Origin of the sequence: Aeromonas sp. 600527, from assembly GCF_049175415.1 — a bacterium.
Taxonomy (GTDB): Bacteria; Pseudomonadota; Gammaproteobacteria; order Enterobacterales; family Aeromonadaceae; genus Aeromonas; species Aeromonas veronii_A.
This window is the reverse complement of the sequence record NZ_JAAKVA010000004.1, coordinates 1-57,671: the sequence shown is the minus strand read 5'-3', so window position 1 is coordinate 57,671 and position 57,671 is coordinate 1. Positions and strand designations below refer to the sequence as shown.

Genomic DNA, 57,671 nt, shown 5'->3' with positions numbered 1-57,671 from the left:
AGCTTGTCCCCCGGCTGGATGTTGAATGCCTCGTAGAAGGCGGGAATGTTCGGCACTACGCCGTTGACCCGGTACTCGGGCGGCGAGTGGGGGTCGGAGCGCAGCAGCATCTGCATCAGCTCGGGGCGATACATCCCCTTCCACACCTGCGCCCAGCCGAGGAAGAAGCGTTGTTCGCCGGTAAAGCCATCCAGCACCGGCGCCTCCTTGCCATCAAGCGACAGCTCGTAGGCCTTGTGGGCTATGGTGAGGCCGCCCAGATCGCCGATGTTCTCCCCCAGGGTGAACTGGCCGTTGACGAACTGGCCGTTGATGGGCTCGAAGCGGTTGTACTGGGCCACCAGCCGGCTGGTGCGGAAGCGGAACTCCTTGAGATCTTGTGGCGTCCACCAGTCGCGCATCATGCCGTCACCGTCGGATTTGGCCCCCTGATCATCAAAACCGTGGCCCATCTCGTGACCAATGACCCCGCCGATGGCGCCGTAGTTGACCGCATCATCCGCCGTCATGTCGAAGAAGGGGGGCTGCAAAATAGCCGCCGGGAAGACGATCTCGTTGTTGCTCGGGTTGTAGTAGGCGTTCACCGTTTGCGGCGACATGTGCCACTCGTCCCTGTCGACCGGCTTGCCGAGGCGCGCCAGGCTGTCTGCATATTCAAAGGCTTGTGAGCGTTGCAGGTTGCCCACCAGATCATCCGGTTTGATAGTGATGGCGCTGTAATCCTTCCACTTGTCGGGGTAGCCGATCTTGGGGCGGAACTTGGCCAGCTTCTCGAGTGCCTGCGCCTTGGTCTCGGGCGACATCCAGTCGAGCTCCTTGATGCTCTGGCCGTAGGCGGTGCGCAGGTTCTCCACCAACTGCTCCATCCGCTCCTTGGCTGCTGGCGGGAAGTAGCGAGCCACATAGAGCTGGCCGACCGCTTCACCCAGATGATCGTTCAGGACCCCGAGCGCCCGCTCCCAGCTGGCGCGCTGCTTGGGCGTGCCGCTCAATGTGGTGCCGTAGAAGGCGAAGTTGGCGCGGTCGGTCTCGCTGTCGAGATAGGGGGCGTAGTCGGTCAGCAGTTGCCACTTGAGGTAGGCCTGCCAGTCGGCGATGGGGGTTTGGGCCATCACCTGATCCAACGCGCTCAGATAGGTCGGCTGACCGATAATGAGCTCCGGCTGGCCAGCAATGCCCGCGGCATTGAGATAAGCCTGCCAGTCGAGATGGGGGGCGAGCCGTGCCAGTTCGCTGGCGGGGCGCTTGTTGTAGTTCTTCTCCCGATCCCGCAGGGCGACGTTGTCCCACTGGATGGTGGCGAGCCGGGTTTCGAGGGCCAGAATCCGTTTGGCTTTGCCGCTCGGGTCAGACTCACCGAGGCGGCTCAGCATGGCGGCGATATGCTGTTGGTACTTCTGGCGCAGGGCCTGACTGTCGGGATCCTGCTTGAGGTAGTAGTCCCGATCCGGCAGCCCCAGTCCACCTTGATAGAGGTAGACCGCATAGCGGTCGGGGGACTTGGCATCGGCGTCGATCCAGATGCCGAACGGCGCGCCGCCGCCCATGCGGCCCGACTGGGCAAAGGCGCGGGCCAGCGCAGCCTGATCACCGATCCGGTCGATATCGGCCAGCGCCGGTGCCAGCGGGGTGAGCCCCTTGGCGTCACGGCCTGCCTGATCCAGATAGCTGGCGTAGAGATCGCGGATCTGCTGGGTTGGCGTGCCGGTGGCGGCCTCCTGCTTGGCCAGCCCCTCGACCAGCACCCGCACATCGGCGAGGGATTTGTCCCGCAGCATGTAGAAAGCGCCATCGGCGGGGCGATCGTCGGGGATCTTGGCGGTGGCGAGCCACTTGCCATTGACGTAGCGGAAGAAGTCATCGCCGGGTTTGACCAGGGTGTCCATATTGGCCAGCGCCAGCCCGGAGTGTTTGGGGGAGTCTTGCGGTGCCTGACTGCAGCCAGCCAGCAGTGCCAGTCCAATCAGGCCGGCCAGTAAGCTTTTCTTATTGTTCATCTTGTTTGATTCCAATTCCGATTGTTTGCTTCCCTGCCCATCTTCCTTGCTCCAACCGGTTGTGCGACCGCCTTGCGGCCAGCCTGGTGGAGAGGGCGGGCGAGCCTCACTCTAGCAGCAGGGTTGCAGCTTGATAAGCCCGACTCTGCTAAGATCGGCCGGTCCGTTTTGGGGAAGCCTATGATTTCTCATCTTTATTCTCGCTTTTGTCTGACTATGCCAGCGCCGGAAGGTTCCACCGGTCTGCTGGTGGCCTTCAGTGGCGGCCTCGACTCCACCCTGCTGCTGGTGCTGGCGGCGCAGTATGCCCGCGAGCATGGCCTGCCAGTTCGCGCCCTGCACGTGCACCACGGCCTCAGTCCCCATGCCGATGAGTGGGTCGCTCATTGTGAAGCCGTGTGTCAGCAATTGGCGGTGGAGCTGCTGGTCGAGCGGGTGACTCTGGCCCGTGGCAATGGCGAGAGTCTGGAGGCGCAGGCGCGCACAGCCCGTTACCAGCGGCTGACCGCCCGGATGCGGGAGGGGGAGTGGCTGCTCACCGCTCACCATCAGGACGATCAGCTGGAGACCCTGCTGCTGGCCCTCAAGCGCGGCGCCGGTCTGCGCGGTCTGGCGGGGATCTTGCCAAGCCAGCCCTTTGCCGGTGGCCTGTTGCTGCGCCCGCTGCTCGATATGAGTCGTGCCGAGCTGGCCGAGGCGGCGGCGAGCCTCCCCTTTGGCTGGGTGGAAGATGAGAGCAATCAGGACGTGAGCTATGACCGCAACTTTTTGCGCCAGACGCTTATCCCCCAGCTCAAAGCGCGCTGGCCCGCCATGGCCCAGACCGCGGCGCGCAGCATGGCCCTGTGCGCCGAGCAGGAGGCGCTGCTGGATGAGTTGGCCGAGAGTGACTGGCAGCTGGCGGGCGAGGGGGAGGCGCTCCATATCGGCCCGCTGCACGCCCTCTCTCCCACCCGGCGCAACAACCTGCTGCGCTACTGGATCCGCCGTCAGGGGGGCGAGATGCCATCCCGCGAGCAGCTTGCCCGGTTGTGGCAGGAGGTCGCGTTGGCGCGCGGCGATGCCAACCCCCAGCTCAACTGGGGGCGCCAGAGCTGCCGCCGTTTTCAGGAGCGGCTCTATCTGGTGAGCCCTGACTTGCAACCTTGTCATCAGGTGTTGCCGATGATTGTGGGCGAGCCGCTGACCCTGCCGGATGGTTTGGGCGAGCTGGTGGTGCGCATGGCGGAGCACGGCGAGGATCTGCTGCGTTCCCCCCGAGCGGACGAGCCGCTCTCGGTGCGTTTTCAGGTAGCGCCCGGGATCCCCCTCAAACCGGTGGGGCGAAGCGGTAGTCGGCGGATGAAGAAGCTGCTGCAAGAGTATGGTGTTCCCTCGTGGCAACGGGGACGCATTCCCATCCTCTACTATGGCGAGCAGGTGGCGGCGGTGGTGGGGCTCTTTGTCTGCGACGGTTTTATGGCACAGAGTGCCGGGCTGGTTTGCCACTGGCAGGGAAACGGTGCCGCCCCCATCCTGCCCGAGCAGGATCTTGCATGAGGTGATCTCGGTGTGAGGGAGGATTAGCCCCAAAAAAAGAAGCTCCGGTCACATGGCGCGCATGTGCCGGAGCAAAGAAGAGTTCGGGATTATTCGTTAGGGCTGGCCTTGCCGGCTTTTTTGCGGGCGTAGAGGTGACTGTCGGCCGCCTCGTAGAGGCTCGGCACATCGACCCCGGATTGCCAGCTGGCGGCGCCAAGGCTGCATCCGACCGAGAAGGTGCTGAGCTCCTTGTTGGTCATCAACATATGCTGCAGTCGCAGCCAGACCGGGCGCCACGCCTCGGGTTCGGCCGGTTGCAGCAGCAGGGCAAATTCATCTCCCCCGAGCCGGAAGGCTTGATCCGTACTGCGGATGCACCCCTTGAGCAGCTGGGCGAAGCGGCTCAGCACCAGATCCCCCACCGGATGGCCCCAGGTATCATTGATCTGCTTGAAGCGATCGAGATCCAGCAGCACCAGCACCAGACCGTGGGGCTCTCGGCTGTGCTGCTCGATGGCGCGACCGATGGCCTCGTCAAAGTAGGAGCGGTTGCCAAGGCCGGTCAGGTGATCGAGCCGGACCAGCTGATCCAGTTTTTCCAGCCGCAGATAGAGGGGGAGCAGCAAGCAGAGTAGCTGATGGTATTGCATCAGTACCCGTTGCTGGCTGCCGCTCAGCGGATGTTCCAGCTCGTAGTGGAGCTGGCCGAGCAGCTGGCCATGCTGACCGCGCAGCTCGAACGGATAGTTGTGCAGGTTGAGGGTGGCCAGCGGCGGGTGCTGGATCAGCACATGGGGCTGGCCACAATCGAGGTAGAGACCGTGGATCCTGACAATTCTTGCCGCACGATCGGCAAAAGTTGTCAGCAGACCGCCGAGATCGCTCTGCCCCAACAACTGCTCGAGCAACTGGTTGCGTTCAACGCTGGGCAACGGCGTGAGCCGCTCCATCTGGCGAACCCACTGCTCGATGCCATGGCTAAAGCCATTAAGTGACGACGTATTTTCCATGGTCTTCCACCTGTAACACCTGACTACTGTCTCCTCCCTGCAATTGGCATGCCCAATATATCTTTCCTGCCCGCCAGATCGGCTGACTAAGCTTAAGTCGATAAAAGGAGAGGGAAATTTGTACACCGACCTGTTGATCCTGTTGTTCGCCGCCGTGCTGCTGGTGGCAACTTTCCGGCGCCTCGGCTTGCCGGTGATCCTCGCCTACCTGATTGCCGGCGTGTTGCTCGGCCCCCACGGGTTGGCGGTGATCACCGGCCAGTCGATCATGCAGACCATTGCCGAGCTCGGGATCGTTTTTCTGATGTTCTCGCTGGGGCTGGAGTTCTCCCTGCCGAAATTGCTGGCGATGCGCCGATTGGTGCTGGGGGTGGGGGTGCTGCAGGTGCTGCTCACCTCGCTGCTCTTCTTCGTCATCGGCTGGTGGTGGGGGCTGGGTCTGGCCCAGTCACTGGTGGTGGCGGGGACGCTGGCGCTCTCCTCCACGGCTGTGGTGATCAAGCAGCTCGGCGAGCAGAAACAGCTCCATACCCGCCGAGCCCAGCTGGGGGTGAGCGTGCTGCTGTTTCAGGATCTGGCGGTGGTGCCCCTTCTGGTGATGATCCCGATCCTCGCCCAGCCGGAAGTGCAGGGGAGCGCCCTGGCCGCCGAGATCGCCTGGGCCACCCTCAAGGGGCTGTTTTCCCTCTTCACCCTGCTGGCGGTGGGCAAGTGGTTGCTGCCGCTGCTGTTTCACGAGGTGGCGCGGGCCCGCTCCGATGAATTGTTTGTGCTGAGTGCCCTGCTGGTGGCGCTGCTCGCCGCGTTCATGACCCATTCGCTGGGGCTGTCGATGGCGTTGGGGGCGTTTCTGGCGGGGATGATGCTGGGGGAGTCCCACTACCGTCATCAGCTGGAAGTGGACATCAAACCGTTTCGCGACGTGCTGATGGGGCTCTTTTTTATCACCATCGGCATGGCCATGGAGTGGGAGCTGGTGGCGCGGGCATGGTGGCAGGTACTGATCTGCGTGGTGCTGCTGGTGTTGTGCAAATCCCTGCTGGTGCTGCTGGCCGGGCGGCTGCTGGGGGAGCGCAAGCGCGACAGCATGGCCGCCGGTATCATGCTGAGTCAGGTGGGGGAGTTCGGCTTCGTGTTGCTGGCGCTGGCGCTCCACCACGGCTTGCTGGATCAGCAACTGGTCTCCCTGCTGATCGGTATCGGCATCATCTCCATCGCCATGACCCCCTGGCTGGTGACTCAGGCCCATTCGCTGGCCCGCAGTCTCACCGATCCGGCGCTGCTGACTCGCTCCGAGGTGGCACAGTCGGGCCTGAGCAAGAGCCAGCACGTCATCATCGCCGGGTTTGGCCGGGCCGGGCAGACCTGCGCCCGCTTCCTCAAGCTCGAGGAGATCCCCTTTTTGGCCCTCGATCTGGACCCCGAGCGGGTGAGCGAGGCCAAGCTGGCGGGGGAGCAGGTGGCCTTCGGCGACGCCAGCCGCCGCGATATTCTGCTGGCCGCCGGGCTGCTGCGAGCACGGCTGGTCATCATCACCTTCGATGATCGCAAGCGAGTGGAGGCGATGCTGGCACTGATCCGCGAACTGGCGGGGGATCTCAAGGTGCTGGTGCGTACCCGGGATGACAGTTTTCTGGAGCAGTACAAGCAGGCGGGGGCCTTCGAGGTGATCCCCGAATCCCAGGAGGGGGCCCTGATGCTGGTCTCCCATCTGCTGCTCAACTGCGATATCCCAATAGGCCGTGTGATCCGTCGGATGGAGCTGGAGCGCAGCAGCCAGTATCGCTTCCTGCACGGCTTCTACTGGGGGGATCAGAGTGCCAGCAATCTGGAGGCGGATCAGCTTCTCGAGCGTCTTCATCCGCTGTTGCTGCATGATCAGGCGTGGGCAGTAGGTCGTGAAGTGCGCGAGTTGCCGCTCGATGAGGTGCGGATCAAGGAGGTGCAGCGCGGGGAGCTGAGTCTCGAGCCCAGACCCGAGCTGGTGCTGGCGGCTGGCGATCGGCTGATCCTGTTTGGTACCATGGTGGCGATGGAGCAGGCGGAGCAGCGTTTGCTGGAGGGACGCTGAGTCCCCTTGCACTTAGCGGCCGTGAGCCCCTTTACTCCCGTTCTGTTGGCATCCTTCCGATATCGAGGAAGGCGGCAACCCGCTCCTGCTCCCTGAGTGTGTCCTGATAGCCCAGCTTGATCAGCTGTTGGCAATAACCCGGATAGAACATCAAAAAGCTGGCCAGACTGCTGGTCTCATCCCCCTTCACGCCCAATACCCGCAACAGGCGGCGCAACTGCAGCGGCAGCTTGCGCAGATAGGCCAGCGCCATGATGTCGAGATCCTGACTCGGTTTCAGCACGCAGGTCTCCACCCGTTTCAATTGCAGGCGGTTGCGCTCCCGTAGCGGGATAAGATCCAGTGTCTGGTTGATGCGCCACAGTCGCTCCAGGTCGGAGTTGAGGGTGTCGGTAAAGACGGTATCGAGCAGATGGCTGGCGATATTGGAGCTGGTGAGGTGGCCGTGGTGATGGGTCGGTGCTGAGTGCTCAGGCGGATCCAGAGTGATCAGCAGGATCCGCTCCGCCCCCAGATGGATGGCGGGGCTGAGTGGGCTTAGCTGGTGGATGGAGCCGTCGCCGTAGAACTTCTCGCCGATCCGGGTGGCCGGAAAAACGAAGGGCAGTGCCGAGGAGGCGAGCAGATGCTCCGATGTAAGCACGGTGCGCACCCCGCGCCGTCTCGCCCGCTCCCACGGATGGTGCTCGGCCCGCCCCTGAAAGAAGGTGGTGGAGAGACCGTCATCGTAATCCGACGCCGTGATGGCCAGCGCCTCCAGACTGCCGTAGAGGATGTTGTCATCGATGCGGTGATAGTCGATGAGCTGATCCAGCAGGCGGTGCAGCGGCGCGTTGTCAAACAGGTGAAAGGCGTGGTTGGTGTGGGGATTGATCAGCCCCGCCGACCCTTCGTACAACAACCGCCACAGCAGTCGCCCGGGGTGAAAATCGAAGATGTGGTGAGTCTCGAAACGGCGCCAGACCCACTCCAGCTTGCGAACCCCCAGATGGAAGCAGGAGGCGTAGCAGGCCAGTGCAGTGACATTGATGGCCCCCGCCGAGGTGCCGCACAGGATGGGAAAAGGGATGCCGAGATTGCGCGGGTAGAGCTCCGCAATCGCCTTGAGGGCACCGACCTGATAGGCGGCACGAGCACCGCCACCGGTGAGCAACAACGCTGTATTGGGTCTGGCCATATGCTGGCGCCTTATTGTTGGCCCGGGAGGGGCGTTCCCACTGACAAGTTAACTATAAGGCGCTGTATCAAATATAAAAACGGGCGCTTGCCCGTTTTTTTCATGGCCCCATGTCAAAGAGCCCGGTGAGGATTTTCCGGCCGAGCCAGCTGATCGAAGGCGGCGAATACCGGGGCGCTGGCGAGGATGCGACCATGGCCCAGTCCCCGGGTGCTCACCAGCCGGGTATGACCATCCTGACTGGCCCGCAAGGAATCGCCGTGTGGGGCAAATCTGTCCTCCTCGTCATGCACGATTATCGCCGCGCCGCTGCGACTGGCTAGGCGACCCAGCGGATCGACCGTGCTCAAGGGATGCTGGTACTCTTGCTCAATCTCCTTGACCACCGCATCGAACAGCCGGATGGAGTAGCCGGAGCGCGCCACCATGCCGTAGAGCTGGGGCACATAGTCGAGCACCGGCGAAATCAACAGCAGCGGCAGGGTATCGATACCCGGCTGACGGCTGGAGAGGGTAACGGCCCCCCCCATGCTGTGGGCGATGACCCCCTGCAACGGGCCTGCTTCGCTGGCCAGCCTGGTCGCCAGCTCGTCGAAGGCGCGCACGAAACGGGGCAGGTGGCCAGTGTTGCCCGCGCTCTGGCCGTGGGCCGGATGATCGTAGGCAATGGCGGTGAAACCCTGCGCGGCGATATGGCTCATCAGCGGATAGAACTGGCTGGCGCTGCCGGACCAGCCGTGCATCAGCAGCCACTGCGGCCCCTGACCGAGCCGATAGCTCATCAATACCCCTTCGCTGGTATGGACGGCCTGCTTCACCAGACCGGCAGGTTCGTGGCCACCGCGCTGGTTGCGCTGGGGGGTGAGCAGCAACTTGCTGGCGGTGCGCTTGGCATGGGTGGGGGCGAGTCTGTGGTGTAAGCGGGAGCCTATCCCCAGCAGCCATTTGCTCGGGCTGAAGCGGCGGGTGTTGAAGTAGATCTTGCTGCTCATGGTCATCCTGTGGTTTTTATGTGCGAACGGTCGTGCTTTTTTGTTGGTTTTTAAAAATTCGTGTTGAACGGATGCCAAAACATCAGCGCCAGCTGCTCAGCAGAGCGTCCACTTCGGGCCAGAAGTGGCGGGCCGGATCCTGACACAGTTCGAGATCGTTGAACACCTGATCCGCCAGATAGAGGCCATAGAGGCGATAAACGGCGCGCCAGGGATCCATCTCCTGTCGCCACTCGCCTGCGGCCTGCCCCTGCACCACCTGACGGGCCAGATAGTCGAGCCAGAAGCGCACCAGTTGCCGAGCGGCTTGTTGTACAGGGCTCTCTTGCTCATGGCCATCCTGCACCGAGGTCCAGGCGTCGAGGAACATGCAGCGTCCGGCTAAGCAGTGGTTCCAAGTCTGCCAGGCACGCAGCAGGGCGATCAGCTTGTCGTGCTGGCTCTGGTGCTCCTGCTGGCGTACCGGCTGGATCACCCGCAGCCGGAACACCTCGGCGGCGTACTCCAGCACGGCGATCTGCAGATTGTCGCGGGATTGAAAGTGGGCAAACAGGCCGCTTTTCGACATCTCGCAGGCGCTGGCCAGCGAGCCTATGGTCAGGCTCTCCAGCCCTTGCTGGCTCGCCTGCTCGAAGGCAGTCTGCAAAATGGTTTCCCGGGTCAGGCGCCCTTTGCTCATCACTCTCTCCTCGTTGGCGCTGGCAGCATAAAGTACGATCGTGCTAATTGTCGAGCAACAAATAGCCAGCATGGCTGGCTATGTCGTCTCCCGCGTGTCACTGCGCGCGGGGGTCAGTTCTCCTTGATATCGAGCTGTTGCAGGGCGATAACCGCCTGAGTGCGGTTCTTGACCCCCAGTTTTCTGAAGATGGCGGTGATATGGGCCTTGATGGTGGCTTCTGAGACGTTGAGCTCCCAGGCGATCTGTTTGTTGAGGCTGCCATCGCGCAGCATGATCAGCACCTTGTATTGCTGGGGGGTGAGGCTGGCCAGCTTGCTGGCGAAATCGGGGCCATCTTCCGATTCGGGATGGAGCGAGATGCCTTCCGGCACCCAGTTATCCCCCCCGATCACCGTATTGAGGGCGTTGACCAGCTCCTTCATCGGTACCGACTTGGGAATAAAGCCGAGCGCCCCAAGCCGCAACACCTGTTGGATGATGGCCGCATCTTCCGAGGCGGAGACCACCACGATGGGCAGGTCGGGATACTGGCCGCGCAGGTGGGCTAGCCCCTCGAAGCCATTGGCTCCGGGCATCTTGAGATCGAGCAGCAACAGGTCGACCTCGGGGTGCTCGCCGAGCAGGCTGGTCAGGCTGTCGATGGAGTCCGCTTCCAGCAATTGAGCGTCGTTGATGGCCATGTGCACCGCTTGGTAAAGGGCGCCCCGAAACAGGGGGTGGTCATCTGCGATGACGATGGTAAATTGGCTGTCCATATTTCGGTTAATGGCTCACATTGTTGCTAACTGATTGTTTTGAAAAATCAAACTAGCATCGCTCACCAAGAGGGTCAAACCCGCCGGTGCGCAAATGTGAAGCGACCATCGGATGTTTTGCTATCAAGGGCAGACAGGCCGGTCGCAGGCAACTCATGCAGGAGGCAACAGATGGGATCCTTGGTATTGGCGGTGGGCACCGGCTCCACCTGGGCGATGCGGGCGGCACTGGTGCTCGCCATGAGCGGGCTGACGTGGCAGGAGCAGGTGTTCGATCTGGAGGATGCCAAGTCGCTGGCGCGGCTCAAGCGGCTGGCACCGGCCGGTCTGGTGCCCTGGCTCGAACACGATGGCGTGCGTGTTCACGACTCGCTGGCCATCGCCGAATATGTTGACGAGCTCTGTCCCGACCGCCAGCTCTATCCTGTTTCGCTGGCCGAGCGGGCACAGGCTCGCAGCCTCTGCGCCGAGTTGCATGCAGGATTTCGGCAGATCCGTTCTCTGCTCCCCTTCTTTCTTGGGGCGCCAACCCGTATCGATCCCCCGGTGGAGGCGGTCGGTGAGCTGGCCCGTTTGCAGGAGATCTGGTCGCAGACGCGGGGCCCCTTCTACTTTGGCGAGGCAGGCATTGTCGATGCCTTCTATGCGGTGATGGCCTATCGGCTGGCCAGCTACGGCATCCTGTTGCCCGGTCAGGCGGGAGTCTATCAGCAGGCGCTGCTCTCTTGGCCTCTGTGGCAGGAGACCCTGCTCAAGGCGCGGTTGCAGTGGCCGGTGGCGGCGTGCCAGTCACAGTGAGCCTTGGCAGATAGATAAACGAGAGAGGGGAGCCAGTGGCTCCCCTCTCTGTTGCTGGTATATATGGCCCAAGAGTTACTTCTGCCGACCGGCAAAGACCACCACCACCTTGTCATCCCCCTTCTCCCGCACGAAGGCGTAGGGGGCATCCGAGAGTTTCTGGTGGCTGCCTGCCGCAATGGCCGGATGGGCAGCGCGGAACTGGCCCAGTTGCTGCCAGTGCTTGACCAGCTCAGCCTTGTCGCCGCTGGTCAGCTCCTGCCAGTTCATATCCGAGCGCAAGGCCTGATCGAACACCCCGCCATCCTTGGCCAGCCCGCGGCCGGACTCGTCGCCGTAGTAGATCTGGATGCCACCCGGCAGCAGCATAAAGCTGTTGGCGACCCGGCGCTGTAGCGGCACATCCTGATAGTCGCCAAAGAACAACTTGGTGTCGTGGGAGCTGATGTAGCTCAGCACGTTGAACTCGGGATCCTGATTGATGCGACTGGCGTAGCTGGCATAGGTGGGCTCGGCGCTGGCCATGCACTGGGCCTGTGACAGTGCGAACTCGCGCTGATAGTCGAAGTTGATCAGGGAGTCGAAACCGTTCTGATACCAGAAATCCTTGGCCACCCCGTGATCCCACACCTCACCCACCATGTAGAAGGGCAGATCGTCGAGGGCCTTGCCCGGGTTGGCAGTCTTCCACTCCTTGAGCGCAGCGGTGCCCGCCTGCTTGAGCTTGGCCCACACCTCGGGCTCCAGATGCTTGACGGTGTCGGCGCGGAAGCCGTCGATGCCAAAGCGGCGCACCCAGTCGGTGTGCCAGGCGATCAGGTAGTCGCTCACGGTGGCGTTGGGCAGCGCCTTGGCTTTGGTATCTTTTTTCGCCGCCAGCAACGGCGGCAGCCCTACCGGTTTGGCCGATTCGGTCAGAAAGTCCGGCAGCCCCGCCACCGAACCGGTCACATCGTCGGTGCCGGGCTGTGGGTAGCCGGGCAGACCGGCGCGCACCCAGTCACCGCTCCACCACTTGTTCCACGCGGGTGATTGATAGTCGATGAACTGGTTGTAACCATGCCAGTTGAGGCCACCGCTCGGACGCCACTGGTTCCAGACGGTCGGCAGTTTGCTGCTGTTCTGAGTTAGCTCGGTGAGCCCCAAATCCTGCAAGTCGGCGAGGGTGGCGTAACCGGCGTGGTTCATCACCACGTCGAGGATGATCCGCATGCCGCGCTTGTGGGCCTCATCCACCAGGGTTTTCAGACTCTCTTCATCGCCGTAGTTGGGGTCAATCTTGGTGAAGTCGAGCGCCCAGTAGCCGTGGTAGGCGTAGAAGGGGAAGTTGCCCTGCTCGCCACCGCCAATAAAGCCGTGCACCTGCTCCACCATGGGGGTGATCCAGATGGCGTTCATGCCGAGGCTCTTGATGTAGTCGAGCTTCTCGGTCAGTCCCTTGAAGTCACCGCCATGCCAGGTGGCCACCTCATCCTGTCCATCCTTCTGGCGGCCGAAGCTGTGGTCGTTGGCGGGGTCACCATTGTGGAAGCGATCGGTCAGCAGAAAATAGACGCTCGCCTGATCCCAGCTGAACGGTGCTGGCTTGGCTGCCTTGACCGGCTCGAGCAGCAGCAGGCCGCCGCTCTCTTTACTCGGGGTCAGGGTCAGCTTGCCCTGTTTGACCACCGCCTCCTGTTTCGAGTAGGCATCCCTCAGTCGGGTGTCGTCGGGCCAGACCCCTTTCAGCGACACCGTGACCGGGCCGCCATCCCAGCTGATGCAGGGCTCTTGTGGTGGTTGGCGCTTGAACTCGCTCTTCTTGGTCGCCCGCAGCACCTTGAGGCTGGGGGTATCCGGGTTGAAGGTGAACTGATATTCCCCGGCCAGCATCACCCGCAAGGTAAAGCTCTGATCCTTGCTGCATTTGTCCATGGGCTGTGCGGTGCCGAAGGGAAGCGGCTTGCTCTCGCTCGGGCCAAAGCTGGTGCCGCAACTGTTGCCTGCGTCACTGATGCGGATCTGGTGGCTCCCCTTGGCAAGGGGATGGGTCAGCTCCACCGTGCCCTTGTCCAGCGAAATCGGGGTCGCCACCGGCTGACCATCCACATAGAGGTGAACCTCGGAAGCGGCCATCGCCTGTGGGGTGAACAGAGGGGCGGCCATCAGGGCGAGCAAGAGGGGGGATAAGTTTTGAGCACGACGCATAAGCCATTCCTTGAGCAGGGCAGTTCGGACAAGGGCCCATTCTAGGAGCAGCAAAGCGCGCCTTGGATCGGCAAAATGCCAATTTGTGACATCAGTTCAAATGGTTACGTTTTCAAGCCGAGGAAAGTGTGACGGAGAGGAGATGGGAGGCTCTGTTGATAAAAATAGCGGCCATAAAAAAATGCCGGTCAGGTGACCGGCATTTGGTGTGTCAGGCATTTTCGTCACATCAGACGGTGAAGAACTTGAAGTTGACGAAGGCCACCGCGATGAAGGAGGCCACCATGCCGCTGATGCAGAGCACTGCAGGGCGGATAGCGGGCCAGCGATGGGTCAGCAGAATGATGGCCAGCAGGGTCGGATAGAGCCCGAACATGTAGCGTGGCATGGCGTTGAGGCCGGTCATCAGCGGAATGGTGCAGCAGATGAACATCAGGGTCGCTTCGGCCCAGCGTTTCTGGCTGAACAGGTAGCCGTTCAGACACCAGCCGAAAATCACCATGATGGAGAGATAAGCCTTGCGGCCGCCCAGCTCGAAACCGCTCAGCCACCAGTCCAGCGGGCTGTCCATGTAGCGACCCCATGCCACCTGAATGTGCTTGAAGGCGAAGGCATCGCCGGTCAGGTGATAGAGGTAGACCATGTAGGCAAACAGGCCAAAGGGGATCATCCAGAGGGTGAAGACCACCTTGAAAGCGCGCTCGGTGAAGCGGAAAAATTCCCGCCAGCCGTAGGCCTGCAGCGCCAGGATCAGCACCGGGAAGACCATCATCACCCCCAGGTTGCGGGTGGCGGAGATACAGACCCCCAGCACGGCCACCATCAGCCACTGCTCTCGATAGGCGAACAGGAACATCCCCAGCATCAGCGCCATAAAGGTCGACTCGGTATAACCGGAGACGAAGTAGGCCGAGAAGGGTGAGAAGGCGAGCAGCCAGACACCGAAGCGAGCGGTATCGTCACCCAGTTTAAGCTGACGCAGCACCAGCAGCATCAGCGGCAGGCTGGCGAAGAAGGAGGCGTTGGCCACAATGATGAGGCCGATCAGGCTCTCGACATTGAACAGGTTGGAGATGGCACCGGAGACCATCGGGTAGAGCGGCATAAAGGCCCAGTTGGCCGCATTGCCCTTGCTCAGCCAGCGCGGGTAGAGGTCGTAGCCGTTCTCGATGATGCGCTGGAACCAGACGCAGTCGAATTGACAATAGGCCTGCAGCGGGCCTATGTCGGGGGAGCCATAGAGCTGGACACCGAAGTAGCCCATGCCATACAGCGCCACCCGGCTCAGCATGAAGGCGGCGATGATCATCAGCCAGTCACGACCGCTGATGCGCAGTGACGGGCGATACGGGAGTGCAGCCCCGGTTAACGGGGCGGTATTGGTCATATCATTCATCAGGCAAAAACCCAGACGCGAGAGAGAACGTAAGTGAGGACGGTAACGGTCAGGGTGGCGATGACCACCGGCAGCAGACCGGAGAGCCCCGCAAACAGCAGGCCGCTCAGGATCAGGTTACGCACCGCAAGCGAGAAGAGGGCGACCAGCAGAAACTTGCTGGCGGCTCCCTGCTTCTGGAAGGTGATGTAGCGGTGACCAAAGAAGGAGAACCAGAACGCGATGGCAAAAGCCAACGTGGTAACCAGGTGCTCCGAGATGGTGGGCCAGGTATGAAACAGTGCGATGGAGGTGCCAAGGTCGACGAGGGTAGCCCCCCCGCCGACAAAGCCGAAACGTACCAGCCGCCAGAATTCCTCGCGGGAGATCATTGAGGCGCCTGCTCCTGCTGCTCTTGCGGATTGCTTTCTGTGCTCTGCGGTTTGGCCGCATCCTGCTTGGCATACTGGCCATAGACCCCTTCAATGAGGTAGACCGGGCGCTGTTTCACTTCCACGAACATGCGGCCGATGTACTCGCCGATGATGCCGAGTGACAACAGCTGGATACCGCCGAGGAACAGCACCACGGACATCAGGGAGGCGTAACCGGGCACGTCGATGCCGAAGAAGATTACTTGGGTGATGATTTTCAGGATATAGAGGAAGGCTACCAGCGAGACGCTGACACCCACATAGCTCCAGACCCGCAGCGGCCAGCTGGAGAAGCTGAGCAGGCCGTCGAGGGCGAAGTTCCACAGTTTCCAGTAGTTGAACTTGGTTTCACCGGCGTGACGGGCAGGGCGCTCGTAGGGGACGCCAACGGCACGGAAACCGGCCCAGGCAAACAACCCCTTCATGAAGCGGTTGCGCTCCGGCAGCAGCTTGATCGCCTCTACTACGCGGCGGTCTATCAGGCGGAAGTCACCGGCGTTCTCCGGCAGCTTGGTACTGGTGGAAAGGGCGTTGAAGAAGCGGTAAAAGCCACCGGCAGTCAGACGCTTCATCGGGGTATCGGCGCTACGATCGACGCGGATGCCATAGACGGTGTCATAGTCACCGGTCTGCCACAGTTTCACGAACTCCAGGATCAGGGCGGGGGGATCTTGCAGATCCACGTCCATTGGCACGATGGCATCCCCTTTGGCCTGATGCAGACCGGCGGTCAGGGCTGCCTCTTTACCGAAGTTGCGTGCCAGGTTGACCAGGGTCACGCGGGGGTCACGGGCGATTGCCTGTTCGACTACCTCACGTGTACGGTCACGACTACCGTCGTTGACGAATACAATTTCAAGCTGGTCTTTGAGCGGGGCCAGTTCATTGTCTATCGCGCTGATGAAGGCATCGATGCTCTCCTCCTCGTTATAAACGGGAACAACCAGAGAGAGTCGAAAATCTGGATGCGACATAAGAACGTCCTTATAGGCTGGTTATTTTTATAAAACGCTATCGGGGACCCATATCACTGGGCAACAGTCAAACGCACCGACTGAACATTGATGGGAGTGGGTGCCGAGAGTGCCAGAAAATTGGGGTGCTTGGGATCGGCCGTGAGCGAATCTCCTGGCAGGTTGAGCCGGATTTCATTGATACCCGCTTTGGCCAGTTTCACGGTAGTAGTGAAGTCGTGACCAAGAGCCACTTTCAGTAGCGCACCAGCTTCAGGGCTATTGACGCGGGCATGGACTGTCAACTGTTCCGGTTTTGCTGCTTGTTTGGGTAGCACAAAATAGAGTCCCCCTTTGCCACTTAGCTGGGTGCCTTCGTCACTCGGTTTTTTGGCCCAGCCTTCGCTGGAGAGAAAACGGCTCGGCTTGGTCAGGTTCAGCTCGTTGCCGGGCTGATAGGTCATGCTGGAGTTGTGTTCCCAGAAACGGGTTTTACCCTCCAGATAATAGAGGCGATAGGCCAGGCTCACGTTAGGGTGAGCAGCCAGATAGAGGGTATAAAGATAGAAACCGCTCAGTGCCAGGATGGCGGTCAGAAAACCAAACTTTTTGTACGTCATATCACTCTCTATGCCTGACATAAATTGGTAGGCCGATGTCGCGCATATGCTAATCCAATTGCAAAAAAAGCATAGTGGATCACAAAAAAATATTTGGTCACAAATCAACCCCTCATCAAGGCGTTCACCATTGCACTTTCTTTGTTAATGACAACATTGACGGTAATCAAGGGCTCCATGGTAATGGGAGGATTTTATCTGGTAAAAAGAGGTTTTCTGTAATTTGCTGCGTCATATTCTTACAGATGCTGCCCGTGATGCGGCCTCTATCGCCATTTTTCAGGGGAGGAATTATGATGATTCATCTTTTCGTCAAGGATGACCCATGAAGTGGATGTTCCAGGCGTGCTTGTTCTTTGGCTGGATTTCATCTCTCTCAGCCTCCACTCTCTGTCCTGCACCTATCAAGGCCGGTTTTGATAACTGGCCACCCTATCACTATCACGATAAAAGCTACCCTGCTCAGGTGCGTGGCTATGCCGCCGAGGTGCTCACTGCGGTTTTGACCAGAATGGGCTGCGAGATCGAGTTTAGGGAGTTGCCATGGAAGCGCATACTTCAGGAGGTTAAGTTAGGCGAGGTCGATATGGCGATGGAGGCAAACATCAACGATGAGCGCACCCGTTATGCGTGGTTTTCAGATGCCTACAATCCGGGTCGCACACTGTTGTGGGTTCGCAAGGGCAGCCATTACCCCGAGCAGGATCTGGCTAGCTGGCTCGCTAAAGGCTACGCCCTCGGCGTGACCAAAGAGTATTTTTATGGTGATGAAGTGATGGCTCTGCTCGGCCGCTATGCCGGCCAGGTGAGTGCGGTGAGCGACAAACAGAATTACGAGAAGCTGGCCCGTGGGCGCATCGACGGCTTCCTCGGTGACATGCTGGCGACGCCCAGTGGGTTGAGCAAGGAGGGAATGAGCAGTCAGTTCTCATATCATCCTATGGTCGTGTATGAATCTCCGGGCTTTTTCATGATGAGCAAGCGCACCATCTCTCCGCAATTCTTGCAGCGTTTCAACCAGGTTTTGGCAGAATTCCAGCGCAGCGACGAATATGACATTATCTTGCGACGCTATGCGCCAGGAAACTAGCAAACTGTTAGCCATTCACGCATCATGAGCGGCCTGATGGTCGTGTTTGACTACGTGCATCAATCGTTTTGAGGTATCCATGGGGATGAAGTATTGGGTGGCCCTTGCCAATCTGCTCTGGTTTGGCTGTTTGCCTGCCGGATTAGTGCACGCGGCAGAGGCTCAAGTCGTTGTGGCGGTGACTGAAACCCGTCATGACTGGTATCAGGGCAGTCAGGCCGAACAGGCCCGTGTCGAGCTGGAACAGCAGTTGCAAGAAGCTGTGCTGGCCCAGCTGCACCCCGATTTTTTCACGCTTTGGAAGCGCCTGCAGGCTACGCCGGCAGCGCAGCGCAGTGCTATCTATGACGAGGTCTTTACCAAGCTAGCCCGTTTTCAGCACGCCTGGCGAGGGATGGATCTGGTCTCTCGCGAGCAGATGAAGACCCTCAAGCTTGATTTGAAGCGCCCTGTGGTGACCAAACCCAGCGATGATGATCTGCTCACCCAGGTGAAATCCCTGCGCCCCCAGGTGGCGGAGTACGAGGCGGTGCGGGCAAAAGTGCACAAACTGCTGGCGATGCCGATGGCCAGCAAGTGGCCGACCCTCGATATGCCGACCCTGCGTGCCGGAGAGAGCTCCGCCGAGCTCGGTCAGATCCGCGCCATGCTCAACGAGCTGGGCGACAGTGCTCCGAGCCATGGTGATCAGATTTACGATGGTGATACCGAGCAGGCCATCAAACAGTTCCAGCGTCGTCATGGGCTCACCGCGGACGGTATCATCGGCCGTCAGACCCGCTCCTGGCTCAATACCGGCCCGCAAGTGCGTGCCAGCTTGCTGTTGCGCAACCTGTGGCGTCGTGATCTTGTGGATCAGCTGAGCAAGCCACGCTATGTGCTGGTCAATATTCCCGACTATCGGCTCAGCGTGGTGGAGTCCGGCAACGAGGTATTCACCAGCCGGGTTATTGTCGGCAAGGAGCAGCGGGCCACCCCCATTCTGGCCAGCGAAATTCGCTCCATCGTGCTCAACCCCTCCTGGCATGTGCCGCGCTCCATCCTGAGCAAGGACATCCTGCCCAAGTTGGGGCGCGATCCCGCCTATCTGAGTCGCGAGCAGTTCGAGGTGATCGACAGCGAGGGCAACCCGGTGCAGTTCACCGAAGAGGGGTGGCATCAGGCGCTGGCCGCCGGTTTCCCCTATCGCCTGCGGCAAAAGCCGGGTGATCACAATGCCCTGGGACGCTACAAGTTCTACCTGCCCAACAATGACGCTATCTATCTGCACTCCACCCCGCGCAAGGCGCTGTTCGAGCAGGGGGCACGCGCCTTCAGTTCGGGCTGCATCCGGGTGGAACATGCGGACGATCTGGCCGAGCTGTTGCTGGCAGATTCCCGCTATCAGCCGGACAAGGTGGCCAATATCCTCAAGGAGAGCCAGACCAAATGGTTGCCGCTCACCACGCCGATCCCGGTCTTTACCGTCTATTGGAGCAGCTGGATCGACGAAAATGGTCGCCAGCAACTGCGCAACGACATCTACGGATTTGATCGGGTCAGCTTCCAGAGCCGCCTGCTGTGATCCCTGCCACAGAGTGAAAAGCCCGGCCTGTGCCGGGCTTTTCTATGGGCGATTGAGGTTTGACAGCTCCCACTGCCGGAGGGTAGTTTCAAGCGCCTGTATCACATTCAATCAGTGATCTTATTCAACTATTTTTCGCTTGAATCTGCGATGGACGAACCCCTTATGCTGGAACAAGAGATAAGTCGACGTCGCCTGTTGCTGGGAGCCGGTTGCCTGCTGGGCAGCTCGCTGATCTCCTTCCCTGCACTGGCCAGCCGCAGTACCACCGGGCGTGAACTCAGTTTCTTCAATCTCAATACCGGCGAGCGGGTGCGCGCCAGCTATTGGGAAAATGGCCACTATCTGAGCGACGGGTTGGCCGAGCTCAATCACATTTTCCGCGATTACCGGCGCAACGAAGTGTTCAACATCGACAAGAAGCTGTTTGATCAGCTGTTCCTGTTGCAGCACAAGCTGGGTCGGCGCAGCGAAATCCAGCTGATCTCCGGTTATCGGGCACCGGCCACCAATCGCCAGAAGCGTCACAAGAGCCGCGGCGTGGCCAAGCACAGTTACCACACCCTGGGGCAGGCGGTGGATGTGCGGATCCCCGGCGTTCAGCTGGCCCATCTGCGCAAGGCGGCCCTCAATCTCAAGGTGGGTGGGGTCGGCTACTATCCCCGTGACAACTTCGTTCACCTCGATACCGGCCCGGTTCGCAGCTGGTAAAGGGGTTGGCAAGCTGCCAAGCTCTTCCCACCAGTGAGGAGATAGCGATGAAAAAGATAGTGATTGGCGGCCTGATCGCCCTGTCGTTGACCGGTTGCAGCAAGCTCAACCGTGAAAATTATGACCAGTTGAAGATGGGGATGAGTTACGCCGAGGCCAGCACCATTCTGGGCAAGGCGGAGCGTTGTGATGATGCCTTGGGCACCACCAGCTGCCTTTGGGGCGGGGAAGGGAAGAACATCAAGATCCGCTTTATCGCCGACAAGGCGACCTTCTTCAGCTCGGAAGGGATTAACTGAGTCGCAGAACGTCCATGAAAAAAGCGCCACTCGGGCGCTTTTTTGTTGCTCGCAATCCAACCCCCCTCGCCAGAAGCTGGCGTACTCAGTGGGTGGCGTATTGATAGTTGAAGGTGGGCAGTCCCCACTTGAAGCGAACCGCCAGCAGCCGAAGTACAAAGCCAATTCCGATAGAACCGAACGCCGCCCAGTTGGTCGGCAAGCCCTGATCCAGCGCCAGACAGTAAAGCGCTGCGGTGATCAGCGAAATGGCTGCATAGAGCTCGCGACGAAACACCAGCGGAATGCGTTGGCAGAGCAGATCCCGCAGCACCCCGCCAAAGACCCCGGTCACCACCGCCATGATGCAGGCAATACCGGCGCCGTGGCCCATATCCAGCGCTCGGGCCGCACCGAAGATGGAGAAGACCACCAGCCCCAGGGCATCGAGGGCCATGAACAGCTTGCCGAGATAGCGCATCAGGGGGGCGGAGACCACACCCGCCATCGCGGCTGCGGCAACCAGCAGCACATATTCCGGATGTTCAATCCAGAGCAGCGGATAGTGGCCGAGCAGCACATCGCGGATGGTGCCACCACCGATGGCCGTCGCCGAGGCGATGATCACCACACCAAACAGATCCATCCGTCGCCGACCCGCGGCCAGCGCGCCGGTCATCCCTTCGGCCACCAGGCCCACCAAGAAGAGTGCATGTAACATGAGATATCCCAGGGAACGAGAAAGGCCAGAATCCTACCAACTCGTGTCATATGGGACAAGCTATCGAATGCATGCATTAATTTAATTCATGCTAAATGCAAAAAAAGCACCGTTTCGGGTGCCTTTTTCTAATCAATGTTCAAGGGTTAGCGCCCCAACTGCTCCTTGCGGTAGTGATCGACCCACATGGCGGTGGCGCCACAGATGGCGACTGGCATCACAAAGAGGTTCACCACCGGAATGGCGGAGAAGAGGGTCACCAAAGCGCCAAAGCTCAGGCACTTGCCGCGGCGCTGCTTCAAGGCATCGCGCATGGTGATGAAGCCGATCTTGTGGTTGTCGAACGGATAATCCACATACTGGATCGCCATCATCCAGGCGCTGAACAGGAACCAGAGCACCGGCGCCAGGGTCTGGCCAACCACAGGGATCAGAAACAGGATCAGGCAGCCGATGGCCTTGGGCAGGTAATACTTCAGCTTGGTCCATTCGCGGCCGAAGGTGCGTGGCACATCTTTGACGATATCCAGCATGCCGCTGTCATTGGCGGGCTGGCCGGTGAGGATCTGCTCCACCTTCTCCGCCAGCAGGCCGTTGAAGGGGGCGGCTACCCAGTTGGCAACCGAGCTGAAGATAAAGGAGAAGACCACCAGGATGGTGATGAGGGCGATGGGCCACAGCAGATAGTCCAGCCAGTCGAGCCAGGCGGGGATCTGCTGATGGAGCCAGGCGAACAGGTCGTCCAGTTGCAGTAGCAGGGCATAGAAGGCCCCGGCAAACAGCACGAAGTTGACCAGCAGGGGGATCAGCACAAAAGTGCGGATGCCCGGTTGGCGAATAAGGGAAAAACCGCGCAGAAAGTAATCTGCACCGCTGATTGAATCTTTGACCATATGGGGTGATTGGCTCATGTGAGCTCCATCTATGCATGGGAGAACTGCCAGCATATTACAAACAAGCCTTTGATTTGGTAAAGTCGCCGACTATTCCTTATTTCGTGCCGTGGCGACCAAAAATCGGGCATTGAATGGGGATGATGCCTGCATATTACAAACAAAGCCGGGTCTGGATTTGGTAAAGTCACCTGCCCGCATCCTCTTTATTTAGCCACTGATACAGGTCGCCATGCGTCTGAAACTGATCAAACTCGCCGGCTTCAAGTCGTTCGTCGAGCCGACCCGCATCGAACTGTCGGCAGACATGACCGCCGTGGTGGGCCCCAATGGCTGTGGCAAATCCAACGTCATCGACGCGGTGCGCTGGGTGTTGGGGGAGAGCTCCGCCCGTCATCTGCGCGGCGAGAACATGACCGATGTCATCTTCAACGGCTCTATCAATCGCAGTGCGCACGGGCGCGCCTCGGTCGAGCTGGTGTTCGACAATCCCCACAACCGGGTGCCCGGCGAGTTCGGCCGCTTTACCGAGATCTCGGTGCGCCGCGAAGTGCTGCGCGACGGCTCCAACCACTATCAGATCAACGGCCAGAAGTGCCGCCGCAAGGATGTGACCGACCTCTTCCTCGGCACCGGTCTTGGCCCCCGCAGCTACGCCATTATCGAGCAGGGCACTGTCAGCCGACTGGTGGAGTCGCGCCCGGCCGATCTCAAGCTCTTTATGGAAGAGGCCGCCGGGGTCTCCCGTTACAAGGAGCGGCGCCGCGAGACCGAGCAGCGCATTCGCCACACTCAGGAGAACCTAGAGCGCCTCGGCGATATTCGCGGCGAGCTGGGTTCGCGCCTTGAGCACCTCAAAGCCCAGGCCGAAACCGCCGAACGCTACAAACAGCTCAAGAGTCGTTCGCGCGCCGCTCGCGCCGAGCTGATTGGCTCCGAGTTGTGGGCGCTGGAGACGCGCCTTGGCGAGGCCAAAACCGAACTGGCACATGCCGAGCAGGCGCTGGCGGCGCTCGATGCCAAGCGTACCGCCGATGAGGGGCGCCACGTCACCCTGTCGGTCGCCAGACAAGAGGCGCAAGCCGAGCAGGCGAGCCGTCAGCAACAGATTTTTCTCGGCGGGCAGGCCATCGCCCGTCTCGAACAGCAGCAACTGCACCAGAGTGAACTGGGGCGCGACTGGCAGGCCCGTGCAGAGGCGCTGGGCGAGCGGATTGCCACCCGCAAGGCGCAGCTGGCCAGCCAGCAGGATCAACTGACCGAAGGGGTATTGCGCGCTGAGCAGGAGAGCGCCCGGCTGGAGCAGTGTGAGCAGTTGCTTACCGAGCAGCAGGAGGCTCGCCAGCACGCCAGCGAGCAACTGGAACAAGCCCGCTTGCGCCAGCAGCAGTGGCAGCAACAGTTGGCCGGGGTGCAGGGGCAACTCAATCAGACCCGTACCCGGTTGGGTGGTTTGCAGGAGCTGCAAGCCAAGACCCGGCTGGCGCGCCTCAAGCTGGAAGATGAACGCGCTGGCCCCCTCGGCGCAGAGGCCGACGATCTGCAACCGGCCCTCGATGCCCTGAGTGGTGAGCTGGAGCTGACGCGGGCGGCCAATGACGAGCTGACCGAGCAGCTGGCGCAGGCTGTCCACACCCATGAACAACTCAAGCAGCAGCATGGCCAGCAGTTGAGCCTGCAGCGGGAGTTGGAGGCGCGGCTGGCGACGCTGGCTCAGATCCTCGGCGAACAGATGGAGGGGGTGACTCTGGCCGACCGGTTGCAAGTTGCCCCCGAGTGGGCACAGGCGCTCGATAAGGTGCTGGGTCGCTGGCTCACCGCAACGCCAGCGGACGAGTGCAATCTGGCGCAAGAGGGACTCTGGATTGGCCCGGCACAACCGGCGGTTGCCGGTACGCTGGCGGCGCAACTGGGCGGCAAGCACATTCCCGCCTTCCTCAATGCCATCTGGCTGGTGGAGAGCCGGGAGGCCGCATTGGCCCGCCAGCCAAGCCTTGCGGCCGGTGAGTCGGTACTGACTCCTGCTGGCGACTGGCTGGGGCCAAACTGGGCCGATCTGGGGCTGGGCGCGGCGCTCGGCACCATGGCGCTGCTCGGTGAGCGTGAGCGGTTGCACACCGAGCTGGAGAAGGTTGCCGTGGGGCAGGCACAGCTGAGCGAGCAACTTGTGGCTGCCGATGCCCGGCGTGCCCAGCTTGCCAGTGCGCATGAGTTGTCGCAGCGAACCTTGCGCGAGCAAGAGCAGAAATGGCAACAACTGCGCGAAGCCTGGAGCCTGCAACAGGGTCAGCGGCAGGAGCGGTTGCAGCGGCTCGGTCAGCTCGGCGAAGAGCTGATCCGGCTTGATCAGGAGCAGGCCGAAGAGGCAGAGCGACTGGCCAGCGCCCGTGAACAACTGGAACTCGATGAGGCGCGCCTTGCCGAGTTGCAGGAGCAGGGGGAGCCGCTGACACAAGGGTTGCAGGTCGCGCAGGAGCAGCTGACCCGCTGCGAGCGGGCGGTCGATGAGGCGCGAGTGCGCCGCGAGCAGCAACAAGCGGCCTGCCAGCGTTTGCAACTGGAGTTGGGCAATCTGCGCCAACTCATTACCCTGGGTGAAGAGGAGCTGGCGAGGCTCGGGCTGGAGCTGGCCGGGCTGAAAGGGCCGGATAGCGAGGCAGTGCCGGATCTGGCGCCCCTGCTGGCCGAGCAGCGCAATCTGGAGGCGCAGCAGCTCGCCTGCCATCAACGGCTTGCGGAGCTGGAGCGCCAGCTGACCGAGCTGGAACAGGCCAGAAGAGCCGATCACAAGCAGCTTGTTACCTTGCAAGAGAAGCTGGCAACCCTGCGCCTTGAGCGTGAACGCAGCCTCACCCGTCGACAGGGGCTGCACGAGCAGTTCGAAGAGCTGGGGGTTCGACTGGTAGATCTCGATCAGGCGGTGCTGATCGCTGCAGATCGCAGCAAGCTGCGGCAGGAGATCCAGACCCTGGAGGCGCAAGTGGAGGCACTCGGCGCCATCAACCTGGCGGCGCTGGAGGAGTACGAAGAGGCGAAAACGCGAGCAACCTATCTTGAAAATCAGTGTCAGGATCTTGAGCAAGCGCTGGAAACCTTGAGCCAAGCCATTAAAAGAATTGATAAAGAGACACAAATACGGTTCCGGGACACTTTCGATAAGGTCAACGAAGATTTAAAATCCCTCTTTCCGAAAGTGTTCGGTGGGGGCAGTGCCTGGCTTGAGCTCACCTCCGATGATCTTTTGGAGGCCGGAGTGAGCATCATGGCGAGACCTCCGGGTAAGAAGAATGCTACCATTGCCCTGCTTTCCGGGGGGGAGAAGGCGTTAACCGCGCTTGCGCTGGTTTTTGCCATCTTCAGACTCAACCCAGCACCTTTTTGTCTGCTGGATGAGGTGGATGCACCGCTCGATGAAGTGAACGTCGGTCGCTTCTGTTCTCTTGTCAAAGAGATGTCGAGCACAGTACAGTTCGTTTACATCAGTCATAATAAGGTCTCCATGGAGATGGCTGAGCAGCTGGTTGGCGTCACGATGCAAGAGCCCGGGGTTTCGCGCATTGTGTCGGTCGATATCGGTGAAGCCGTCGCTTTGGCTGAGCAAAACTAGAAAGAGAAGCAGCTAATGCAGGAATTGCGTTACATCTTGGTTGCCCTGGGCGGTATTGCCATCGCGGCATTGCTCATTCACGGGTTGTGGAGCAACAGAAAGAATCGTCAGGCACCGATCAAAGAGAAACCCCTTGGCCGGATGGAATCCAAATCGCGAAACCGCGATGATGACGCCTTCGACAGCGATGGCATCGGTCAGGTGCGTGTAGTCAGCAGTGGCCGCCGTGCCGAGCCCAAGCTGCGCAGTGAAGAGAGCCTTCAGCCGGAGTTTGGTCGCCGTGCCGCCGTGCCCGCCTTTGACGATGAAGATGATGAGGATGAACTGCCACCGCCCGTCGTGCGCAAGCCTGCTGCCCGTCCGGTTCCGCCGCCTCCTGCCTATGAAGAAGAGGAACCGGGCTTTGATGAGCCGCTGCCTGACGTCATTGCGCAAGAGCCTGCCGCTCCGGTACGCAAACCGGCCCAGGTCAATCGCCGTACCCCGGTCTACCGTTCACGTCCCCAGCGCGAGCCAGTCATGCCTGTTCAGGATGACGAGCCGCTGATCGAGCCTGCTTATGCCACAGCGCCCACCTTTGGTGTGCGAAATGAGCCTGTGCGAGCCACTGAACCTGAAGTGAAGGCCCAGCCACGCCATGTGGAACCTGAACCTCTTTACGAAGAGCCCGTCTACGAGGCTCCCGTTGCAGAACCTCGCTCAGCTCCCCAGCCGGTAGAAAAAATCTGGCAGGATGTCTATGTCATCAACCTGATGGGCCGCCCGGGGCATGAGCTGCAAGGGGCGACTCTGCTCTCCTCCCTGATGGCGCTTGGCTTCAAATTTGGCGAGATGGATATCTTCCACCGTCACGAAGATGCCAATGGCAAGGGGGAAGTGCTCTTCTCCATGATCAACATGGTCAAGCCGGGCACCTTTAACCCGTACCGGATGGAGCAGTTCACCACGCCGGGTGTCTCCCTGTTCATGCAGCTGCCGCTGCGCAGCAACGCCGCGTTTGCCTTCGAGGACATGCTGCAGGCCGCCGATCAACTGGCCAGCGATCTCGATGCCATGCTGACCGATATGGAGCGCAGCCCGCTGAGTGACGAGACTATTGCCCGTTACCGGCATGAACTGGCTGCCTACGAGGCCAGCCGCGACTAATACGCCATGCGGGTCGAATAGATAAAAGTGCGGTACCCAGGTACCGCATTTTTGTTTCTACCCCGGGCCGGATTTTCAATCACACTTCGAGACTTTTTCATGAGCGATATTCTCTCCCGCCACCGTCAACTGTGTGAGCTGCTTACCGAATATGGTCATCAGTACTATGTGCTGGATAACCCGACCGTACCGGATGCTGAATATGACCGTCTGATGCGCGAACTGATCGCGCTGGAGGCCGACCACCCCGAGCTGAAAACCCCGGCTTCCCCGAGCGTGCGGGTCGGTGGCCAGCCGCTGACTGCCTTCAGGCAGGTGCGTCACGAGATCCCCATGCTGAGTCTGGACAACGTCTTTAGCAGCGAAGAGCTGCTGGCGTTTGAACAACGGATGAGCGATCGCCTCAAGCGTGAAGTGCGTTTCGAGTTTTGCTGCGAGCCCAAGCTTGATGGCTTGGCGGTGAGCCTGCTCTATGTAAATGGTCAGCTGGTGCAGGCCGCGACCCGGGGCGATGGCGCTACCGGTGAGGAGATCACCGAGAACGTGCGTACCATCAAGGCCATTCCGCTCGCATTGCGGGGCTCTGGTTGGCCCGAGCGGTTGGAAGTGCGTGGCGAAGTCTTTATGCCCAAAGCCGGTTTCGAGGCGATGAACGCCAAGGCACTGGCCGCAGGCGAGAAGGTGTTCGTCAACCCGCGTAACGCCGCCGCCGGCAGCCTGCGTCAGCTCGATTCACGTATCACTGCCAGCCGTCCCCTGAGCTTTTACGCCTACGGCGTCGGTGTCGGCGGCGAGCAACTCGGTGGCTCTCACTTTGGTCGCCTCAATCAGCTCAAAGAGTGGGGGCTGCCGCTTAGTCCCGAGGTGAAACTCAAAGAGGGGGCTGCCGGTTGTCTGGCGTTCCACGACGACATTCTGGCCCGCCGTGGCGAGCTGCCCTATGAGATCGACGGCGTGGTCTACAAGGTGGATGCTATCGCTCTGCAAGAGGAGCTCGGCTTTGTGGCACGCGCGCCGCGCTGGGCGACCGCCCACAAGTTCCCGGCGCAGGAAGAGATGACTCTGCTTGAGAACGTCGAGTTTCAGGTTGGCCGTACCGGCGCCGTGACGCCGGTGGCCAAGCTCAAACCGGTGTTTGTCGGCGGTGTGACTGTCTCCAACGCCACCTTGCACAACGCCGACGAGATAGAGCGCCTTGGCGTCATGGTCGGTGATACCGTGATCGTGCGCCGGGCAGGGGACGTGATCCCTCAGATCGTTGCCGTGGTAGAGGCACAGCGCCCTGTTGATGCGCGCGAAATTCTCTTCCCGACCGAGTGCCCGGTGTGTGGCTCGGCAGTGGAGCGGCTGGAAGGAGAGGCGGTTGCACGCTGCTCCGGTGGCCTGTTCTGCGAGGCGCAGCGCAAGGAGGCGATCAAGCACTTTGCTGCCCGTCGCTCCATGGATGTGGACGGCCTTGGCGACAAGATTGTCGAGCAGCTGGTGGACAAGGGACTGGTGAAGACCCCCGCCGATCTGTTCAGCCTCAATGCCATCCAGCTGGCCGGGCTTGAGCGGATGGGGCAAAAATCGGCCCTCAATCTGGTAGCCGCCATCGATGCGGCGCGCAGCACCACCCTGCCGCGCTTCCTGTTTGCCCTGGGGATCCGTGAAGTGGGGGAGGCGACAGCGCTCAATCTTGCCAACCACTTCCTCACCCTGGATGCTCTGCGCGCGGCTTCGGTGGATCAGCTGCTCGAAGTGGCCGACGTGGGCGATGTGGTGGCCAAGCATGTCTACTACTTCTTGCGTCAGCCCCATAACGTGGAGGTGCTGGAAGCCTTGCTGGCTGCCGGCATCCATTGGCCGGCCATCGAGAAGAAAGAGGCCGCGGAGCAACCCTTTGCCGGCAAAACCTTCGTGCTGACCGGCACCCTGACCACCTTGTCGCGCAACGATGCCAAGGCGGCACTGCAGGCGCTGGGGGCCAAGGTGGCGGGTTCGGTATCTGCCAAGACCGATGTGCTGGTGGCGGGGGAAGCGGCCGGTTCCAAGCTGGCCAAGGCACAGGAGCTTGGCATTACCATCTGGAGCGAAGAGGAGTTGCAGCAGGCGCTGCAAGGCCAGAGCTGAGTTCGTCTCTCTGATAAAAAAATAACCCGGCATTCGTGCCGGGTTGTTTTTTATTCCCCCGCTATCACCATTTTTTGCGGGGGAGCAGCAAGCGCCTGAGCAATATTTCCCGAGTGCTCAGTTTGCTCAATCAGTATGGCAACACTCTACAAGGCCACCTGATGCATCAAGCCGAAGGGGGGCATCCTCTCTCGCGGCTTATTCCTGTGGCTTGAGGAAGTTGCGATAGAGCATATAAAGGTGGGCCGAGCTCCAGCTGAAGTTGCTGGCCCCCTGCATGGCGCCGGTCTCCGGATTGTAGTTTTCGCGGATGGGGCCGCTGCCCGCCAAGCCCTCTGCGTTGTTGAACAGCTTGTTGACCAGAGCCTCGGCATCGCTGCGATAGCCGTAGTTCTCCAGCCCCTTCACCCCGAAGTAGAACTGATCGAGCCATACCCGGCCGCGCCAGTAAATATTGGGGTCGTAGGCCGGGTTGGTCAGCGCGGCTGTGCCCAGCGGAATCTTTGTGTTGAACTCCTGGGCGTTGAGCATCACCTCGCGCACCCGCGCCGCTTTCTCCTTGTCGGCGACTTCTGCCCAGAGCGGGCTCCACCCTTCCGGGCCACGGCCGCGGGCGGTCAGCAATTTGCCGACGCAGCCGTTGCCGTCAGCAACATCCCCCTGAGCAATCTGACGATCGTAATAGACGCCTGACGCCTCATCGAACATGCAGCTGTTGATGTAACCAGCCAGCTGGGTCGCGCCATCGCGGTAGCGGCTCGCGTCGTCCGGCTTGCCAAGCAGGTCGGCCATGTCTGCCAGAATGCGTTTCTCTTTGGCGAGGAAGGCGTTGAGCTCCACCGACTCCTGATCGATGGAGAAACCGATCAAATCGCCATTGTCCTGATGGTTTTCAAAGAAGGCGACGTTCCAGTCCTGACGTGCCTTGGCCAAATCTCCGCCATAAGTCTTGTCGGCATAGCGTTGCAGCTGGCCCGGTTCGATAAAGCCGAAGCGGGCGGCGTTGTCCATGCCGGACTCCCAACCGGCGCCGTGCTGGGCACCGATATCCATATCGCTGTAACCGCCCACGTTCAACACCTGTTGATAGAGCGGCATTCCGGCGCAGGCATACCAGCCATCCCCCTCACTGGTACAGCTTGAGAGATCCAGCCCAGCGGGAATACCGTTGGAGTACTGCACCTTGAAGGTGATATTGCCGTACTCGTCATTGTGCTCCACATGCTTGGTGGCGCCATATTCGATGATGCCGTTGCGGTTGTTGTCCCGCGCGCGGTACCACCAGTCGTGGTAGGCCTGCAGCTTGGGATACATCTCGGCGATAAAGGCCTTGTCCTTGGTGGCGCTGTAGATTTCCCAGATAGCCCAGGCGGAGAGGGGCGGCTTGGTGTCGCGCTCGTTCCAGTTGCCGCCATCGCCACCGCGATCCGCCAGCTTGTTGTAGAAGACGGCGTCGATCACCATGCCCGCATCTTGCGGTCGCACCGGGTCATCCGGCTGCACCTGATAGTCATACATGGCGCGCACGTTGTTCTTGGCCACCTCAGGGTTGAAGTGCGCCATGGCATAGGCGTGCTTCCAGCTGTCCCAGGCCCAGACGCCGTCGAACCAGCGGGCGGTATTGGAGGGGGTTACCCCGTCGTGGAGGATGGCGCCAGCCGGGGAGCGCCAGTTGCCATTGAGGGTCTCCATCGCCTTGACGGCGATGCGGCGCTCCGACTCGGGGATACCCTGATTGGAGAGACCCTTGGCAAGGTAGTCCTCCCAGCGGCGGATGGAGTCGGCAAAATAGCTGGCCGGGTTGGCCAGCAGGGCTTGACGGCTCTGCTGATAGCGGCTGGCGTCATCTGCGGAGTGGAGATAGCTCTGCAGGGTGTAGATATCCTCGCTCCCCTTGGCGGCCAGGGTAATGCTGGCGTCGCTTTGGTAGCCCAGTGTCTTCTGGTCGAGGGTGGTGCGACTTGGCAGGGTGCGGTCGATTCGATAGCGGGCGCTGCCGCTCTGCATGATGTTCCAGGTGCTGCGCAGTTTACCGAACTGGAATTCGATTCCTTTGTCGCTCTCGCTGATGGTGCGTGTCCAGCCTGGATATTTGCTGGCAATCGTATCCTTGGCATCCCATTGATTGAGCAACTCGCCCTGCCAGTTGAGGTTGAGGGTGAGCGGTGCATCGGTCTGGTTGATGAGTCGGGTGCGGATAAGAGCGGTACGGGCATCGCCATAACGCAGCTCCAGCTCCAGCGTAAAGGGCTCGAACTCGAAGCGTTGCACCAGTGCACCGGGAATGGCGTACACCTCCTGCTTGCGGGCGCTGGTGAGCGGGAACGGGCGCCCGCTCGCATCGCTGAGGGTAAGCTTGTCCAGCTCGCTGGCAAAGAAGAGGCTGTACTCCTCGGAGATGACCATGGGGCCGGTAAAGCCCCCCCACTCCTTGTCGCTGGCAGGCAGCAGGAAACCGTGCCATGCCCCCAGATCGAGCAGTGGGTTGTATTTGAGGTTGGAGTAGCTGTCAAAGTCGCGGAATTGGGTCGGAGTTCCCCGACGGTCGATCACGTCCTTGTACTGGATGGCCTGCTCCGGTTTGGCGACTGTGCTGCTCTCTGTCTGGTTATCGTTGCAGGCGGTCAGTCCGAACAGGGCGGTGCCTAGGGCTATCGAGAGTAAAGTTTTACGAAACATTTCTCGCTCAAATTCCGTTTATGTAGGTTAAAAGGAAGATTTTTTACGCTTATTTTTAGTGAAAAGGTGTTCGGTAGCCATTGTATGGCAAGGGGAAAGGGAGCGCTGGCGCGAGATCACACTCTGAAGAGGCGGCAATGTGAGCGGGATCACCGGGTTACATCAGGTTACATAGAATGGTCTTTAAGTAATATTTTACTTTTCGTTGCTCGCCAATCTGGCAGGGCAGGTGTGCAGGTATTGGTGGGGCGTCAGGCCGAACTCCTGTTTGAAGCGGGCGGCAAAGCGACTGGGAGAGTCATAACCGCAGGCGAGGGCGACCTCCAGCGGGGTCAGGCCCTGTTGCAACAGGTTGAGGGCGTGGCTCATGCGTACCTGAGCCAGCAACTGGCGAAAGCTGCGACCTTCGGCGGCCAGCTTGCGCACCATGGAGGCGCGGCTCATGGAGAAGTGGGGGGCCACCGCCTCCAGGGTGTGGTCGATGCCGGGTTCCACCGCCAGGTAGCGTGCCAACCGCTCTGCGAGGGTCATGGTGCTGGCGGGAAAGAGCAATCCGAGGGCGTTGGCGGCCCGTAGCTCGGCATAGAAGCCGCGCAGCAGTTCGGCCTGGGTTGCTTCGCTCAGTCCCCGTTCGGCCATGGTGCTGATGAGCTCAAAGCAGAAGGCGAGCCCGGGGGTGATCTTGACGGCGGGTTCCTCCAGGTCGGCGTGGGAAGGGGCTGACTCCGCCAGCCACTCCGGCGGTGGTGGGGTCAGCAGCGTGATGGCGTGGGAGCGAAACTTGCCCTGATCAGGTTGATTGACGAAGGTGAGCTGGTGGCCTGCCGGGATCAGCAGCCACTGCTCCCTGTCAAACGACAGACGTCGCTCGCGCCACCACAGTTGTTTGCTCCCCTGGGTGACCCAGATGAGGGTCGGGGCGTAGATGAGCACCCGATGCAGGGGCTGCTGGCGGATCCCGAGATAGTGGCTCTGTTGCAGCAGGGGAGTGCTCATCCGGTTGGCTCCTAGGGGGTGACGAAGGTGGCGGTCAGGGTGGCTTTGCCGAGCGCCATGCTGTTGAGCATGTAGCCTACCATAGCCGGCGGGGTATCAGCCTTCACCTCGAGATCATGGGGCAGGGCCCAGGCGGTGAACTGATAGCGGTGCATGCCGTGACCAGCGGGCGGGCAGGGGCCGCCATAACCCTGGCTGCCAAAGTCGGTGCGGATCTCCAATCCCTGCTTGAGCTTGCCTGAGGCATTGCTGGCCAGTTCGCTCTGGGTGGCAGGCAGGTTAACCACCAGCCAGTGCCACCAACCGCTGCCGGTAGGGGCATCGGGGTCATAGGCGGTGATGGCAACACTCTTGGTGCCTGCCGGCAGATCCTGCCAGCTAAGTTGGGGCGAGTGGTTGTCGCCGCTGCAGCCAAAGCCGTTGAAGCTGAACTGTTTGGCCATCAGCTGGCCTTCGTGAATATCCGTGCTCTTCAGGGTCATGGCAAAGGCTGGCATGGCCGTCAGGCAGAGCAGTGGCAACAGGGCACTCTGTTTGAGCAATTTCATCGGGTGACTCCTCGTGTGGTAACGGGTTCACTTTAGCGAGGGTGGGACAGGATTTTGTTGCAGAACGACTCAAGGTGAGGTCGATTGGTGAGTTAATTGAGCCTTTTGGTGGTTTCATGGCAAGAAGGTAAACGGCAGCCATAAAAAAACCGGCATCAGGGATGCCGGTTTTTTGTTTGACGATAAGAGGTGCGGCTTAGCGCAGGATCATCTCGTCACGGCCCGGGCCGACGGAAACCATCGGAACCGGTACGCCGAGCAGCTCTTCGATACGCAGCACGTACTGCTGGGCAGCGCGCGGCAGCTCTTCGAAGGTGCGGCAACCGGTGATGTCTTCGCTCCAGCTTTCCATCTGCTCGTAAACCGGCTTCAGGGCAGCGGTTTGCGGCCAAATCGGGTTCTCGGTGTGGGCACCTTCGTAAGCCACGCAGATCTTCAGATCCGGCAGACCGGTCAGGCAGTCCAGCTTGGTCAGGGCCACTTCGGTGGCGGCTTGCAGCTCGACACCGTTCTTGGTGGCGACCGCGTCGAAGTAACCGACATCACGGGGACGGCCGGTGGTGGCACCGAACTCGTTGGTGATCTTGCGGAACTCGTCCTGGTTCTCCATGGCGGTCAGCAGAGTGCCGGTACCGACAGAGGAGCTGAATGCCTTGGCCACAGCGATGACGCGCTCCGGGCGCAGACCCGGCAGACCGCCACCGATACCGGCGTAGGCGCCAGATACGTGGGAGGAGGTCACCCAGGGGTATTCGCCGTAGATCAGGTCACGGCCAGCGCCCAGCTGGGCTTCGAACAGCAGAGTCTTGCCTTCGGCCTGCAGCGCTTTGAGCGGCATGCTGACGTTGCACACTGCGTCGATCCAGGGGGCAGAGACTTCCAGCAGCCAGTCGGCCATCTCCTGGGCAGTCTGGGTGAATTCGAAGGAGGGGTAGATAGCCTTCATCTGCGGCAGTTTCCAGTCCAGCATGAACTGGATGCGCTCGACCAGTACGTCCGGCTGTTTCAGCCAGCCGACCAGGATCGCTTTTTTCATCACGCGATCGCCGTAGGCAGGGGCGATGCCCTGACGGGTGGAGCCATAGGCGCCGTCACCCAGACGTTGCTCTTCCAGGGTATCTTCCAGTGCGTGCAGCGGCAGGCAGAGGGTTGCGCGGTCAGAGATGGCCAGCTTCGGAGTCACGCCGGAGGCTTTGACTTCCTCGAGCTCGACGGTCAGTTTCTCGGGGCTGATAACCATGCCCGGGCCGAGGACAACCAGGCAATCCGGGTTGAATACGCCACTCGGAACCTGGTGCAGCTTGAAGGTGCCAAGGTCGTTGACCACGGTGTGGCCAGCGTTGTTGCCGCCCTGGAAGCGAATGCTGGCGCCAGCTTGACCTGCCAGATAATCCACGATGCGGCCTTTGCCTTCATCACCCCAGTTAGCACCTACGACTACGATAGACGACATGACTCTTTCTCCTAAGACGTTAGGCGTCCATCCTAGGAGCCTGATGCGGATTAGAAAAATTAATTATCTTTATAATTCCGATAAGAGAACCATATAATTATGGCCAATTAAGCGGCAAACCGTCCGATTTTGCCTGGCAAGCCCCGCACCTCGCGGGTTGAGGGACTCTTATGCTGGATATTCACTGGCTGCAAACCTTTGTCACCCTGGCCCGATTGCAACATTTTGGCCAGACCGCCACCGAGCTGCACATGACCCAGCCCAATGTCAGCCTGCATATCAAGCGGCTGGAGCAGGCGACCCGGGTGCGGCTGATCGAGCGCAGTCCGTTTCGCCTGACGCAGGCGGGGGAGCGGCTGCTGCAAAGCGCCGAGCGCACCATCGCCGAGTTGCAGCTCTGCCAGTCCGATCTCAATGCCCTCAACCAGCTGAGTCAGGGGACGCTGGCCATCGCCGCCAGCGACATTATCTCCCGCCTGCTGCTGATCCAGCCGTTCCAGCGCTTCAAGCGGGAGTTCCCCGGCATCGACCTCACCCTGTTCAACACCACTTCGGATCAGGCGGCCGAGCTGGTCAAGGCGGGCAAGGCGGATCTGGGTTTTGTCATGGCGCAAAAGCGCAGCGAGCCGCTCTTCTATACCGAGCTGCAACAGGTGACCTGGTGCGCCCTGGGCCACGGCCTTGCCCGCTGGCAGGCGCGGGCGGTGGCGGGAGAGAGCGATCCCCTTGATGAGCCGACCCTGATCCTGCTCGGTCACGACACCCGCACCCGGGCGCTGATCGACCCGTCCCTGCCGCTGCTGGCCTTGCCCCCCTGCCGCATCATGGAGGTAGGCAGCGTCGACGCCCAGCTCGATTGGGCCGAGGCGGGCTTTGGTGTCGCCATCGTGCCGGACTTCTCCCTGCATCCGCGCCTCAACCTCACCGCGCCGGTCACCAGCCTCGGCGACTTTCCCGGTACCAGTCTGGGTTATGTGGTGCGCCAGAATCAGGTGTTGTCGCGGGCCATCAAGCAGTTGCTGCACTGGGTGGAGGAGGAGATCCAGAAACCCAACCCCTATCTGACCCGGGTGATGGAGCCGTAGCTGAGCGGCAAGGTGAGCAGGCCTATCGGGGTGACTGCGCCGCCATCAATTGCGTCACTATCGAACGCGCGTAAACAATCAGGGCAGCCGAGGCTGCCCTGATGCATTTGTGGGAGCTGACTACTCAGGGTTGCAGCTGTGTGGCTGCGCTGGTAGCAGGGGAGGGAGGCGTGTCGGTTTTATCCTGCGGTGGGGTTTCGCCAGCAACCGCGCTGCTGGCCGGCTGGATTGCCTGCTCTTGCGGCGCAGTGGCTGCAGAGGCGCTTTGTGGCCATTGAGTCGACACGGCAGCCGATGGTGATGGAACCGTTGACGCTGCGGCAGAAGGGGCCACGCTCTCATCCTCTGTGGTTGGCACCATGAGCTCGGGGGTGACCTCGAGGGCCTCTTCGGGCAAGGAATTAACCTCTGTGGCTTCTGTTGCCACTGCGGCACTGCTGGTGGCGGTCGCGTCAGAGGGCGCTTCAAGGGGGGCAGTCGTCCCATCGGCGGCACTCACCTGTTCTGCCGTTGGTGCCGCCTCCGAGGTCGATGGTGCTGGTGTTAACGGCTCTGGTGTTAGCTGTTCCGCAGTTAACTGCTCGGGGGTCAGTGGCAAAGGGGCTGGCGGTTGATCCGACATCCCCGCATGGAGGGGCAGCTCGGTTTGCGCCTGCAACTGCTCGGGGGTCACCTTGCTCAGGGCGGGGTGCAGCCGGCTGAACTGTTTGAACCGGGCCAGCAGGGTATCGCGCACGGTACGGACGATGGGGTCCGGCAGGCTGGCCAGCGCCACCAGTTCGGCACTCATCCCGATATTGTTGATGGCGGTGAGTTGACCCGGATAGAGGTTGGCTGCGATGCGGCTGCGCTGATAGTAGGGGTGTTGCTTGAGCAGCGTGTCGACCTGCTCCCCTTCGATGGGGATAAGGCGCACTTTGCAGCGGCTGATCAGATCGCCGACTGCCAGACTGGGGTGACCGGCTACCACAAAAGCGGCATCCAGCGAGCCATCGCAGAGCCCTTCCAGCGGTTCGCTCTCCGACTTGAGCTGATAGGCAGCAAACTGCCCGGGTTGCCATCCCATAGCTGCCATCAGGGCCTGGCTGGTGATCTGCTCACCGGCGCCATTGTTGCCCGGGTAGACCCGTTTCCCTTCGATATCTGCCAGGGTGGTGATGCCGCTGTCGGGGGCGGCCAGCAGGGTCAGCGACTCCTGATAGAGGCGAAACAGGCTGCGCAGCTCATTGTTGGCTCCCTGCCCGCTGAAGGGACCGGTGCCGTGCAGGGCGTGGTGCAATATATCGGACTGCACCAGCACCAGCTGCACGTCCCCTTTGCCGAGCGCCTTGAGGTTGGCCATCGAGCCGCGGGTGCTCTGCACGGTGCAGCTGTCCCCATGGAGGGCATGGTCGGCATTGAGCACCCGGCAGATGGCGCCACCGGTCGGGTAGTAGACCCCGTTGAGCGGGCCCGTTCCGATAGTCAGCGCCTGGCTGCCAAAGGGGAGCAGCGCAGAGAGTGCACAGAGGGGGAGCAGAAGGTGATGCAAGATCCGTAGAGACATAATTGACCGTTGACTGAGTTGACCGCTGGCTGATGACACAGGGAAAAAGGGATGGGGCTTGCCCATCCCGTTTCTGGCTGATCAGGGCTTGCTGTGGTTGAGGATTGCCCGCTCCATCCGCGCCAGCGCGTCGGTCAGCCGTGCCCTGGTGCAGCCGAAGTTGAGCCGCACGAACTGACCGTCGCCAAACTGTGCGCCGGGGGAGAGGCCAACGCCAGCCTGCTCGAAGAAGGCGATGGGATCGGCAAGGCCAAGGGCGCTCACATCGATCCAGGCCAGATACGTCGCCTGATGACTGGCCAGCTTGACGCCGGGCCAGCGGGCAACCGCCTGCTGGATCAGGGCCAGATTGGCCGCCAGATAGTCGAGCTGCTCGGTCAGCCACTGTTCGCCACCCTCATAGGCCGCTTCGGCGGCGACAAAGCCCAGCAGGTTGACGTCGGCGCTGATGCCGCGCATCGCCTGCTGCAGCCTGAAGCGCAGACGGGCGTTGGGGATAATGGCGAAGGAGCAGCAGAGACCGGCGATATTGAAAGTCTTGCTCGGGGCCATCATCACCGCGCAGCGCTCGGCCGCTTGTGCACTGATGGCGCCGTAGGGAATGTGGCGGGCGTTTTTATCCAGCAGCAGATCGCAGTGGATTTCATCGGAGCAGATCACCAGATTGTGGCGCGCAGCGATGGCATCGATGGCCAGCAGCTCGTCACGGGTGAAGATGGTGCCGCCCGGGTTGTGAGGGTTGCAGAGCAGCAGCAGATCTGCGGCGGGAGCCTGACGCTCCAGCTCTGCCAGATCCAGCACCCAGCGACCGGCTTCTTCAATCATCGGCACGGTAAGCAGGGGACGATCATTGAAGCCCGGCGCCTGCAGGAAGGGGTAGTAGACCGGCTTGGGAGTGATGATACCGCGGCCATGCTGGCTCCACGCCTTGCAGGCAAGGTTGAGCCCCGGCACCACGCCGGGCAGGAATACCAGCCATTCGGGCTCGATAGCCCAGCCATAGCGGGTCGCCATCCGTTCGATAATGAGTTCGATCAGGCGTGGCGAGGGGCGTGAATAGCCGAAAATGCCGTGGGCGACCCGTTTGGTCAACGCCTCGATCACGGACGGGGGGGAGACAAAGTCGGTATCGGCAACCCACATGGGCAGCACATCCTGACCCTTGTACTTGTCCCATTTCAGGCTCATGGTGCCACTGCGGTCTACTTCCTGATCAAAATCAAACATGCGAACTCCTTGTGCTGGCAGGATGTGCTTTCACTCTACGGGGTCGCGGCCTCCCTCGCAAGGCGCACACCTGCGTATGCCATCCTTGAGCCCGCTCTTGATAGTGACATAAGATAGGCGCCGAATTTTCATACGGCTGCCGCCCGTTAGCCCGTATCGTCCTTCCAATCAGTGGTAACCCTATGAGCTTGTCGATAGCGGCGGTCAAACGCCCGGACCCCGTCTCTCTTTCGTTTCTTGCCGTGACCTTTATGACCGGCGTCGCGGTGGCACTGCAGGTGCCTACCTTAAGTCTGTTTCTGGCCGAAGAGGTGCAGGTGCGCCCCTTTCTGGTAGGGCTCTTCTATACCATCAATGCGGTAGTGGGCATACTGGTCAGCCAGTGGTTGGGCCACCGCTCCGACAACAAGGGGGATCGCAAGCGACTGATCCTGCGCTGCTGTTTTGCCGGGGTGGCGCTCTCCTTGCTGTTTGCCTGGAACCGCAACTACTGGCTGTTGGCGAGTCTGGGGGTGATGCTGGCGGCGCTGGCGGCCACGGCCAGTCCCCAGCTGTTTGCGCTGGCGCGGGAGTACTCCGACAGCCGCAACCGGCGGGCTGATATGTTCAGCTCGGTGATGCGGGCCCAGTTTTCGCTGGCCTGGGTCATAGGCCCGCCCATCGCCTTTGCGCTGGCCATCGGCTACGGTTTCGAGCTGATGTACCTGGCCTCGGCACTGGCCTACCTGCTCTGCGCCCTGGTGGTGTGGCGCTGGCTCCCCTCTCTCCCTTTGCCCAAGATGGCCGAAGAGACAGAGCGGGTCAGCAGCTGGCGTGATCCGGCGGTGCGGGCGCTCTTTATCGCCTCCACCCTGATGTGGACCTGTAACAGCATGTACCTCATCAATATGCCGCTCTATATCACCCGGGAGCTCGGGATGGATGAGAAGCTTGCTGGTATCCTGATGGGCACGGCGGCGGCGCTGGAGATCCCCTTCATGCTGCTGGCGGGTTATTACACCGCGCGCTTTGGCAAGCGCCCCATGATGTTGTTGGCGGTGCTGGCTGGCGCGGCCTTTTACACAGGTCTGGTGACCCTCACCGACCAATACGCCCTGATCGCCTTGCAGCTGTTCAACGCCATCTTCATCGGTATCGTGGCGGGGATCGGCATGTCTTACTTTCAGGATCTGATGCCGGGGCGAGCCGGGGTGGCGACTACCCTGTTTGCCAACAGCATCCGCACCGGCTCCATCATGGCAGGGGCTATCGCCGGTGTGGTGGCGGAGGTGTGGAGTTTCCACGGGGTCTTTATGGTGGCGCTGGGATTGGCGCTGGTGGCACTGGCCGCCAGCTGGCGGGTGCCCAACGTCTGACGGGGGATCTGGCTGTTATTTATCGTGCTGGGACTGGGCGTGCGGGAGCTGCGATGACTCGCCCTGATACTCGTTACGCAGGCAGCGCAGCAGCAGCTCGGTCGCAGGGCCGAGGGATTCGGGGGAGAGGGTCAGCAGATAGGTGTAGAGGTGGCGCTCGTTGCCGCTCTCCAGATCCAGCTGTATGAGTGAACCTTCCGCCAGCTCCCGCTCAACCAGATGGCGCGGCAGCCAGGCATAGCCGAGGCCAAGGCGCAGCATGGCGAGCACTTCGTGGTAGTGGGTCGCCTTCCAGCCGGTGTCATCCGCATCGTTCCAGTCCACCGAACGGTGAATGGGGGGATGCAGGCTGATCTGGTTGTGGCTGGTCAATACATCGCTGCGGATCGCCCCCTCCTCCTGTGCCAGCGGATGACTGGCGGCGCAGAGGGGCAGCAGGCACACCTCGTCCAGCAACAGGCCGGTGCGATCGCCGGGCAGGTGCTCGGAGAGCATCAGATCCCCCGGTTGCAGGGCGTTGAAGTGGCAGTGAATGCGTTCGTGCAGGTTGACCCGGCAACCCCGACTGCGAGGATAGAAGCTGGCCAGCGCCCGATAGAGGCGATCCCTTGGCTGCAGCGCCGAGACATAGAGGTTGATCTGCGGCTCCCACTGCCGCTCCAGGTTGTTGGCCAGATTCTCCAGCTCTTCCACCTGCTGGCTCAACTGACGGGCCCGCTTGAGGAAGATCTCGCCCGCCGGTGTCAGCACTGCCTTGCGGCCGCGCACCTCCAGCAAGGGCACCCCCAGACTCTGCTGCAACTTCGCAACCGCATGATTGAGGGAGGACTGGCTCTTGTTCAGCGCCTCGGCCGCCTGGGCGTAGCCGCCGCAGTCGACCACCGCCTGAAAGATCCGCCATTGCTCAAACGTGCTCTTGGGACGAAACATAGTTCAACCTGATTGGAGATAGGATGGTCAGTGGTTCGAACAGGGAGCCTGTGCCCCCTATTCAATTTAACCCTTGCCGCACAACACTCTGGGTATTTTATTGATTTATTTGGGCTGATACGCCTGTTTATTTTGGCTGAGCCACAAAGGTCTGGCCGGTTTTGCCGCGGCTGTCCGACCCCATCAGGTAGAGGTAGAGCGGCATCAGGTCGGCCGGGGTCTTGAGGTTCATGGGATCTTCCGCCGGGAAGGCGCTGGCGCGCATCTTGGTACGGGTACCGCCCGGGTTTAGGGTATTGACCCGCACACCGGTGTTTTCCAGCTCGTCGGCCAGCACTTCCATCATCCCCTCGATGGCAAATTTGGAGATGGCATAGGTGCCCCAGTAGGCGCGCCCTTTGCGTCCCACGCTGGAGGAGGTGTAGACGATGGAGGCATCGCCCTGCGCCTTGGCGGTCTGGCGCAGCAGCGGCAGCAGCGCCTGGGTCAGCAGGAATTCCGATTTGACGTTGACCTGCATCACCTCGTCCCACTCCTTCTCCTGAATATGTTCAAACGGAGAGAGGGTACCGAGCAGACCGGCGTTGAACAGCACGCCGTCGAGGCGGCCAAACTGCTGGGCGAAGGTTTCGGCCATGCCGCGGTAGTGGGCGGCGGTGGCCCCTTTCAGATCCACCGGCACGATGGCGGGCAGCGGATAACCGGCCGCTTCAATCTGGTCATACACGGCTTCGAGTTTGGCGCTGGTGCGGCCGAGCAGGATCACGGTGGCACCGTGGGCGGCGTAGGTGAGGGCGGCTTCGCGGCCGATCCCGTCGCCGGCACCGGTGACCAGAATGACTTTATCCTTGAGCAGATCGCGGGGTGCCTGATAATCGAGCATGACAACTCCTGTTAACAAATTCCGGCCATAAGTGCATGGCAATCGGCGCCAAGTGTACTGATCCGCGCGCCTGTTTGACCAGCCAGCGGCAAGAAAAATGTGAAGAAAATAGAGAGGTTGTGATGCTCTGGTTGGTTTTTCCGGGCACTGGCTGCGATTTTTTGCGCGCATTCACCAAACTCCCTAGAATGTGACGAAAACCGATCCATTCTGGAGTCCATCGTGACATTTCTGACCGAATATGGCCTGTTTCTGGCCAAGACAGTGACCTTTCTGCTGGCCATCGGCGCCATCATCCTGATGATCGTCAGCACTCGCCAGCCGAAAGCGCGCAAGGGTGAGCTGGTGGTGACCGATCTCTCGAGCGAGCTGGAACAGGGGCAATTTGCCCTCAAGAGCGCGTTGGCCAGCAAGGCTGAGCGCAAGGTGATGGAAAAGCAGCAGAAGGAAGAGCAGAAAAAACGCACCAAGGCCGGTGATGAGCGAAGCCGCCTGTTCGTGCTCGATTTCAACGGCAGCATGGATGCCAAAGAGGTGGCCTCCCTGCGCGAGGAGGTGAGCGCGGTGATTGGCGTCGCCCAGCCCGGCGACGAGGTGCTGCTGCGGCTCGAATCCGGTGGTGGCGTAGTGCATGGTTACGGCTTGGCCGCTTCCCAGCTGCAGCGGCTGCGCGATCGTGACATCAAGCTCACCGTGGCTATCGACAAGGTGGCGGCGAGTGGCGGCTACATGATGGCCTGCGTGGCGGACAAGATCCTGGCTGCCCCCTTTGCCATCGTCGGCTCCATCGGGGTGATCGCCCAGATGCCGAACTTCAACAAGTTGTTGAAAAAGCACGATATCGAATTCGAGATGCACACCGCCGGTCAATACAAGCGCACCATCACCATGTTCGGCGAGAACGACGATCTGGGGCGCGAGAAGTTTCGCGAGGAGCTGGCGGCGATCCACGAGCGCTTCAAGGCCTTTGTGGCCGAGCACCGTCCGCAACTCGATATCGATCGGGTCACGACCGGTGAGCACTGGCTGGCGAGTCAGGCCAAGGGGCTGGGGCTGGTGGATACCCTCTGCACCAGCGATGACTACCTGCTGGCGCAGGCCAGCCACCACAAGGTGATCGGCATCAGCTATCGCAAGCCAAAAAGCCTGACCCAGAAGCTGGGGCAGCAGGGCGCGCAGGCGCTCGAGGCAGGACTTGGGCGGCTGTGGCAGCAGAGCCCCTGGCGCTAAGCCTGGCCTCTGGCGTTAGCCAGAGGGAAATCCCGCGATAAAAAGGCCAGCCGATGCCCATCGGCTGGCCTTTTTGCATCCGGTTGCACCTTGCGGGTGAGCAAAGGTTGTTTCTATTGAGGCCCTCTGTTACAACTGAATGCTTTCCCCGTTTATGACAGGATCTTGTGGTAAGAGCTGCGGGGCATGGAGCATAGCGATGTCATGGAGCACCTTCAGGCAATTTACCCCGTTGGTCTGGATCGTCATTCTGGGCACCTTCATGGTGCGCACCAGCTACTACATGGTGTGGCCCTTCCTCTCCATTCTGCTCTATCGGGAGTATGACCTTTCGGCCACCTTCATCGGCCTGTTGCTGGGTGGCTCGATGGCCCTCTCTACCCTGGTCAGTTTCTACGGCGGCTGGCTCTCTGATCGCTTCGGGCGGCGCAGCATACTGCTGGCCGGTTGTCTGGTGGCGATGATCTGTTTCGGTCTGCTCGGTTTCTCCCATGCGGTGTTCTGGCTCGGGATAGGGGTGATGGGCAGCGGCCTCTCGTCGGGGCTCATCGATGCCCCCGGCAAGGCGCTGATGGCCGACAGTCTGGCCTCGGCCAAGGCGCGGGAGCTGGCACTGCACCTGCGCTATTTTCTGCTCAACTTGGGGGCGGCGCTGGGGCCGCTGCTCGGGGTGACCCTCGGGATCAACGCCCAGCAGGAGACCTTCCTGTTTCTGGTGGTGAGCTATTTGCTGCTGGCGCTGGCCTTTGGCTGGGGCTTTCGCCGGGCTGGCAGCACAGGCAAGCCGGGGACTGCCGGGCCCGGCTTGCGGGATGCAATCAAGGTGTTGCTGGCGGATCGCGCCTTCCTGTTGCTGGTGATGGCCAATCTCCTGATGGTGCTGGTCTACTCCCAGTTTCACTCACCGCTGGTGCAGTACCTGACCCGGGCCGGTATGCCGCAGGTGGCCGAGCTGGTTGCTCTGCTGGTGGCGACCAATGCCCTGACCGTGGTGCTGCTGCAGTTTCCGCTGCTGCGCTTGTTGTCACGCTGGCCGGTGCGGGTACGGCTTCATATCGGCATGGCGCTCTTTCTGGCGGCCCAGCTGCTCTTCGCGCTGGGGGACCCGATGGTGCGCAGCCACTGGTTTGGCGCTGTTCTGCTGCTCAGCATCGGCGAGACCATCCTGTTCCCCCTGCTCAACGTGCTGATCGATCAGATGGCCCCCGCTCATCTCAAAGGGAGCTACTTTGGTGCCAGCGCACTGGCCGGGTTGGGAGGGGCCGCCGGCGCCCTGCTGGGAGGCTGGATCCTCGAGCAGTGGAGCGGTCAGCTGCTCTATGTGCTGATGGCGCTGCTTTGTGTGGCGATTTTTGCGCTTTATGAAGCTGGCGCCCGACATCATGGTCGGCGAAGTGCCCGGCAGGAGTCGGTGATAGGCTAACCGGGCTGACTTCGCCGCTGGCCAGCCCCTTATGGTTCAGAAGGTCAGCACCTTGTCGGCCGCCAGGGTCCATTGGGCCAGCATCGGCAGGGTGCCGACCTCAATGCCCTCGATCAGCGGCAGGGCGGTGATGCCACGGGCATCGGTGCAGGTCTTGCACAGGCGAATGGTGACGCCCTGTGCCAGCAGGATCTCCAGCATTTGGCGCAGGTTGTACCCTTCGGCCGGTGCCTGACCGGCCAGTGCCGCACTCACCGCATCTGACATCAGGAACAGCTTAAGGCTGGCGCCACCCTGTTCGCTCAGGGCGATAGCGAGACGCAGGGCATTGAACAGGGATTCGCTGCCATAGGGGGCGCCATTGGCGATCACCACAATCTGTTGATTCATAAGAGACTCCTGATTCTAAAAAGCGTCATTGTAGAACCAACCGGATGACGATAGCGTGATGTCGCACAACTTCTGTCGCACCTTTTACCTGCTTGCTTGACCCGTTAGCGAAACACGGTTCTTATGGTCAGTTCGCAAACATGACCGGGTGAATCGAGATGTGGAAAAGTGTAGGAATAGGGTTGCTGCTGTTGGCGGGTCATGCCTATGGCAGTGAAGCTGTCGGCTGCAAGGCTCGTCTGCAGGCCGTCAACGACCAACTGGTGTTTGCCAAAGCTCACAACAATGCCGGACAGATTGCCGGCCTGGAACAGGCTGCGCGCAATATCAAGGCCAACTGCACCGATGAGGAGCTGCTCAAGGAGCAGAAAGAGCGGGTTCACAAGCTGCGTGGCGAGGTGGACGAACGCCTGCTCGAGTTGCAGGAGGCGAGAGTGAGTGGCAAGCCGGAGAAAATTGCCAAGCAACAGGCCAAGCTGGAGGAGTCCCAGACCAGGATGCTGGAGGCCCAGCGGGAGCTGGACAAGCTGAGTCGATTGATCGGCAAGTGATGGCCAGTTGCTGAACACAGGATCAAAAAAGGCCGATTGCTCGGCCTTTTTTCGTTTTACTGTCGGTGCATCCGCACAAACGTCCCCATCAACTGATCTTCGGTTTCCACATGAGCAGGATTCCGGATGATGCAGTCTGCGAGTTGCAGACGCTGATGCCTGAGTTACTGCCGGTGCATCCGGACGAACTTTTCCATCAGCTGATCTTCGGTTTCCACATGAGCGGGATCCCAGATGATGCAGTCGATAGGGCAGACACTGATACAGGTCGGCTTCTCATAGTGACCGACGCACTCGGTGCAGCGACTTGGGTCGATCTCGTAAATCTCCTCACCCAGGCTGATGGCCTGGTTCGGACACTCGGGATCACACATGTCACAGTTGATGCACTTGTCGGTGATGAGCAGTGCCATCTCAGGCGGCCGAGTGGGGCTGACGGGTATCCTGACGCTCACCGAGGTTGCGCAGCAGGATGCCGTAGTTCACGTCCACTTCCTTCGGCACCGGCACATAGACTACGTGGCCGTTGCCCGGTGCGGTGTCGATGAGTTCGCCCTTGCGGTTCTGCATCTGCTCCAGATTGAAGCTGAGGTTGCCCTGCGGGGTCATCAGCTCCAGGCTGTTGCCCACCAGGAACTTGTTCTTTACCTCGACCTCGACCATGTCACCGTTGCGACCGGTGATCTCGCCGACGAACTGCTGGGTGTCGGAGACGGAGTAACCGTAGTCGTAGTTTTGGTATTCGCTGTGGTTGTGACGGCGCAGGAAGCCCTCGGTATAGCCGCGGTGGGCCAGATTCTCGAGGGTGCCCATCAGGCTGCGATCGAACGGGCGACCTGCCACTGCATCGTCGATCGCCTTGCGATAGACCTGTGCGGTACGGGCGCAGTAGTAGAAGGATTTGGTACGACCTTCGATTTTCAGCGAGTGAACGCCCATCTTGGTCAGTCGCTCGACGTGCTCGACGGCGCGCAAGTCCTTGGAGTTCATGATGTAGGTGCCGTGTTCGTCTTCGAACGCGCTCATGTACTCGCCCGGGCGGTTGGACTCTTCCAGCAGCACCAGTGCATCGGTCGGCTTGCCAAGTCCCAGGGTGTTGTCCGGACGCACGGCGATCGGCTCCTGACGGTGGACGATCTGGCCTACCTCATCTTCTTTACCTTCGTGCACCTTGTACTCCCAGCGGCAGGAGTTGGTGCAGGTGCCCTGGTTGGGGTCACGCTTGTTGATGTAGCCAGAGAGCAGGCAGCGGCCGGAGTAGGCCATGCACAGTGCCCCGTGGACGAACACTTCCAGCTCCATCTCCGGCACCTGCATGCGGATCTCCTCGATCTCGTCGAGCGACAGTTCGCGGGAGAGGATGACCCGGGTCAGGCCCATCTGATGCCAGAATTTCACCGTGGCCCAGTTGACTGCGTTGGCCTGCACCGAGAGGTGAATGGGCATATCCGGAAAGGCTTCACGCATCATCATGATGAGACCGGGGTCTGACATGATCAGCGCATCCGGCTTCATCTCCACCACCGGGCGCATATCGCGGATAAAGGTCTTGAGCTTGGAGTTGTGGGGCTGGATGTTGGCCACCACGTAGAACTGTTTGCCGAGGGCATGGGCTTCGTTGATGCCGAGTTGCAGATTCTCGTGATCAAATTCGTTGTTACGTACCCGCAGGCTGTAGCGGGGCTGGCCGGCATAGACGGCATCGGCACCATAGGCATAGGCGTAACGCATGTTCTTGAGGGAACCTGCGGGGGAGAGCAATTCTGGTTTAAACATGGCTGACTCTTTATGTCTGATTGCAAATCAGGACGACGCCACCTGATGGCATCGTATGGCTTGAGCTGCGGGGGGAGTAGATACTCGGACCGCTACCCGATAACGGCATATCCGGGCTGTACGTTTATAAACAATATGCGCCGGATAAACGGGGTGCGAGATTGTACTCGTCCTCACCGTATCATGCAATTTGGCAGGGGCTGGAGTCGACGTGATCAATGGGGCCTTTCAGGCCCAGCGTGAGAGGGGGGAGGGCATGGCATGGGCATAGCCCTGCTGATAGTCACAGCCGAGCTGGTTGGCGATCTCGATGTGTTGCTGGGTTTCAACCCCTTCGCACACCACCTTCATACCGAGCCGCTGCAAGTACTCTACCAGGCCGGTTAGCATCCGTAGGGCATGGCTATTCTTGGTGGCTTGCAGCAACAGGGAGCGGTCCAGCTTGATGATCTCGTAAGGCATCGCCAGCATGCGCTGGAAGTTGCACTCCAGGGTGCCAAAGTCATCGCACGCGATATGGGCACCGTGGCTACGCAGTACCTCGATCAGGGCCAACGCCTTGCGCTGTAGCGGGGCGTACTCCACTACTTCGAACCATATGTCGATCCCCACCTTGCGCGCCTGCATCAGCACCAGTAATAACAGGTTCTGATAGGTGGGGCTGTTCAGTGCCGGGTTGAGATTGATGGAGAGGAAACAGGGACCGTTTTTCGCCAGAGTCGGTAGATCACGCATGATGGCTCTGAGCATGACGATGTCCAGATGTAGAGACTGCTCCTCACTGAGGGACGCAAAGTCGATGCCATGATAGTTCTGCCGGGCAGGCTCCCAGCGTCTGGCCAGTACCTCGTAACCCTTGACCTGATGATCCTGGCCAATGATTGGCTGATAAAAGGGCATGGCAAGATCGGCTACTGCGATGCTTGCCATGTCACTTATTGGGTACTCTTCTCGAAATGCAAACACGGCACTCACCTGTTGACTGATAAGGGGTGCGGATAATACAGCAGAGATGCGTGAGAAAGCCTGTAGGAATTGTCTGATATGTCGGCGGTGTTTTTTGAAGTCAATATCAGAATATTCTGATTAACAGTGGTTCATGTGACTCGTAAAGTAGTGTCATCGATATCCTTTCGGGTGGTTTGCAAAAATATATAAATTTACACAATGTAGGGCAAATAAAAATCTCGCAGCAGTTTTTTGGATAAAAATTTATGAGGAAGTTCATTTCAATTCTTTTCTGCTTAATATGTGGAAATGTTTTTGCATCAGCTGAAATAAGTATTGGCACGCTCTATGACTACATGTCAGGACAACAGAGCACCTATTTGAAACGGGTTCGTAATCAGGGTGATGCAACAGCCTTTGTAAAGGTGGCCATCCATGAAATCACCTATGACAGTGATGGTATGCCACAGGAGTCGCCGGAGCTGACAGAAGGTAATCGAGCACTGGTTGCAAGTCCTTCCAGGCTCATTATTCCGGCAAGTGGTGTGCAGGCAACCCGTTTTCTGTTTATGGGAGATCGCGATAAAGAGCGCTACTTCAGGGTTCGGTTTATTCCTGTGTTGCCCAGAGCAGAAGACAGCTTTGATATTGATGCCGGTGCAATTCAGAAAGAACAACAACAGGTCTCCGCTGGTGTAAATATATTGACCGGATTCGGCTCAATCCTGTTCGTGATGCCAAGAAAAAGTCACTTTGATACCCAAATTATTGAAGATGAGAAGATGACCACCATCATCAATAAAGGCAACACAACACTCATACTGGATTTTTTTGAAGAATGTAATGAACGGAAAACAAATTGTTCCAGCCCGACCAAGATTCATCTGCTGCCAAATATGAAAAAGCAGTTGATGAAGAAGAGCGATCGCCTCTATCGATTTGTGCTGATAGAGGGCGACAATAGTAGAAACATGGTGATTGGTCACTGATGTTTCTTATATCCGAGAGAGGAGAGAGTAATGAAAGTATGGATAGCTGCGCCCCTGGCCATGCTGGTGTCGGCCAATCTGATGGCTGCCGAACGTGTCGAGCATCAGGTCACCGTGACCGCCCAGATCCCGACCGAAGCTTTCTATGTGCAGCCGACCGGCGGGGACAACTGGATGAGCACCCCGCAGAAGCTGGCCTACAACCCTTATACCAAGAAGCTGGACAAGCTGAGCAAACAGCTGGATGCCAAGAGCACGATCGGCGCCATCACTGGCTACCTGACCAACCCGGCCGTGATGGCCAGCGGCAACGACAACATTCCCCTGACCGTTAAGGTGGGTGGTGTCGCCCTGTCGACCACCTCCGTTGAAGTAATGAAGGCTGATGATGCCAAGACCGGCAAGTTGTTGGGGCTGGAAGTGATCCCGGTGGATGCCCCGGTCACTGGCTACAAGCCAGGCAACTACCAGGGGGTAGTGAACATGATATTTGAATCGGAAGCCCCTAAAGGCGGCGCATAAGCCGATTGATGGAGGCTCCCTGTATCGGGGGAGCCTTTTTGTCTTTGCTTAGAAGAGCGAGATAGGTCGTGTCGTATTTCTCTTTCCTGTTGATCCTGGTTGCATTGTGTGTACCTGCCTGGGCTACGGGGGGGCATGTTGCACAACCCCTTGACCTGCTACAACAAGCAGAAGATTTGCCTGATGGTTTTGCCGACTACTTCTTCGGCGTCCCGCTGACGGTGCGCATCCTGGTGGATGGGCAACTGTTGGGGGAAGGCGAGATAGTGCTAGGCAAAGACACCAGTGTACAACTGCTGGCTCTGACCGACGGCCACGAGAGCGAGTTGGAAGAACGGGACCGCCAGCGCTGGAGCAAGGTGTTGACGGCATCCCATCGACTGGGCCCATGTCAGAATCAGTGTACCGACGAAGTGCTGGCGCTGGAGTACAGCCTGGAGAACTCCCAGTTGTCGGTGCTGACGGCCGGTGCCGAGAAGGGGCAGCCGCTGACCCGTTATCACAACCTGCCCAGCGGGGGCAGCTATGGCGCCCTGTTGCGCCACCAGTTGAACCTGATCCAGGGGGAAGGGGAGCAGCGCAGTGGCCGTTACAACCTGATGGCACAGGGCAGCATAGGACAGTGGACGCCGCTGCTGGAGGGAGAAGTGAGCCAGTCTGTCAGCGGGCAGGCGGCTCAGCATCATGTGCAGCAACTTTATGCCGAACACGAAGGTACAGGACATTTCTATCGGCTGGGCTACTTCTCGCCCTATGCCCAGGGGCTGGTGCGTCAGCCCACCCTGTTTGGCGGCGGCACTCCGACCGTGCTGGGGGTCATGCTGGGTGACTCCGACACCCTGTTGATAGAGCAGGGCCAAGTCAGTACCACACCTGTCTATGTCACCCCGAGCCGACCCGGCATGGTCGAGATCTATCGAGATGGGCAGCTCATCAACTCGCAGCAGGTGCTCTCCGGCTTGCAGGCGCTGGATACCAAAGTGCTGCCCACCGGCATCTACGAGGTGGAGCTGCATGTGCTGGAAGATGGCCAAGTCACCGAGCGGCGCAGAGAGATGATCTACAAGCCGATGAACTGGCAAAACCCGGATGAAAGCTGGCGCTTCAACCTGTTTGTGGGCCAGCAGACCCGCTTGTTCAGCAACTGGGAGGAGGACACGGCCCGGCCTCTGAGCAGCGGCGTCATGCTCAACCATCTGCTCACCCCTTCGGTGGTAGTCGGGGCCTCCAGCCAGTATATCGACCAGCGCTGGCAGCATGGTCTCTCTGCCGACTGGAGCCTGGATAAACAGTGGCGGTTGTTTGGCAACCTGATGGCGACACAGGCGCTGGGCAGCGGCTTCGATCTGCAGGCTTTGTACCATTATGGCGAAGGTAGCCTGGTGCTGAGCCACCAGCAGCAGCGCCAGCATGGGAAAGTCGGAGAGGAGAGCCGTGACCTCAAGCAGAGCAACCTGTCGTTGCAGCAGCGGCTCGATGAGTGCCACTCCGCCAACTTTTATCTGGCACACCAGGTGGGGCGTGGGCTGGGGGCAGATCTGGGCTGGCGTTACAACGGAGAGTTGCTTGGTCATACGGTGAGTTGGAACCTGACGGTGTTTGACCGGCCAGGTAGCATCAGTACCGATCATGCGAGGGACAGGGGCGGCATGCTCTCCCTGAGCATGAATCTGGGAGGAGAGCATAGCCTACTGGCCATCGGTATCGGCAGTCGAACCTCTCGTTCCGGTGGGCAGGAGCGCAACGCCTCCCTCGGGTACCAGCAACAGTTGGAGTGGGGCGCACTGCAGAGCGTGGGGGCCAACTTGACTACCGACAGTTACGGCGTTGGCACGGCAGGCTACGCCAAGTTTCAGGGGGAGTTGGTCAGTGGTGATGCCCACCTGCAATCATCCTCCTATAACCGGGCGCTGAGCGGGGGGCTCAACCTCGACAGTACCTTGGCGTTTGGCGATGAGGGCAGCTTGACCATGACAGGTCAATCGCAAGGGTTCGAGGCGGGCATGATAGTGGACCTGGAGTCCGATATGCCCGAGCTGACTCTGCGCGCCGATGACGATCAGGGTAGCAATATCAAGTTGCGGCCCGGTCGCAATCTGATACCCGTAGCCGCCTATCGCAGCGGTGCCGTGCAGCTGGATCTGGCAGAGCACGATGCGCCCTCGGTGAGCATTCGCCCCAACGTGCTGCCCTATCATCTCAACAAGGGGGGGGTGGCCTATCACAAAGTCAGGGTCATGCAGACAGTAACCGTCATCGGTCGATTGTTGGATGAGAAGGGCGATCCCTTGAGAGGCGCCATGGTGGTCAACCACGCGGGCCGCACAGTCAGCGAGGCAGATGGCTTCTTTGCGGTGGAGATGAGCGAGCGCAATCCCAGCTTGCAGGTGGAATATCAGGGAGCACAGCAGTGCGATCTGGCGCTGGACACGGCCCGAGCCGAACGCCAACAGGCTGTGTTGTTACTGGGTGATCTAGTTTGCAGTACCCAGGCCTGGGCCAGTCAATAAATGCTTGAGCAGGAAGAGATAATGAGAGCTGGTGCGATGTACGGATATTGGTGGTTAATAGCAGGCTTGCTCTTTGGATTTCCATGTCAGGCTGCAGTCGTTAAAGTGACCGCTGAATATAAGCCTGCAGTCTATGATGCTGATAATGGAACCTTTGTTAGCACTACAAAATGTGTGAAAACCAGTGAGGGAATGTGGCTTTCATCCTGTAGTGGCGGTGTAATGTCACTTGATAGCTTATTATTTTCATTAAAAACTAAAGTAAAGCGAAATGTGATAAAGGATTTTTCAAATACAAGGGATTCCTTTGTTTCTCTAAGTTCGTTGGGAAACAAAACCATGATTATTACATCTGATAAAGGGCAACAGTTCTCGGTTTTATTTAAGCCTGATAAGTTAGGAGTGCATTTTGATTCTGTTGTCAATCAAAATGATGGCTGGAAAATATACAATACATCCTTTACAAATCCTCGAGGTGGATGTCGCTATCTTGAGCGGCAGGTTGCAGGATATATTAATCTAACCTCTTGGATCGTATTATGGGGAGATGTTGGGGGGAAATCTTGTTATACAGGACTATCTGTGGATGGCACGTCTAATATACAAGCGATGTTTTTCGGTTTTAAAATAACACCACCCTCCCCACTGAAAATGCCAAATGGAATTTATACCGGTTCGATAATTCTCTCTGTAGGCCAAAATAAAGATATCGATCTTGGTAATGGGGTATATGAAGATAATCAACTGATAATAGAATTGACATTAAAAGTTCAACATCAAATAAAGGTAGAGTTTCCTCCTGGTGGTGACAAAGTCGTGTTGCAACCTCCTGGTGGATGGCATGACTGGATTTATCGTGGGAAATCACATATTCCTCCCTATTTGATAGCGGAGTTACCATATCGACTATGGAGTAGTTCAGATTTTAATGTCTGGCTGAACTGCCAGTATGCCATTGGTGAAGTCTGTATGCTGAATAATGAAAGGCTCGGGATGCAAGTCAAACTTGATGTGATTTATGTAAATAAATCAAAAGAAGAGTTTCCTTTGACGCATGGCGTTAAGAAGCTATTCACAGCAGGTATAAAAGACCCATATTACATAAATGAAGAACGCAGCATCATCTTTAAAGTGCAAAAGCCAGTTCTGGCCTTGATGATGGAATATCCGGGCAGCACTTATAAAGGTAATGTAACCCTTATTTATGATGCCGCGATTTAAGGCTCGGGTGATTCACCAAGGTCAAGGTTCAGGCCAGCCCTTGCTCTTTGGCATAGTGAAACAGGTCGCTATCGCTTTGCAGGCCGAGGCGTACCATGGCGCTCTTTTTCTGGGTGCTGATGGTCTTGACGCTGCGATGCAGGTACTCGGCCACCTGGGTGACAGACATTCCACTGGCTAATAAACGCACGACTTCACTCTCTCTTGGTGTCAGTTGCTGTGATTGGGCCGGGTTAACCATACCGCTTTCCGCCAATAACATTTTCACTGAGTGGCCAAGATATTTTTGGCCCGATAAGACATGGCGAATGGCATCCGATAATTCACTGATGACGGCTTTCTTCAATAATATTCCGCTGACCCCAAGCTGCAGCAAGGCTTGGAGTATCCCGGCATTCTGTATCTGTGTCAGCACGATAATCGAGAGTCCCGGGTAGCTTCTTTTTAAATTTTGGAGCATCACTAGGCCATCACTGCGAGAGTCACCAGGCATACTAAAATCAGTTATCAAGAGATTGCATTGGTGTTGCTGCAATGTTTTGAATAATTCGGAGACCTGATGTGCCTCGGCAACAATTTCGCAACCTGGTTGGTGTTGTGCAATAAGGCTGCGGATCCCGGTCAGTATAAGCGGATGATCGTCGGCAAGAATGATCTTGGAAGACATAGATGAGCCCTATATGAATATTACAATAATATTTACACTAGCAAACATTTCATTTCTATACTACTTTACGCGACCTTTTTTAGTATTCAGATAATGCTCTCTCCTTCAGAAATCGTACAGTGAGTCGTCTTCATATGAACATATACCGATGCATAGTCGCCATAATGATATGTCATTTCTGCATATTCACGACGTCTGCCTCTGCTCATAAAAACAACTCATTACCAACAATAAAAGTCGGGTTATTAACTGGAGGATGGGGGCCATTTCAGCGGTGGGATGGACATAATGCCAGTGGTTTCAGTGTTGAATTGATCACGACCCTGGCAAGGAATCTTGATTATCATATTGAATGGAAAACATATCCTGACTGGAACCAGCTATACGTAGCGAGTTGTAAAGGGCAATTGGATATTATGCTGGACTCTTTTCGATCGGAAGAGAGTGAGTGCGTGACCTATAGTCGGCCTTATTATTCTTCACCGACCGTGGTAGTAGTGCGGCATGATTCACCTTTGTTTAAAAATGTCAGTGGTTTGAATAAATCGCGCATTGCGATAGAAGCAGGATTTCTGACTGAAAAGCTGGTGAGAGCGCATTATCCAGAGGTACAGCGACTGCTGTTTCAAGACACTGACATGGCACTCCAGGCCGTATTGGACAAGCGGGCCGATGCCTATATCGGCAATTTGCATGTCACGAATCAGTTTATTGCCCAGCATCCAGAACTGGCAGTGGTCGCCCAGGCTCCCTTGTTGATGGAGAGCCTGCATCTGGGAATAAGCAAACATAACTCTAGGCTGGGGGTTCGCTTTGATACAGCGATCCAGGCGCTGAGCATTGAAGAGCGCAGCGCTCTGGAACAACGCTGGTTGAGCGACAATAACCTTAACTTTCAGGGGCATAGTGGTTTTTTACTGCGACCGGATGAACGTGACTGGCTTGCGAGCCTGCCCCCCCTTAAGTTGAGCTTTATTCCCAAGTGGATACCGTTCTCCTACTCAGATGGTGACGGTAAGCTCACAGGATTGATCGGCGATTACATGAATGTCTTCAAAGACAAGCTAGGACTTGCCTATCAATATCGCGTTGATCAGAGTTGGCCTGAATTGTTACAGGGATTGCTGCATCAAGATGCGGATATTGCTGTCATCCCGACCCGAATAATCAAGCGTATTAGCGGTTGGCAGATTAGCCAGCCGATTGCTTCGTTTCCTGTTGTGATCGCCATGTCTCGTGCGAGTAGTACGTTTGGGGGATTTGCAGAATTGGTGGGCAAGCATTTGGTGGTTACCGATAGCTTGCTGGTTGCAGAGCTGCGTGCTCGTATTCCTGATATCAGGACTACTGTGGTTTCCGGCCCGAAAGAGGGACTAGCCATGGTTGCGTCTGGTCGCGGAGACGCTTACATAGGCAATCTTGCAGTGATATCTCGACTCATCAATGAGCAGTTTGATGACAGCCTGCATATTGTTGCGCCGACGCCTTTCAGAGATGAGCTGGCCGTAGCGGTGCGTGAGCCTTACACCCCCTTGCTGCCTTTGATTAACAGGGTGCTCGCCAGCATGAGTGACAAGGAGAAACAGCAGATCCGCAATAGCTGGTTGGCATTGAACTACAGCGAGGGGATCCCTTGGCATAAATTAATCAGAACTCTGATCCCTATAGGTATCGGGATTGCCCTGTTTATCCTGATACTCTCGGTGGCTTACTGGCGGCTACGTCAGGAGATAGTTCGTCGTCGTCAGGTCGAGGCTGCACTCGCCATGGCCAAGGCAAAGGCTGAGTCGGCCGCCACCCAGAAAGGGGAGTTTCTGGCCACCATGAGCCACGAAATTCGCACGCCCATGAATGGTATCGTCGGCATGGCGGAGCAACTCACCTTCACCGAACTGACCCTGGAGCAGCGCCAGATGGTGGAGATCATCAACCGTGGGGCTCAGGGGCTGCATGCACTGATCGACAATGTGCTCGACTACGCCAAGCTGGAGGCGGGCAAGATGCAGCTCGAGCAAACCCCGTTTCTTCTGCGTGAGCTGATTGACAGTGTGCTGACCATGACGGTGAGCGAGGTACACCGCAAGGGGCTCCGCGTCTACTTGTGGGCTGATGCCGGAGTTGCGGCCCGGGTAAGCGGCGATGCGCTGCGTTTGCGTCAGATCCTCTTCAACTTTGTCAGCAATGCCATCAAATTTACCGAGCGGGGCTTTATCGAGATTTCGGTGCAACTGCTGGCACAGAGGGAGGGGCAACAGCAATTGCGCTTCGGTGTGCGCGATAGTGGCATCGGCATGACACCCGAAGCGCGTGACCGGATCTTTAATGCCTTTGAACAGGCTGAGAGCTCCACCACCCGCAGTTATGGTGGCAGTGGCCTGGGGCTTAGCATCTGCCAGACCCTGGCCAACTTGATGGGGGGCGAGATCCGGCTGGAGAGTGCCCCGGGGCTAGGTACCTTTATCACATTGACAGTCACGCTGCCTGTTCTGGCACAGCGAGAGCCGGATCTCCGTCTCAATGGCCTGCAAGCCAGCATTGAACTGCATGACGATAAGCTGTGTCACACCCTGTTACTGCATCTTGACGCGCTGGGAGTCACGCGAACGTCGCCCCCTGATAATGCTCAGTTGCGTTTCAGTGACCATGACCTGGTGGCTGAGGGCGTTATCCGGGTGCTGCCGCTGGCCACCCCTCTTGGCTATCGCAGTGATGAGAAGGGTTACATTCTCAACAGCAATCCCATGACCTGGCATGCAGTGCGGGAAGTCTGCTATCGCCAGCTGGCCTTGAGCGATGAGATTGTTACGCAAGCGATACAAAAGAGCGCAGAGTGCGAGCCCATGCTGCCCTGTAGGGTTCTGCTGGTGGAAGATAATCCCCTTAACCAGCAGCTGGTGATACGCCAGCTCGGGCAGCTCAAGCTGAACTGCGAACTGGCTGAGCATGGCCAGCAAGCCCTCGAGATGGTCGCGCAGTATCCCTATGATCTGGTGCTCTGTGACTGCCAGATGCCGGTGATGGATGGCTATGAGTTCACGCGCAGGGTACGGGCTGGGGAGGATAAGAAGCGCTTGCTGATCATTGCCATGACGGCCAATGTCATGCCTGAGCAGGCTGAACGCTGCTTTGCCGCCGGCATGGATGATTTGCTGGGCAAGCCGGTGCTGCTGGATGGTTTGCGTCAGATGCTGCAAAAGTGGCGTATCTTGCCATCACCATCCTTGATTGATGTCGCGGCCATGGCGGCTTTTTTTGGCCAAGGTGACAAGTTGCGGCAGATGTTCCCACTCTTTCGTCAGGAGCTTGAGCAAGCGATGGGGCAGCAACCACAGGATGACAAGGCTCTGGCTAATTGGGTTCATCGTCAGGCAGGAACCGTCAGTATGATGATGGCGCCGCAGCTGGCTGAAGAGGCATGGCGATTGGAAGAAAAAATCCGCCAGTTTGGATCGTCAGCTTGTACTGACGAGCTGACACGCTTTCGTGCCCAACTACAGCAAATCATCGGGGAGCTGATGCGTTTAAGCGAACAGTATGAAGAGTCAGTTGTTGTCGAGGGAAAACTGGAGTAGGGGAAACTGCTCACTCATAAAATCGCGGGGTGTATGGCCATTACCTGCGCCAGCCAGCCACTCCCAGTCCAGTTTTGGTGAGCCGGCTTTGAAGCGCTGATAGGCAATACCCTTGTGAACTGTCAGAAAAAGAGTCGTAGGGAGTCCCAGCTTGTTGCTGTAGCGCACCATCAGATCGCCCTGATAGTCGTTGCTGATTCTGATTTTGAGTGCCTGCAGTGTCAGACCTGTTGCGTGGCCATGCTCATCCCAGACTTCAAACATGATGTGAACACTCTGATGTTGATGATGCCACGATGAGCAAGCTGGGATGCAATTGCAACTGTCAGATCTGACAAGGGCGGAAAGGTGAATTGGCGATAAAGCGAAAACCCGGCGCTAGGCCGGGTTTTCTGAATGATGGTGGAGGGAGAAGGATTCGAACCTTCGAAGGCAGAGCCGTCAGATTTACAGTCTGATCCCTTTGGCCGCTCGGG

Annotated in this window: 47 protein-coding genes (1 of these 47 running past the window's edge); 20 read left to right on the top strand and 27 right to left on the bottom strand. The window is 59.2% G+C overall.

What is annotated here, in order from left to right:
* On the bottom strand, positions 1 to 1,997 hold the 5' portion of the coding sequence (locus G5154_RS07365) for a M13 family metallopeptidase (RefSeq protein ID WP_337072423.1). 37 nt of this gene lie to the left of the window's left edge; the window shows 1,997 of its 2,034 coding nt (coding positions 1–1,997); it begins with the start codon at positions 1,995 to 1,997; the stop codon falls past the left edge of the window.
* 180 nt (positions 1,998 to 2,177) lie between these two features.
* On the opposite strand from G5154_RS07365, the gene tilS reads away from it, so the two are divergent.
* On the top strand, positions 2,178 to 3,536 hold the full coding sequence (gene tilS / locus G5154_RS07360; RefSeq protein WP_421250640.1) for a tRNA lysidine(34) synthetase TilS: 1,359 nt from the start codon (positions 2,178 to 2,180) through the stop codon (positions 3,534 to 3,536).
* An 89-nt stretch (positions 3,537 to 3,625) separates the two neighbouring features.
* Here the strand turns inward: tilS and G5154_RS07355 are convergent, their stop codons facing one another.
* A complete protein-coding gene (locus G5154_RS07355; RefSeq protein ID WP_005347848.1) occupies positions 3,626 to 4,528 on the bottom strand; it encodes a GGDEF domain-containing protein in 903 nt (300 codons plus the stop codon).
* Between the two features lie 118 nt (positions 4,529 to 4,646).
* Here G5154_RS07355 and G5154_RS07350 point away from each other — a divergent pair, with 118 nt between their 5' ends.
* Complete coding sequence (locus G5154_RS07350) at positions 4,647 to 6,599, top strand: cation:proton antiporter (RefSeq protein ID WP_421263915.1); 1,953 nt, start codon at positions 4,647 to 4,649, stop codon at positions 6,597 to 6,599.
* 31 nt (positions 6,600 to 6,630) lie between these two features.
* Here the strand turns inward: G5154_RS07350 and G5154_RS07345 are convergent, their stop codons facing one another.
* From G5154_RS07345 to G5154_RS07330, 4 genes are all read right to left on the bottom strand, one after another.
* Entirely contained in the window at positions 6,631 to 7,776 is a 1,146-nt protein-coding gene (locus tag G5154_RS07345; RefSeq protein ID WP_421244223.1) for a patatin-like phospholipase family protein, read from the bottom strand.
* Positions 7,777 to 7,889: 113 nt separating this feature from the next.
* Positions 7,890 to 8,768, bottom strand: coding sequence for an alpha/beta hydrolase (locus G5154_RS07340; RefSeq protein WP_421250638.1), 879 nt, complete (start codon positions 8,766 to 8,768; stop codon positions 7,890 to 7,892).
* 82 nt (positions 8,769 to 8,850) lie between these two features.
* Positions 8,851 to 9,447 carry a TetR/AcrR family transcriptional regulator gene (locus G5154_RS07335; RefSeq protein ID WP_421250637.1) on the bottom strand — a complete coding sequence of 199 codons (597 nt, stop codon included), beginning with the start codon at positions 9,445 to 9,447 and terminating at the stop codon, positions 8,851 to 8,853.
* Positions 9,448 to 9,560: 113 nt separating this feature from the next.
* Positions 9,561 to 10,205 (bottom strand): response regulator, encoded by a 645-nt coding sequence (locus G5154_RS07330; protein ID WP_005347836.1) that lies wholly within the window; start codon positions 10,203 to 10,205, stop codon positions 9,561 to 9,563.
* A gap of 171 nt (positions 10,206 to 10,376) precedes the next feature.
* On the opposite strand from G5154_RS07330, the gene G5154_RS07325 reads away from it, so the two are divergent.
* On the top strand, positions 10,377 to 11,003 hold the full coding sequence (locus G5154_RS07325) for a glutathione S-transferase (RefSeq protein ID WP_421250636.1): 627 nt from the start codon (positions 10,377 to 10,379) through the stop codon (positions 11,001 to 11,003).
* A gap of 75 nt (positions 11,004 to 11,078) precedes the next feature.
* On the opposite strand, the gene G5154_RS07320 is transcribed toward G5154_RS07325, so the two are convergent.
* The 5 genes from G5154_RS07320 to G5154_RS07300 all read right to left on the bottom strand — a co-directional run bounded on the left by G5154_RS07320 (position 11,079) and on the right by G5154_RS07300 (position 16,572).
* Positions 11,079 to 13,190: an alpha-amylase gene (locus tag G5154_RS07320; protein ID WP_421250635.1), complete on the bottom strand. Its 2,112-nt coding sequence runs from the start codon at positions 13,188 to 13,190 to the stop codon at positions 11,079 to 11,081.
* A gap of 229 nt (positions 13,191 to 13,419) precedes the next feature.
* Positions 13,420 to 14,586 carry a hypothetical protein gene (locus tag G5154_RS07315; RefSeq protein WP_201994861.1) on the bottom strand — a complete coding sequence of 389 codons (1,167 nt, stop codon included), beginning with the start codon at positions 14,584 to 14,586 and terminating at the stop codon, positions 13,420 to 13,422.
* Positions 14,586 to 14,957, bottom strand: coding sequence for a GtrA family protein (locus G5154_RS07310; protein WP_005338463.1), 372 nt, complete (start codon positions 14,955 to 14,957; stop codon positions 14,586 to 14,588). The genes G5154_RS07315 and G5154_RS07310 overlap by 1 nt, the downstream gene beginning before the upstream one ends.
* Positions 14,954 to 15,973, bottom strand: coding sequence for a glycosyltransferase family 2 protein (locus G5154_RS07305; RefSeq protein ID WP_005347828.1), 1,020 nt, complete (start codon positions 15,971 to 15,973; stop codon positions 14,954 to 14,956). The genes G5154_RS07310 and G5154_RS07305 overlap by 4 nt, the downstream gene beginning before the upstream one ends.
* Before the next feature lie 53 nt (positions 15,974 to 16,026).
* A complete protein-coding gene (locus G5154_RS07300) occupies positions 16,027 to 16,572 on the bottom strand; it encodes a hypothetical protein (protein WP_005347826.1) in 546 nt (181 codons plus the stop codon).
* 325 nt (positions 16,573 to 16,897) lie between these two features.
* Between G5154_RS07300 and G5154_RS07295 the strand changes: the two genes are divergently transcribed.
* From G5154_RS07295 to G5154_RS07280, 4 genes are all read left to right on the top strand, one after another.
* On the top strand, positions 16,898 to 17,662 hold the full coding sequence (locus G5154_RS07295) for a substrate-binding periplasmic protein (RefSeq protein WP_419772924.1): 765 nt from the start codon (positions 16,898 to 16,900) through the stop codon (positions 17,660 to 17,662).
* Positions 17,663 to 17,741: 79 nt separating this feature from the next.
* A complete protein-coding gene (locus tag G5154_RS07290; protein ID WP_236347378.1) occupies positions 17,742 to 19,226 on the top strand; it encodes a L,D-transpeptidase family protein in 1,485 nt (494 codons plus the stop codon).
* A gap of 165 nt (positions 19,227 to 19,391) precedes the next feature.
* On the top strand, positions 19,392 to 19,937 hold the full coding sequence (locus tag G5154_RS07285; protein ID WP_033136140.1) for a DUF882 domain-containing protein: 546 nt from the start codon (positions 19,392 to 19,394) through the stop codon (positions 19,935 to 19,937).
* 47 nt (positions 19,938 to 19,984) lie between these two features.
* The gene (locus G5154_RS07280) at positions 19,985 to 20,236 is read left to right on the top strand and encodes a DUF3862 domain-containing protein (RefSeq protein ID WP_219594582.1); all 252 of its coding nucleotides are present in this window, start codon (positions 19,985 to 19,987) and stop codon (positions 20,234 to 20,236) included.
* A gap of 85 nt (positions 20,237 to 20,321) precedes the next feature.
* On the opposite strand, the gene G5154_RS07275 is transcribed toward G5154_RS07280, so the two are convergent.
* Together G5154_RS07275 and cysZ are read right to left on the bottom strand one after the other, a co-directional pair.
* Positions 20,322 to 20,936, bottom strand: coding sequence for a trimeric intracellular cation channel family protein (locus G5154_RS07275; RefSeq protein ID WP_005338456.1), 615 nt, complete (start codon positions 20,934 to 20,936; stop codon positions 20,322 to 20,324).
* A 146-nt stretch (positions 20,937 to 21,082) separates the two neighbouring features.
* Positions 21,083 to 21,847: a sulfate transporter CysZ gene (gene cysZ, locus G5154_RS07270; protein ID WP_421230597.1), complete on the bottom strand. Its 765-nt coding sequence runs from the start codon at positions 21,845 to 21,847 to the stop codon at positions 21,083 to 21,085.
* 214 nt (positions 21,848 to 22,061) lie between these two features.
* On the opposite strand from cysZ, the gene G5154_RS07265 reads away from it, so the two are divergent.
* From G5154_RS07265 to ligA, 3 genes are all read left to right on the top strand, one after another.
* Complete coding sequence (locus G5154_RS07265; RefSeq protein ID WP_421250634.1) at positions 22,062 to 25,436, top strand: AAA family ATPase; 3,375 nt, start codon at positions 22,062 to 22,064, stop codon at positions 25,434 to 25,436.
* A 15-nt stretch (positions 25,437 to 25,451) separates the two neighbouring features.
* On the top strand, positions 25,452 to 26,582 hold the full coding sequence (gene zipA, locus G5154_RS07260; protein ID WP_005347811.1) for a cell division protein ZipA: 1,131 nt from the start codon (positions 25,452 to 25,454) through the stop codon (positions 26,580 to 26,582).
* 99 nt (positions 26,583 to 26,681) lie between these two features.
* Positions 26,682 to 28,694: an NAD-dependent DNA ligase LigA gene (ligA, locus tag G5154_RS07255; protein ID WP_421250633.1), complete on the top strand. Its 2,013-nt coding sequence runs from the start codon at positions 26,682 to 26,684 to the stop codon at positions 28,692 to 28,694.
* A 198-nt stretch (positions 28,695 to 28,892) separates the two neighbouring features.
* Here the strand turns inward: ligA and ygjK are convergent, their stop codons facing one another.
* The 4 genes from ygjK to G5154_RS07235 all read right to left on the bottom strand — a co-directional run bounded on the left by ygjK (position 28,893) and on the right by G5154_RS07235 (position 34,370).
* Positions 28,893 to 31,373 (bottom strand): alpha-glucosidase, encoded by a 2,481-nt coding sequence (gene ygjK / locus G5154_RS07250; protein ID WP_421250632.1) that lies wholly within the window; start codon positions 31,371 to 31,373, stop codon positions 28,893 to 28,895.
* 195 nt (positions 31,374 to 31,568) lie between these two features.
* Positions 31,569 to 32,369: a helix-turn-helix transcriptional regulator gene (locus G5154_RS07245; RefSeq protein WP_421250631.1), complete on the bottom strand. Its 801-nt coding sequence runs from the start codon at positions 32,367 to 32,369 to the stop codon at positions 31,569 to 31,571.
* Between the two features lie 11 nt (positions 32,370 to 32,380).
* A complete protein-coding gene (locus tag G5154_RS07240; RefSeq protein WP_069526371.1) occupies positions 32,381 to 32,917 on the bottom strand; it encodes a YbhB/YbcL family Raf kinase inhibitor-like protein in 537 nt (178 codons plus the stop codon).
* Between the two features lie 196 nt (positions 32,918 to 33,113).
* The gene (locus G5154_RS07235; protein WP_005347796.1) at positions 33,114 to 34,370 is read right to left on the bottom strand and encodes an adenylosuccinate synthetase; all 1,257 of its coding nucleotides are present in this window, start codon (positions 34,368 to 34,370) and stop codon (positions 33,114 to 33,116) included.
* A 170-nt stretch (positions 34,371 to 34,540) separates the two neighbouring features.
* Between G5154_RS07235 and G5154_RS07230 the strand changes: the two genes are divergently transcribed.
* Complete coding sequence (locus G5154_RS07230; protein ID WP_005353868.1) at positions 34,541 to 35,455, top strand: LysR family transcriptional regulator; 915 nt, start codon at positions 34,541 to 34,543, stop codon at positions 35,453 to 35,455.
* A 124-nt stretch (positions 35,456 to 35,579) separates the two neighbouring features.
* On the opposite strand, the gene G5154_RS07225 is transcribed toward G5154_RS07230, so the two are convergent.
* A complete protein-coding gene (locus tag G5154_RS07225; RefSeq protein WP_421250630.1) occupies positions 35,580 to 37,001 on the bottom strand; it encodes a TAXI family TRAP transporter solute-binding subunit in 1,422 nt (473 codons plus the stop codon).
* Positions 37,002 to 37,082: 81 nt separating this feature from the next.
* Positions 37,083 to 38,228 carry a MalY/PatB family protein gene (locus G5154_RS07220; RefSeq protein WP_064340869.1) on the bottom strand — a complete coding sequence of 382 codons (1,146 nt, stop codon included), beginning with the start codon at positions 38,226 to 38,228 and terminating at the stop codon, positions 37,083 to 37,085.
* A 182-nt stretch (positions 38,229 to 38,410) separates the two neighbouring features.
* Here G5154_RS07220 and G5154_RS07215 point away from each other — a divergent pair, with 182 nt between their 5' ends.
* A complete protein-coding gene (locus tag G5154_RS07215; protein ID WP_005334914.1) occupies positions 38,411 to 39,583 on the top strand; it encodes an MFS transporter in 1,173 nt (390 codons plus the stop codon).
* Between the two features lie 15 nt (positions 39,584 to 39,598).
* Here the strand turns inward: G5154_RS07215 and G5154_RS07210 are convergent, their stop codons facing one another.
* A complete protein-coding gene (locus G5154_RS07210) occupies positions 39,599 to 40,513 on the bottom strand; it encodes a LysR family transcriptional regulator (protein ID WP_139460472.1) in 915 nt (304 codons plus the stop codon).
* 127 nt (positions 40,514 to 40,640) lie between these two features.
* Positions 40,641 to 41,396 (bottom strand): YciK family oxidoreductase, encoded by a 756-nt coding sequence (locus tag G5154_RS07205; RefSeq protein ID WP_005334909.1) that lies wholly within the window; start codon positions 41,394 to 41,396, stop codon positions 40,641 to 40,643.
* Positions 41,397 to 41,618: 222 nt separating this feature from the next.
* On the opposite strand from G5154_RS07205, the gene sohB reads away from it, so the two are divergent.
* Together sohB and G5154_RS07195 are read left to right on the top strand one after the other, a co-directional pair.
* On the top strand, positions 41,619 to 42,626 hold the full coding sequence (gene sohB / locus G5154_RS07200) for a protease SohB (RefSeq protein WP_421212266.1): 1,008 nt from the start codon (positions 41,619 to 41,621) through the stop codon (positions 42,624 to 42,626).
* 199 nt (positions 42,627 to 42,825) lie between these two features.
* A complete protein-coding gene (locus G5154_RS07195) occupies positions 42,826 to 44,049 on the top strand; it encodes an MFS transporter (protein ID WP_421250629.1) in 1,224 nt (407 codons plus the stop codon).
* A 36-nt stretch (positions 44,050 to 44,085) separates the two neighbouring features.
* Here the strand turns inward: G5154_RS07195 and G5154_RS07190 are convergent, their stop codons facing one another.
* Positions 44,086 to 44,439, bottom strand: a complete 354-nt coding sequence (locus tag G5154_RS07190; RefSeq protein ID WP_309506906.1) for a DsrE/DsrF/TusD sulfur relay family protein — start codon at positions 44,437 to 44,439, stop codon at positions 44,086 to 44,088.
* A gap of 158 nt (positions 44,440 to 44,597) precedes the next feature.
* Between G5154_RS07190 and G5154_RS07185 the strand changes: the two genes are divergently transcribed.
* Positions 44,598 to 44,990, top strand: a complete 393-nt coding sequence (locus G5154_RS07185; protein WP_421250628.1) for a DUF1090 domain-containing protein — start codon at positions 44,598 to 44,600, stop codon at positions 44,988 to 44,990.
* A gap of 164 nt (positions 44,991 to 45,154) precedes the next feature.
* Here the strand turns inward: G5154_RS07185 and G5154_RS07180 are convergent, their stop codons facing one another.
* From G5154_RS07180 to G5154_RS07170, 3 genes are all read right to left on the bottom strand, one after another.
* Positions 45,155 to 45,403 (bottom strand): YfhL family 4Fe-4S dicluster ferredoxin, encoded by a 249-nt coding sequence (locus G5154_RS07180; RefSeq protein WP_005334896.1) that lies wholly within the window; start codon positions 45,401 to 45,403, stop codon positions 45,155 to 45,157.
* A gap of 1 nt (position 45,404) precedes the next feature.
* Positions 45,405 to 46,766, bottom strand: coding sequence for a tRNA 5-hydroxyuridine modification protein YegQ (gene yegQ / locus G5154_RS07175; protein WP_236347411.1), 1,362 nt, complete (start codon positions 46,764 to 46,766; stop codon positions 45,405 to 45,407).
* Positions 46,767 to 46,994: 228 nt separating this feature from the next.
* Entirely contained in the window at positions 46,995 to 47,732 is a 738-nt protein-coding gene (locus tag G5154_RS07170) for an EAL domain-containing protein (protein WP_236347414.1), read from the bottom strand.
* Positions 47,733 to 47,980: 248 nt separating this feature from the next.
* On the opposite strand from G5154_RS07170, the gene G5154_RS07165 reads away from it, so the two are divergent.
* The 4 genes from G5154_RS07165 (at position 47,981) to G5154_RS07150 (ending at position 52,956) form a co-directional block, all read left to right on the top strand.
* On the top strand, positions 47,981 to 48,703 hold the full coding sequence (locus G5154_RS07165) for a hypothetical protein (protein WP_421250627.1): 723 nt from the start codon (positions 47,981 to 47,983) through the stop codon (positions 48,701 to 48,703).
* Positions 48,704 to 48,733: 30 nt separating this feature from the next.
* Entirely contained in the window at positions 48,734 to 49,225 is a 492-nt protein-coding gene (locus tag G5154_RS07160; protein ID WP_216978260.1) for a CS1 type fimbrial major subunit, read from the top strand.
* Between the two features lie 176 nt (positions 49,226 to 49,401).
* Entirely contained in the window at positions 49,402 to 51,735 is a 2,334-nt protein-coding gene (locus tag G5154_RS07155; RefSeq protein ID WP_421250626.1) for a CS1-pili formation C-terminal domain-containing protein, read from the top strand.
* 21 nt (positions 51,736 to 51,756) lie between these two features.
* The gene (locus tag G5154_RS07150) at positions 51,757 to 52,956 is read left to right on the top strand and encodes a hypothetical protein (protein WP_216978262.1); all 1,200 of its coding nucleotides are present in this window, start codon (positions 51,757 to 51,759) and stop codon (positions 52,954 to 52,956) included.
* A 28-nt stretch (positions 52,957 to 52,984) separates the two neighbouring features.
* On the opposite strand, the gene G5154_RS07145 is transcribed toward G5154_RS07150, so the two are convergent.
* Positions 52,985 to 53,623, bottom strand: coding sequence for a response regulator (locus G5154_RS07145; protein ID WP_216978263.1), 639 nt, complete (start codon positions 53,621 to 53,623; stop codon positions 52,985 to 52,987).
* A 164-nt stretch (positions 53,624 to 53,787) separates the two neighbouring features.
* Here G5154_RS07145 and G5154_RS07140 point away from each other — a divergent pair, with 164 nt between their 5' ends.
* Positions 53,788 to 57,195, top strand: a complete 3,408-nt coding sequence (locus G5154_RS07140) for an ATP-binding protein (protein ID WP_421250625.1) — start codon at positions 53,788 to 53,790, stop codon at positions 57,193 to 57,195.
* Here the strand turns inward: G5154_RS07140 and G5154_RS07135 are convergent.
* Positions 57,166 to 57,459, bottom strand: a complete 294-nt coding sequence (locus tag G5154_RS07135; RefSeq protein ID WP_005347735.1) for a hypothetical protein — start codon at positions 57,457 to 57,459, stop codon at positions 57,166 to 57,168. The two genes, G5154_RS07140 and G5154_RS07135, sit on opposite strands and share 30 nt — an antisense overlap.
* Positions 57,460 to 57,671: the final 212 nt, after the last annotated feature.

Coding starts and splice junctions, on each gene's coding strand:
- G5154_RS07280 (WP_219594582.1), top strand. CDS start 19,985: ATGAAAAAGATAGTGATTGGCGGCCTGATCGCCCTGTCGTTGACCGGT.
- G5154_RS07305 (WP_005347828.1), bottom strand. CDS start 15,973: ATGTCGCATCCAGATTTTCGACTCTCTCTGGTTGTTCCCGTTTATAAC.
- G5154_RS07185 (WP_421250628.1), top strand. CDS start 44,598: ATGTGGAAAAGTGTAGGAATAGGGTTGCTGCTGTTGGCGGGTCATGCC.
- G5154_RS07150 (WP_216978262.1), top strand. CDS start 51,757: ATGAGAGCTGGTGCGATGTACGGATATTGGTGGTTAATAGCAGGCTTG.
- G5154_RS07275 (WP_005338456.1), bottom strand. CDS start 20,936: ATGTTACATGCACTCTTCTTGGTGGGCCTGGTGGCCGAAGGGATGACC.
- G5154_RS07235 (WP_005347796.1), bottom strand. CDS start 34,370: ATGTCGTCTATCGTAGTCGTAGGTGCTAACTGGGGTGATGAAGGCAAA.
- G5154_RS07300 (WP_005347826.1), bottom strand. CDS start 16,572: ATGACGTACAAAAAGTTTGGTTTTCTGACCGCCATCCTGGCACTGAGC.
- G5154_RS07310 (WP_005338463.1), bottom strand. CDS start 14,957: ATGATCTCCCGCGAGGAATTCTGGCGGCTGGTACGTTTCGGCTTTGTC.
- G5154_RS07265 (WP_421250634.1), top strand. CDS start 22,062: ATGCGTCTGAAACTGATCAAACTCGCCGGCTTCAAGTCGTTCGTCGAG.
- G5154_RS07220 (WP_064340869.1), bottom strand. CDS start 38,228: ATGTTTGATTTTGATCAGGAAGTAGACCGCAGTGGCACCATGAGCCTG.
- G5154_RS07285 (WP_033136140.1), top strand. CDS start 19,392: ATGCTGGAACAAGAGATAAGTCGACGTCGCCTGTTGCTGGGAGCCGGT.
- yegQ (WP_236347411.1), bottom strand. CDS start 46,766: ATGTTTAAACCAGAATTGCTCTCCCCCGCAGGTTCCCTCAAGAACATG.
- G5154_RS07160 (WP_216978260.1), top strand. CDS start 48,734: ATGAAAGTATGGATAGCTGCGCCCCTGGCCATGCTGGTGTCGGCCAAT.
- tilS (WP_421250640.1), top strand. CDS start 2,178: ATGATTTCTCATCTTTATTCTCGCTTTTGTCTGACTATGCCAGCGCCG.
- G5154_RS07340 (WP_421250638.1), bottom strand. CDS start 8,768: ATGAGCAGCAAGATCTACTTCAACACCCGCCGCTTCAGCCCGAGCAAA.
- G5154_RS07230 (WP_005353868.1), top strand. CDS start 34,541: ATGCTGGATATTCACTGGCTGCAAACCTTTGTCACCCTGGCCCGATTG.
- G5154_RS07210 (WP_139460472.1), bottom strand. CDS start 40,513: ATGTTTCGTCCCAAGAGCACGTTTGAGCAATGGCGGATCTTTCAGGCG.
- G5154_RS07335 (WP_421250637.1), bottom strand. CDS start 9,447: ATGAGCAAAGGGCGCCTGACCCGGGAAACCATTTTGCAGACTGCCTTC.
- G5154_RS07225 (WP_421250630.1), bottom strand. CDS start 37,001: ATGTCTCTACGGATCTTGCATCACCTTCTGCTCCCCCTCTGTGCACTC.
- G5154_RS07145 (WP_216978263.1), bottom strand. CDS start 53,623: ATGTCTTCCAAGATCATTCTTGCCGACGATCATCCGCTTATACTGACC.
- G5154_RS07215 (WP_005334914.1), top strand. CDS start 38,411: ATGAGCTTGTCGATAGCGGCGGTCAAACGCCCGGACCCCGTCTCTCTT.
- G5154_RS07165 (WP_421250627.1), top strand. CDS start 47,981: ATGAGGAAGTTCATTTCAATTCTTTTCTGCTTAATATGTGGAAATGTT.
- G5154_RS07295 (WP_419772924.1), top strand. CDS start 16,898: ATGAAGTGGATGTTCCAGGCGTGCTTGTTCTTTGGCTGGATTTCATCT.
- G5154_RS07135 (WP_005347735.1), bottom strand. CDS start 57,459: ATGTTTGAAGTCTGGGATGAGCATGGCCACGCAACAGGTCTGACACTG.
- G5154_RS07240 (WP_069526371.1), bottom strand. CDS start 32,917: ATGAAATTGCTCAAACAGAGTGCCCTGTTGCCACTGCTCTGCCTGACG.
- G5154_RS07180 (WP_005334896.1), bottom strand. CDS start 45,403: ATGGCACTGCTCATCACCGACAAGTGCATCAACTGTGACATGTGTGAT.
- ygjK (WP_421250632.1), bottom strand. CDS start 31,373: ATGTTTCGTAAAACTTTACTCTCGATAGCCCTAGGCACCGCCCTGTTC.
- G5154_RS07190 (WP_309506906.1), bottom strand. CDS start 44,439: ATGAATCAACAGATTGTGGTGATCGCCAATGGCGCCCCCTATGGCAGC.
- G5154_RS07290 (WP_236347378.1), top strand. CDS start 17,742: ATGGGGATGAAGTATTGGGTGGCCCTTGCCAATCTGCTCTGGTTTGGC.
- G5154_RS07195 (WP_421250629.1), top strand. CDS start 42,826: ATGTCATGGAGCACCTTCAGGCAATTTACCCCGTTGGTCTGGATCGTC.
- G5154_RS07330 (WP_005347836.1), bottom strand. CDS start 10,205: ATGGACAGCCAATTTACCATCGTCATCGCAGATGACCACCCCCTGTTT.
- zipA (WP_005347811.1), top strand. CDS start 25,452: ATGCAGGAATTGCGTTACATCTTGGTTGCCCTGGGCGGTATTGCCATC.
- cysZ (WP_421230597.1), bottom strand. CDS start 21,847: ATGAGCCAATCACCCCATATGGTCAAAGATTCAATCAGCGGTGCAGAT.
- G5154_RS07315 (WP_201994861.1), bottom strand. CDS start 14,586: ATGAATGATATGACCAATACCGCCCCGTTAACCGGGGCTGCACTCCCG.
- G5154_RS07140 (WP_421250625.1), top strand. CDS start 53,788: ATGATATGTCATTTCTGCATATTCACGACGTCTGCCTCTGCTCATAAA.
- G5154_RS07325 (WP_421250636.1), top strand. CDS start 10,377: ATGGGATCCTTGGTATTGGCGGTGGGCACCGGCTCCACCTGGGCGATG.
- ligA (WP_421250633.1), top strand. CDS start 26,682: ATGAGCGATATTCTCTCCCGCCACCGTCAACTGTGTGAGCTGCTTACC.
- G5154_RS07320 (WP_421250635.1), bottom strand. CDS start 13,190: ATGCGTCGTGCTCAAAACTTATCCCCCCTCTTGCTCGCCCTGATGGCC.
- G5154_RS07345 (WP_421244223.1), bottom strand. CDS start 7,776: ATGGCCAGACCCAATACAGCGTTGTTGCTCACCGGTGGCGGTGCTCGT.
- G5154_RS07355 (WP_005347848.1), bottom strand. CDS start 4,528: ATGGAAAATACGTCGTCACTTAATGGCTTTAGCCATGGCATCGAGCAG.
- G5154_RS07205 (WP_005334909.1), bottom strand. CDS start 41,396: ATGCTCGATTATCAGGCACCCCGCGATCTGCTCAAGGATAAAGTCATT.
- G5154_RS07245 (WP_421250631.1), bottom strand. CDS start 32,369: ATGAGCACTCCCCTGCTGCAACAGAGCCACTATCTCGGGATCCGCCAG.